Origin of the sequence: Lysobacter sp. Root604 (genome assembly GCF_001427505.1) — a bacterium.
Lineage (GTDB): Bacteria > Pseudomonadota > Gammaproteobacteria > Xanthomonadales > Xanthomonadaceae > Lysobacter.
Genome location: NZ_LMGS01000012.1, coordinates 1 through 57,325 on the forward strand (window position 1 = coordinate 1; position 57,325 = coordinate 57,325).

49 protein-coding genes and 1 pseudogene (1 of these 50 cut by a window edge) are annotated in these 57,325 nt (G+C 67.8%); 23 read left to right on the plus strand and 27 right to left on the minus strand.

From position 1 onward, the window contains the following. The 5 genes and pseudogenes from ASD69_RS18585 to sufT form a co-directional block, all read right to left on the minus strand. A partial coding sequence (locus ASD69_RS18585) for a S8 family serine peptidase (protein WP_157499327.1) occupies positions 1-1,759 on the minus strand: 1,759 nt, incomplete at its 3' end. 634 nt (positions 1,760-2,393) lie between these two features. After that, complete coding sequence (locus ASD69_RS18590; RefSeq protein ID WP_056181986.1) at positions 2,394-4,490, minus strand: S8 family serine peptidase; 2,097 nt, start codon at positions 4,488-4,490, stop codon at positions 2,394-2,396. 1,281 nt (positions 4,491-5,771) lie between these two features. Next, a pseudogene (locus ASD69_RS21425) lies at positions 5,772-7,884 on the minus strand (S8 family serine peptidase); the annotation flags it as partial. A 470-nt stretch (positions 7,885-8,354) separates the two neighbouring features. Beyond that, entirely contained in the window at positions 8,355-10,181 is a 1,827-nt protein-coding gene (locus ASD69_RS18615) for a S8 family serine peptidase (protein WP_082576634.1), read from the minus strand. Between the two features lie 480 nt (positions 10,182-10,661). Continuing rightward, positions 10,662-11,213 (minus strand): putative Fe-S cluster assembly protein SufT, encoded by a 552-nt coding sequence (sufT, locus tag ASD69_RS18620; protein ID WP_056182003.1) that lies wholly within the window; start codon positions 11,211-11,213, stop codon positions 10,662-10,664. 218 nt (positions 11,214-11,431) lie between these two features. On the opposite strand from sufT, the gene ASD69_RS18625 reads away from it, so the two are divergent. Continuing rightward, positions 11,432-11,872 (plus strand): hypothetical protein, encoded by a 441-nt coding sequence (locus ASD69_RS18625; protein WP_157489578.1) that lies wholly within the window; start codon positions 11,432-11,434, stop codon positions 11,870-11,872. Positions 11,873-11,933: 61 nt separating this feature from the next. Next, entirely contained in the window at positions 11,934-12,767 is an 834-nt protein-coding gene (locus ASD69_RS22115; RefSeq protein ID WP_157499329.1) for a tetratricopeptide repeat-containing protein, read from the plus strand. Between the two features lie 31 nt (positions 12,768-12,798). On the opposite strand, the gene ASD69_RS18635 is transcribed toward ASD69_RS22115, so the two are convergent. Then, positions 12,799-14,238: a PLP-dependent aminotransferase family protein gene (locus ASD69_RS18635; protein ID WP_056182009.1), complete on the minus strand. Its 1,440-nt coding sequence runs from the start codon at positions 14,236-14,238 to the stop codon at positions 12,799-12,801. A 243-nt stretch (positions 14,239-14,481) separates the two neighbouring features. Between ASD69_RS18635 and ASD69_RS18640 the strand changes: the two genes are divergently transcribed. The 5 genes from ASD69_RS18640 (at position 14,482) to ASD69_RS18660 (ending at position 20,547) form a co-directional block, all read left to right on the plus strand. Beyond that, positions 14,482-17,505 (plus strand): TonB-dependent receptor, encoded by a 3,024-nt coding sequence (locus tag ASD69_RS18640; RefSeq protein ID WP_056182013.1) that lies wholly within the window; start codon positions 14,482-14,484, stop codon positions 17,503-17,505. 395 nt (positions 17,506-17,900) lie between these two features. Continuing rightward, positions 17,901-18,785 (plus strand): AraC family transcriptional regulator, encoded by an 885-nt coding sequence (locus ASD69_RS18645; RefSeq protein ID WP_056182016.1) that lies wholly within the window; start codon positions 17,901-17,903, stop codon positions 18,783-18,785. A gap of 72 nt (positions 18,786-18,857) precedes the next feature. Then, positions 18,858-19,382, plus strand: a complete 525-nt coding sequence (locus ASD69_RS18650; RefSeq protein ID WP_056182019.1) for a hypothetical protein — start codon at positions 18,858-18,860, stop codon at positions 19,380-19,382. Beyond that, positions 19,372-19,911 (plus strand): cytochrome P460 family protein, encoded by a 540-nt coding sequence (locus tag ASD69_RS18655; protein ID WP_056182022.1) that lies wholly within the window; start codon positions 19,372-19,374, stop codon positions 19,909-19,911. The genes ASD69_RS18650 and ASD69_RS18655 overlap by 11 nt, the downstream gene beginning before the upstream one ends. 162 nt (positions 19,912-20,073) lie before the next feature. Then, the gene (locus tag ASD69_RS18660) at positions 20,074-20,547 is read left to right on the plus strand and encodes a DUF1456 family protein (RefSeq protein WP_056182027.1); all 474 of its coding nucleotides are present in this window, start codon (positions 20,074-20,076) and stop codon (positions 20,545-20,547) included. Positions 20,548-20,562: 15 nt separating this feature from the next. On the opposite strand, the gene ASD69_RS18665 is transcribed toward ASD69_RS18660, so the two are convergent. From ASD69_RS18665 to ASD69_RS18675, 3 genes are read right to left on the minus strand one after another with little or no spacing between them, the layout of a single operon-like run. Next, a complete protein-coding gene (locus ASD69_RS18665; RefSeq protein ID WP_162250677.1) occupies positions 20,563-20,919 on the minus strand; it encodes a DUF2185 domain-containing protein in 357 nt (118 codons plus the stop codon). A 37-nt stretch (positions 20,920-20,956) separates the two neighbouring features. After that, the gene (locus ASD69_RS18670; RefSeq protein WP_056182034.1) at positions 20,957-22,390 is read right to left on the minus strand and encodes an NAD(P)(+) transhydrogenase (Re/Si-specific) subunit beta; all 1,434 of its coding nucleotides are present in this window, start codon (positions 22,388-22,390) and stop codon (positions 20,957-20,959) included. Beyond that, positions 22,387-22,698 (minus strand): NAD(P) transhydrogenase subunit alpha, encoded by a 312-nt coding sequence (locus ASD69_RS18675; protein ID WP_056182038.1) that lies wholly within the window; start codon positions 22,696-22,698, stop codon positions 22,387-22,389. The genes ASD69_RS18670 and ASD69_RS18675 overlap by 4 nt, the downstream gene beginning before the upstream one ends. A 134-nt stretch (positions 22,699-22,832) precedes the next feature. Between ASD69_RS18675 and ASD69_RS18680 the strand changes: the two genes are divergently transcribed. From ASD69_RS18680 to ASD69_RS18695, 4 genes are read left to right on the plus strand one after another with little or no spacing between them, the layout of a single operon-like run. Beyond that, entirely contained in the window at positions 22,833-23,174 is a 342-nt protein-coding gene (locus tag ASD69_RS18680) for a hypothetical protein (protein ID WP_056182041.1), read from the plus strand. Between the two features lie 12 nt (positions 23,175-23,186). Continuing rightward, the gene (locus ASD69_RS18685) at positions 23,187-23,768 is read left to right on the plus strand and encodes an RNA polymerase sigma factor (protein ID WP_082576636.1); all 582 of its coding nucleotides are present in this window, start codon (positions 23,187-23,189) and stop codon (positions 23,766-23,768) included. Next, on the plus strand, positions 23,765-24,178 hold the full coding sequence (locus tag ASD69_RS18690) for a hypothetical protein (RefSeq protein ID WP_056182044.1): 414 nt from the start codon (positions 23,765-23,767) through the stop codon (positions 24,176-24,178). The genes ASD69_RS18685 and ASD69_RS18690 overlap by 4 nt, the downstream gene beginning before the upstream one ends. A gap of 6 nt (positions 24,179-24,184) precedes the next feature. Then, on the plus strand, positions 24,185-24,688 hold the full coding sequence (locus ASD69_RS18695) for a DUF3106 domain-containing protein (protein ID WP_056182052.1): 504 nt from the start codon (positions 24,185-24,187) through the stop codon (positions 24,686-24,688). A 587-nt stretch (positions 24,689-25,275) separates the two neighbouring features. Here the strand turns inward: ASD69_RS18695 and ASD69_RS18700 are convergent. The 3 genes from ASD69_RS18700 to ASD69_RS18710 form a co-directional block, all read right to left on the minus strand. After that, on the minus strand, positions 25,276-25,797 hold the full coding sequence (locus ASD69_RS18700; protein ID WP_157489576.1) for a YcxB family protein: 522 nt from the start codon (positions 25,795-25,797) through the stop codon (positions 25,276-25,278). Next, on the minus strand, positions 25,794-26,897 hold the full coding sequence (locus ASD69_RS18705; RefSeq protein ID WP_056182058.1) for an NAD(P) transhydrogenase subunit alpha: 1,104 nt from the start codon (positions 26,895-26,897) through the stop codon (positions 25,794-25,796). Before ASD69_RS18705 ends, ASD69_RS18700 begins: the two co-directional genes overlap by 4 nt. 364 nt (positions 26,898-27,261) lie before the next feature. Next, positions 27,262-29,550, minus strand: coding sequence for a DUF1631 family protein (locus ASD69_RS18710; RefSeq protein ID WP_157499331.1), 2,289 nt, complete (start codon positions 29,548-29,550; stop codon positions 27,262-27,264). A 129-nt stretch (positions 29,551-29,679) separates the two neighbouring features. Between ASD69_RS18710 and ASD69_RS18715 the strand changes: the two genes are divergently transcribed. The 4 genes from ASD69_RS18715 (at position 29,680) to ASD69_RS18730 (ending at position 32,845) form a co-directional block, all read left to right on the plus strand. After that, entirely contained in the window at positions 29,680-30,285 is a 606-nt protein-coding gene (locus ASD69_RS18715; RefSeq protein ID WP_056182065.1) for a nitroreductase, read from the plus strand. Then, a complete protein-coding gene (locus ASD69_RS18720; protein ID WP_056182067.1) occupies positions 30,282-31,205 on the plus strand; it encodes a 5'-3' exonuclease H3TH domain-containing protein in 924 nt (307 codons plus the stop codon). Before ASD69_RS18715 ends, ASD69_RS18720 begins: the two co-directional genes overlap by 4 nt. A gap of 30 nt (positions 31,206-31,235) precedes the next feature. Beyond that, the gene (locus tag ASD69_RS18725; RefSeq protein ID WP_056182069.1) at positions 31,236-31,778 is read left to right on the plus strand and encodes an NUDIX hydrolase; all 543 of its coding nucleotides are present in this window, start codon (positions 31,236-31,238) and stop codon (positions 31,776-31,778) included. A gap of 266 nt (positions 31,779-32,044) precedes the next feature. Further along, positions 32,045-32,845, plus strand: a complete 801-nt coding sequence (locus ASD69_RS18730) for a CatB-related O-acetyltransferase (RefSeq protein WP_056182072.1) — start codon at positions 32,045-32,047, stop codon at positions 32,843-32,845. A 27-nt stretch (positions 32,846-32,872) separates the two neighbouring features. On the opposite strand, the gene ASD69_RS21430 is transcribed toward ASD69_RS18730, so the two are convergent. The 12 genes from ASD69_RS21430 to ASD69_RS18790 form a co-directional block, all read right to left on the minus strand. Then, positions 32,873-35,329 carry an adenylyltransferase/cytidyltransferase family protein gene (locus ASD69_RS21430; RefSeq protein WP_082576638.1) on the minus strand — a complete coding sequence of 819 codons (2,457 nt, stop codon included), beginning with the start codon at positions 35,327-35,329 and terminating at the stop codon, positions 32,873-32,875. 51 nt (positions 35,330-35,380) lie between these two features. After that, entirely contained in the window at positions 35,381-35,584 is a 204-nt protein-coding gene (locus ASD69_RS18740) for a hypothetical protein (protein ID WP_056182075.1), read from the minus strand. A gap of 18 nt (positions 35,585-35,602) precedes the next feature. Further along, positions 35,603-37,078 carry a hypothetical protein gene (locus tag ASD69_RS18745; protein ID WP_056182080.1) on the minus strand — a complete coding sequence of 492 codons (1,476 nt, stop codon included), beginning with the start codon at positions 37,076-37,078 and terminating at the stop codon, positions 35,603-35,605. 8 nt (positions 37,079-37,086) lie between these two features. Then, the gene (locus ASD69_RS18750) at positions 37,087-37,974 is read right to left on the minus strand and encodes a hypothetical protein (protein ID WP_056182083.1); all 888 of its coding nucleotides are present in this window, start codon (positions 37,972-37,974) and stop codon (positions 37,087-37,089) included. Next, a complete protein-coding gene (locus ASD69_RS18755) occupies positions 37,975-39,006 on the minus strand; it encodes an ATP-binding cassette domain-containing protein (protein WP_162250678.1) in 1,032 nt (343 codons plus the stop codon). It lies immediately after the preceding gene. Positions 39,007-39,112: 106 nt separating this feature from the next. After that, entirely contained in the window at positions 39,113-39,904 is a 792-nt protein-coding gene (locus tag ASD69_RS18760; protein ID WP_056182091.1) for a hypothetical protein, read from the minus strand. After that, positions 39,901-42,192 (minus strand): glycosyltransferase family 2 protein, encoded by a 2,292-nt coding sequence (locus ASD69_RS18765; RefSeq protein WP_162250679.1) that lies wholly within the window; start codon positions 42,190-42,192, stop codon positions 39,901-39,903. Before ASD69_RS18765 ends, ASD69_RS18760 begins: the two co-directional genes overlap by 4 nt. 540 nt (positions 42,193-42,732) lie before the next feature. Next, complete coding sequence (gene pip, locus ASD69_RS18770) at positions 42,733-43,680, minus strand: prolyl aminopeptidase (RefSeq protein WP_056182096.1); 948 nt, start codon at positions 43,678-43,680, stop codon at positions 42,733-42,735. Between the two features lie 81 nt (positions 43,681-43,761). Next, positions 43,762-44,592 (minus strand): peptide chain release factor N(5)-glutamine methyltransferase, encoded by an 831-nt coding sequence (prmC, locus tag ASD69_RS18775; RefSeq protein ID WP_056182099.1) that lies wholly within the window; start codon positions 44,590-44,592, stop codon positions 43,762-43,764. Between the two features lie 13 nt (positions 44,593-44,605). Next, complete coding sequence (locus tag ASD69_RS18780; RefSeq protein WP_056182101.1) at positions 44,606-44,950, minus strand: hypothetical protein; 345 nt, start codon at positions 44,948-44,950, stop codon at positions 44,606-44,608. Between the two features lie 234 nt (positions 44,951-45,184). Further along, positions 45,185-45,718, minus strand: coding sequence for a carboxymuconolactone decarboxylase family protein (locus ASD69_RS18785; RefSeq protein WP_056182105.1), 534 nt, complete (start codon positions 45,716-45,718; stop codon positions 45,185-45,187). A gap of 347 nt (positions 45,719-46,065) precedes the next feature. After that, the gene (locus ASD69_RS18790) at positions 46,066-46,605 is read right to left on the minus strand and encodes a peroxiredoxin (protein ID WP_055900689.1); all 540 of its coding nucleotides are present in this window, start codon (positions 46,603-46,605) and stop codon (positions 46,066-46,068) included. A 178-nt stretch (positions 46,606-46,783) separates the two neighbouring features. Between ASD69_RS18790 and ASD69_RS18795 the strand changes: the two genes are divergently transcribed. Continuing rightward, positions 46,784-47,731 carry a LysR substrate-binding domain-containing protein gene (locus ASD69_RS18795; RefSeq protein WP_056182108.1) on the plus strand — a complete coding sequence of 316 codons (948 nt, stop codon included), beginning with the start codon at positions 46,784-46,786 and terminating at the stop codon, positions 47,729-47,731. Between the two features lie 58 nt (positions 47,732-47,789). Here ASD69_RS18795 and msrA read toward each other — a convergent pair whose 3' ends face one another. Then, positions 47,790-48,449: a peptide-methionine (S)-S-oxide reductase MsrA gene (gene msrA / locus ASD69_RS18800; protein WP_056182111.1), complete on the minus strand. Its 660-nt coding sequence runs from the start codon at positions 48,447-48,449 to the stop codon at positions 47,790-47,792. A 285-nt stretch (positions 48,450-48,734) separates the two neighbouring features. Between msrA and ASD69_RS18805 the strand changes: the two genes are divergently transcribed. Then, complete coding sequence (locus ASD69_RS18805) at positions 48,735-50,384, plus strand: peptide-N4-asparagine amidase (RefSeq protein WP_056182117.1); 1,650 nt, start codon at positions 48,735-48,737, stop codon at positions 50,382-50,384. Between the two features lie 366 nt (positions 50,385-50,750). Here the strand turns inward: ASD69_RS18805 and ASD69_RS18810 are convergent, their stop codons facing one another. Further along, positions 50,751-51,269, minus strand: coding sequence for an adenine phosphoribosyltransferase (locus ASD69_RS18810; RefSeq protein ID WP_056182120.1), 519 nt, complete (start codon positions 51,267-51,269; stop codon positions 50,751-50,753). A gap of 91 nt (positions 51,270-51,360) precedes the next feature. Beyond that, on the minus strand, positions 51,361-51,639 hold the full coding sequence (locus ASD69_RS18815) for a DUF2007 domain-containing protein (RefSeq protein ID WP_056182123.1): 279 nt from the start codon (positions 51,637-51,639) through the stop codon (positions 51,361-51,363). Positions 51,640-51,875: 236 nt separating this feature from the next. On the opposite strand from ASD69_RS18815, the gene ASD69_RS18820 reads away from it, so the two are divergent. The 6 genes from ASD69_RS18820 to ASD69_RS18845 form a co-directional block, all read left to right on the plus strand. After that, on the plus strand, positions 51,876-53,633 hold the full coding sequence (locus ASD69_RS18820; RefSeq protein WP_056182125.1) for a glutamine--tRNA ligase/YqeY domain fusion protein: 1,758 nt from the start codon (positions 51,876-51,878) through the stop codon (positions 53,631-53,633). A gap of 4 nt (positions 53,634-53,637) precedes the next feature. Continuing rightward, a complete protein-coding gene (locus ASD69_RS18825; protein WP_082576640.1) occupies positions 53,638-54,081 on the plus strand; it encodes a hypothetical protein in 444 nt (147 codons plus the stop codon). Between the two features lie 17 nt (positions 54,082-54,098). Continuing rightward, positions 54,099-54,650 (plus strand): nucleoside deaminase, encoded by a 552-nt coding sequence (locus tag ASD69_RS18830; RefSeq protein ID WP_235567275.1) that lies wholly within the window; start codon positions 54,099-54,101, stop codon positions 54,648-54,650. 121 nt (positions 54,651-54,771) lie between these two features. Beyond that, the gene (gene rlmM, locus ASD69_RS18835; protein WP_056182136.1) at positions 54,772-55,842 is read left to right on the plus strand and encodes a 23S rRNA (cytidine(2498)-2'-O)-methyltransferase RlmM; all 1,071 of its coding nucleotides are present in this window, start codon (positions 54,772-54,774) and stop codon (positions 55,840-55,842) included. A 110-nt stretch (positions 55,843-55,952) separates the two neighbouring features. Then, the gene (locus ASD69_RS18840) at positions 55,953-56,654 is read left to right on the plus strand and encodes a hypothetical protein (protein ID WP_157499333.1); all 702 of its coding nucleotides are present in this window, start codon (positions 55,953-55,955) and stop codon (positions 56,652-56,654) included. A 187-nt stretch (positions 56,655-56,841) separates the two neighbouring features. Further along, a protein-coding gene (locus tag ASD69_RS18845) for a nuclear transport factor 2 family protein (protein ID WP_056182141.1) crosses the window boundary here: on the plus strand, positions 56,842-57,325 show its 5' portion. The gene runs 17 nt beyond the window's last position; 484 of the gene's 501 nt are visible here — the first part of the coding sequence; it begins with the start codon at positions 56,842-56,844; the stop codon falls past the right edge of the window.

Genomic DNA, 57,325 nt, shown 5'->3' on the forward strand with positions numbered 1-57,325 from the left:
CGTTGCTGGACGAGGACGACACCGTGACCGAGCTGGTCTTGGTATGGGTGGCGCCGCTGTTGTCCGTGACCGTCAGGCTGACCGTGTAGGTACCGGCCGCCGAGTAGGTCTTGCTGGGATTGGCCGAGGTCGAGTTGGTGCCGTCGCCGAAGCTCCAGCTGCGCGAGGCGATGCTGCCGTCGCTGTCGGTGGAGGTATCGGTGAAGCTCACCGTCAGGCCGCTGGCCGAGGACGTGAAGTTGGCCACCGGCGCTTGATTGCTCGGCGTGCCGCCGCCGACCGCGGCCACGGCCGCCGCCGCATCGATCAGGCCCGCGCCGCAACCGCCCGGGCAGTTCGCCGCCGCGATCGGACGCGCCGTGCTTTCCAGGATCTGCTCGATCTGCGCCGGCGTCTTCGGCGTTGCGGAGGCCGCCTGAATCAGCGCAGCCACACCGGCCACATGCGGTGCCGCCATGGACGTGCCCTGCCAATCGTCGCCGGCATAGCCGTTGCCCTCGATCGTCGACCACACGGCATTGGCGGAGTTGACGACGACCGGCTGTACGCATGCGCCCCTAGGGTTCTGCCCAAGCGGCAAATGTTCCGTCGACGGCGAGCAAACTTCGCCGCCCGGCGCGGTCACGTCGATGCTGGCGCCGTAACTCGAGTAATAGCTGCGGCGACCGCCGGGATCGCTGGCCGCAACGCTGATCACGTTGTTGCAGCTGGCCGGCGCGTTGTTGGCGACGTCGTTGTTGAAGTTGCCCGCGGCGGCGATTACCACCGAGCCTCGGGCCACCGCGGCGTTGATGGCGGCTTGCTCGGCCGGGCCGCAGGCGCGCGTGCCGCCCAGGGACAGATTGATCACTTCAGCGGGGTTGGCATTGGCCGGCACACCCGACACGGTGCCGCCGGAGGCCCAGGTGATGGCATCGATGATGTCCGAACCACCGCCACTGCCATCCTTGCCCAACACCCGAATCGGAACCACCTTGGCGTTGTAAGCCACGCCGACCAAGCCACGGTTATTGTTGGCCACGGCGGCGACAGTGCCGGCCACATGCGTGCCGTGCACGATATTGGAGGCATCGTTAGGGTCTGAATCGCGACCGTTGCCGTCCTCGGATGCGCCGCAGGTGCTGGTGCTTCCGCAGCTGGCGAATCCCAGCCCCGTGGTCGAGCTGATCATGTCGTAGCCCGGCAGGATATTGGCGTCCAGATCTTCATGCGGCAGGATGCCGCTGTCGATCACGGCCACCACCACGCCCGTGCCGGTGCTGGTGTTCCAGGCCACCGGAGCGCGGATACCGACGGCATTGTCGGCGTAGTGCCATTGGCTGGAGTACAGCGGATCGTTCGGCACCGCCAACGCGTGTACGACGAAGTCGGACTGCACCCACTCCACGTTCGGGTCGGCGGCGAGCTGGCGGATCAGCGCAGCGGCTTCATCGCCGTTCAAAGCGGTGTCGCTGGTGATGACATCGGCGCCAAGCGCCATGCGGCGCAGATGCTTCAGGCCCACGCGCTTGCCCTTGGAGCCGGCCGGCATCAGGGTGCGCGACGCCGCAGTGTTCAAAGAGGAGGCGAGCGCGGCGGTGCTGGTGGTCGGCGCGCTGCTGTTCTTGTACTTGATCATGAAACGACCGTACTGGCCGTCGGCCTTGAGGTCGGCGACATAGGCTTGGCCTGCGAAGGCGGGCGCGGCCAATGCGGCCAGCGCCACGGCCGTCGCGGCCGCCAGTACGTGTACGCGCAGTTTGCTGTTGGTATTCGACATCGTTTTCATATCCCCAGATGTGAAACGCAATGGGCCGCTAGGCGGCTATGGCGGTCCGAACCAGGAGCGGGAACCTGCATCGCTCGCGGGCTGGACCATGGCGGAGGCATCGAGATGCCAGGGCCGTGGGCCAAGCTACGAGGCGGATCTGAGGGAAACGCCTGACGACCAGGACGAATTTCGGCCGCAAATGTGGCGCTCGTCACATTTTCGTAAATTGAAATTTTTTGCTGCTCAAAGAAGTCACACTTCGTGCGTAGCGATGGCCCAGGAAACGAAAATCGAGGGTGGCCGGCGCATCGACGGACCGCCGTCACGCAACGATTTCTCCTGCAAATACCCTACCTTCGGCGAGTTTCCGGGACTGGCCGCGGATAGCCGAAAGCGGCTCCGAAACGCGCTTCGGAGCCGCCGTGAGGGTCCATCGACATTTTCTGATACGAAAAAAAAGCCGCTGCGAGATGGCGCGACGAACGCCCAAGCCGACTCCAGGCCCAGACCGGCATCGCCCAGGCCGGGATGCCCGCCGCGACGCCCAGGTCCTGGACAACCGACGCCCGCAGGCTCAAAAAACGAAACCCCGGCCTGAGCCGGGGTTTCGAAACCAAGCGCACTGCTCGGGTCTAGGCACCGATCAGAACGTGACGCTCCAGCTGTTGATGTAGCCCACGTCCTGCGGGGCACGGTCGGCCACGCGCAGCTTCCAGGCACCGTTGAGCGGCTCGCTGCTCAGGTTGACTACGCGGTCGGTGATGATCACGTGGTCGGTGCTGTCGGTGGTATTGGGACGGTTGAACAAGTTGTAGACGCTGCCGTCCGGCGCGATCAGATCGACGATCAGGTCGCCACGGAACGCGTGCTGCACATTGACCGACACCTTGGCGGTGCTGGGGGCGTTGCCGGTACGGCCCGACACCGTGATGGTGCTGCTGGCGCCGGTGGCGTTGTTGTCGGGAATGTTGACGTCGGCGGTGTTGCTGTAGGTCTGGGTGCCGCCGGTGCTGGCCACCGTGACCGTGGAGGTCTTGGTGTTGCTGGCGCCGCCGTTATCCGTGACCGTCAGCGAGACCGTATAGGTGCCCGCCGCCGAATAGGTCTTGCTGGGATTAGCCGAGGTCGAGTTGGTGCCGTCGCCGAAGCTCCAGCTGCGCGAGGCGATGCTGCCGTCGCTGTCGCTGGAAGTGTCGGTGAAGCTTACCGTCAGGCCGCTGGCCGAGGACGTGAAGTTGGCCACCGGCGCCTGATTGCCCGGCGTGCCGCCGCTGACCGCGGCCACGGCCGCCGCCGCGTCGATGATGCCCGCACCGCAACCGCCGCTGCACTTGCTGGGAACGATCGGGCGAGCGGTGCCTTCCAATACCTGCTCGATCTGAACCGGCGTCATGGACGTCGGCGAAGCGGCGACGATCAGCGCCGCGACGCCGGAGGCGTGCGGAGCCGCCATCGACGTGCCCGCGTAGCCTTCGTAGGCATTGGTCGGTACGGTCGAGAGCACACCGCCGCCGCTGACGTTCTCGCCACCGGGCGCGGTGATATCGATGGTGGCGCCCCAGCTGGAGAAGCTGGAACGCGAGCCGCTCTTGTTACTGGCGGCGACCGAGATCACGCCGCCGCAGCTCGCCGGTACGCTGTCGACGATGACGCCCTTGAAATTGCCGTTGACGATGTCGATGTTGTCGTTGCCCGCGGCTGCGATGACCACCGAGCCTTTGGCAATGGCCCTGTCGATCGCCGCCTTGTAGGCCGGGGCCGCGTTGGCGCAGGAACCTTGCACCGACCCACCCAGCGACATGTTGATGATCTTGGCCGGATTCGCATTTGCAGGAACACCGGGGACGGTATCGCCCGAAGCCCAGGTGATCGCGTCGACGATGTCGGAATCGTCGCCGAAGCCCTGATTGCCAAGCACGCGAATCGGGACGACCTTGGCGCCGTACGCCACACCTGCGACGCCGATACCGTTGTTGGTCACCGCGGCGATGGTACCGGCCACGTGGGTGCCGTGGGCGCCCGTACCCGCCACCGAACTGTCGGTGGGATCCGCATCGCGACCGTTGCCATCGTCCGACTTGCCGCAACCTGTCAGCGCGCCGACATCCGCGCACTGCTGCCGGGTACCACCGGTGGTCGAGGTGACCATGTCGTAGCCGGGCAGGATATTGGCATTGAGATCGTTGTGCAGCATGATGCCGCTGTCGATTACCGCCACCACGACGCCACTGCCGGTGCTGGTGTTCCAAGCCGTCGGCGCACGAATACCGACGGCGCTATCGGCGTAATGCCACTGCTGGCCGAAGTTCGGATCGTTGGGGATCGCCAAAGCGCGCTTCTTGCCGTCCACCTGCACGAACTGGACGTTCGGATCGGCTGCGATCTGGCGCATCAGCGCCGCGGCCTCTTCGTGGTTCAGCTCCTGATCGGAGGCGATCACGCTGGCGCCCGGCATCAGCATGCGACGCACTTGCTTCAGGCCGACGCGCTTGCCCTTGGAAGCGGCCGGCAGGATGGTGCGCGCCGCCATGTTGCTGAGCGACGTGCTCAACGCGGCGCTGCTGGCGGCCGGGGACGAGCCGTCCTTGTATTTCACGATGAAGCGGCTGTAGCTGCCGCCGGCCTTGAGTCCGGCGAAGTGGGCCTGGCCGGCAGCGGCCGGCGAGGCTATCGCGGCCAGAGCCAGCGCGGTCGCCGCGGCCAGTACATGTACGCGCAGATTGCTATTGGAATTCGACATCGTTTTCGTATCCCTGGATGTGAAACGCAATGGGCCGCTAAGCGGCTATGGCTATCCGAACCGAGCGAGGAAGCATTGCGTCGCTCGCGGGCCGGACGATGGCGTAGGCATCGAGATGCCTGGACCGTGGGCCAAACTACGAGGCGGATTTGAGGAAAAAGCCCGATGGCCAGAGCGGATTGCGCCGATAAGCGCGTTGCGCGTCACGTTTTCGAAAGTCGAAATATTCGGCTACTCAAAGAAGTCACACTTCATGCGTAGCGATGTGCAGAGAAGCAAAAATCCGGGCTGAGCGACGCATCGATGAGACGCCGTCACGCAACGTTTAGCCCTGCAAATACCCTACCCGATCCGATTTCTCGAACCGACCATCGAATCGCCCAACGCGCCCCCGAACGCGTCTTGAAGCCTTCGCGATGGCCCATGATCGTTTCGAGATTCGCTGTCGCACGGACGACGCTGCGCCCGTCCTTCCTGGCGATAGACCAGCGAATCACACCTACGCCGAGGCCGCGCTAACGCACGGCTCGCAGCATCCTGGACACCGTTTCCGGGAGTATCGAAAACGAAACCCCTGCCGTAGCCGGGGTCTCGAAACGAAGCGCGATGTTCCAATCCAACATCGATCAGAACGTGATGCTCCAGCTGTTGATGTAACCCACGTCGTTCGCGGCGGCATCGCGCACCCGCAGCTTCCAGGTGCCGTTGAGCGCTTCGCTGGTCNTAACGCACGGCTCGCAGCATCCTGGACACCGTTTCCGGGAGTATCGAAAACGAAACCCCTGCCGTAGCCGGGGTCTCGAAACGAAGCGCGATGTTCCAATCCAACATCGATCAGAACGTGATGCTCCAGCTGTTGATGTAACCCACGTCGTTCGCGGCGGCATCGCGCACCCGCAGCTTCCAGGTGCCGTTGAGCGCTTCGCTGGTCAGGTTGCTCACAGTGATGGTCTTGTTGATGCCACCGGAACTGCCGGCGCGATTGGCGAGGTTGTAGGCCGAACCGTCCGGTGCGATCAGATCGATGACCAGATCGCCGCGGTAGGTGTGCACGATGTTCACCGCCAGCGAGGTATCCGACGGTGCGTTGCCGGTGCGGCCGGACACCGTGATCGGGCTTTCCACCGCCKCACCGTTRTCGACGATGGTGTAGTCGCCGCTGTTGGTGTAGGTCTGGCGCACGTTGCTGGACGAGGACGACACCGTGACCGAGCTGGTCTTGGTATGGGTGGCGCCGCTGTTGTCCGTGACCGTCAGGCTGACCGTGTAGGTACCGGCCGNGATCGCCGCGGTAGGTGTGCACGATGTTCACCGCCAGCGAGGTATCCGACGGTGCGTTGCCGGTGCGGCCGGACACCGTGATCGGGCTTTCCACCGCCGCACCGTTGTCGACGATGGTGTAGTCGCCGCTGTTGGTGTAGGTCTGGCGCACGTTGCTGGACGAGGACGACACCGTGACCGAGCTGGTCTTGGTATGGGTGGCGCCGCTGTTGTCCGTGACCGTCAGGCTGACCGTGTAGGTACCGGCCGTCGAGTAGGTCTTGCTGGGATTGGCCGAGGTCGAGTTGGTGCCRTCGCCGAAGCTCCAGCTGCGCGAGGCGATGCTGCCGTCGCTGTCGGTGGAGGTATCGGTGAAGCTCACCGTCAGGCCGCTGGCCGACGAGGTGAAGTTCGCGACCGGCGCAACGTTGCCCGGCGTGCCGCCGCCGACCGCGGCCACGGCCGCCGCCGCATCGATCAGGCCCGGGCCGCAACCGCCGGGGCACTTGGCGGCGGTGATCGGACGCGCGGTGCTGGCCAGGATGCTGAGGACCTGGCTGGTGGTCTTCGGCGTAGCCGAAGCGGCCTGCATTAACGCGATCACGCCAGACACATGCGGCGCCGCCATCGACGTGCCATGGTAGAAATCGTAGCCATTGCCACCGACGGTCGACAAGATTCCGTTGGTTTCGTAGAAGGTGGTGCACTTGTCTACCGGGTTGGTGCCCAGCGGCAGGAACTCGGTCGGCGGCGAACACAATTCGCCGCCCGGCGCCGTGATGTCGATGGTCGCGCCGTAGCTGGAAAAGTAGGAGCGGTTGCCGTTGTGATCGCTCGCGGCCACGCTGATCACGTTGTTGCAGCCGGCCGGCGAGGCACCGCTCACGTCGATATTGCTGTTGCCTGCCGCGGCGACCACGATGGAGCCGTTGGCGACGGCCGTATTGACCGCAGCCTGCCAGGTCGGCGTCTCGGAGCAAGGCAAGTCGCCACCCAGCGAGAGATTGATCACGTCGGCCGGATTGGCGTTGGCCGGCGCGCCGGCGACGCTGCCGCCGGAAGCCCAGACGATGCCGTCGGCGATGTCCGCCAGCGAGCCGTTGCCGTCCTTGCCAAGCACACGCACCGGTACGACCTTAGCGCCGTAAGCGATGCCCGCCACACCGGTGGCGTTGTTGGTGAGCGCGGCGATCGTACCGGCCACATGGGTGCCATGCACGCCCGTGGTCGCTGCCGAGCTATCGGTGGGATCCGTATCGCGGCCGTTGCCGTCCTGGGACGCGCCGCAGGTACTGTTGGATCCGCAGCTGCCGAAACCCAAGCCCGACGTCGTGCTGATCATGTCGTAGCCGGGAAGAATGTTCGCGCTGAGATCGGTGTGCGTCACGATCCCCGAGTCGACCACCGCCACCACGATGCCAGTGCCGTTGCTGGTGTTCCAAGCGGTCGGCATGTTGATGCCCACGGCGCTGTTGGCGAGGTCGTACTGCTCCCCGAAGCGGGCGTCGTTGGGCACGACCAAGGCCTTCACGACCATATCCGGTTCGACGTACTCGACATTCGGGTCCGCGGCGATCTGGCGCATCAGCGCCTCGGCTTCCACGCGGGTGAGTGCGGCTTCGCTGCTGACCACTTCCGCGCCCAGCGACATGCGACGCAGATGCTTCAGGCCCAGCTTCTTGCCCTTGGCGCTGGCAGGCAGGACGGTGCGCGCGGCGGCCGCGCTGAGCGAGCTCGTCATCGAAGCGCTGCTGGTGGTCGGCGCGCTGCCGTTCTTGTATTTGACGATGAAGCGATGGTACTGGCCGTCGCTCTTGAGGCTGCCCATGTAGGCCTTGCCGGCGAAGGCCGGCGCGGCGACCGCGGTCAATGCCAAGGCGGTCGCCGCGGCCAGTACGTGTACGCGCAGATTACGGTTGGAGTTCGACATCGTGTTCATATCCCCGGATGTGAAACGCAATGGGCCGCGAGGCGGCGATGGCTGTCCGGACCGAGGGTTGAAGGCTTGCATCGCTCGCGGGCCGGACGAGGGCGGAGGCATCGAGATGCCTGGACCGTGGGCCAAACTACGAGTCCGATCTGAGGGAAAAGCCCGATGACCAGGGCGAATCGCAGCCGTAAAGGCGACCTTCATCACATTTTCGTAAATTGAAAATTTCCATCACTCAAAGAAGTCACACTTTGTATGCAGGGATGCGTCACAAGGCGAAAACCGGGGGCGATCGATGGATCGACGGATCGCTGCCGCACAACGATTTGCCCTGAAAACACCCTACTAGAAGCGATTTTTCGGTACTGGCGGCCGCACCGTCGAACGCGGCCATGGATGCCATTGGACGCGCCCCAGATGGCCCAACGCTATTTTCTATTACGCAAAATCTTCCGCTGCAGCGCGGGCGCTGCGCCCTCCCTTACTTGCGAGCGGCCAGACGCGGCCAGCCCCTAACCGGGGCCGCGCGCCGGCTGACCCGCAAGATGGGCGCATCGCCTCAGCAAGACTCGCGGCATCGCCGGCACACGGGTGCCGAAAACCCCAAAAAAAACGAGACCCCGGCCTGAGCCGGGGTCTCGAAACGAAGCGGACCGCTCGGATCTAGGCGCCGATCAGAACGTGACGCTCCAGCTGTTGATGTAACCCACGTCGAACTGAGCGCGGTCGGCCACGCGCAGCTTCCAGGCGCCGTTGAGCGGCTCGCTGCTCAGGTTGACCACGCGGTCGGTGATGATCACGTGGTCGGTGCCGTCGTTGGTGTTGGGACGGTTGAACAGGTTGTAGACGCTGCCATCCGGCGCGATCAGATCGACGATCAGGTCGCCACGGAACGTGTGCTGCACATTGACCGACACCTTGGCGGTGCTGGGGGCGTTGCCGCTGCGGCCCGACACCGTGATGGTGCTGCTGGCGCCGGTGGCGTTGTTGTCGGGAATGTTGACGTCGGCGGTGTTGCTGTAGGTCTGGGTGCCACCGGTGCCGCCGACCGTGACCGTGGAGGTCTTGGTGTTGGTGGCGCCGCTGTTATCCGTGACCGTCAGCGTGACCGTGTAGGTACCGGCCGCGGCGTAGGTGCGGCTGGGGTTGGTCGCGGTGGAGGTGCCGCCGTCGCCGAAGTTCCAGCTGCGCGAAGCGATGCTGCCGTCGCTGTCGGTGGAGGTGTCGGTGAAGCTCACCGTCAGGCCGCTGGCCGAGGAGGTGAAGTTGGCCACCGGCGCCTGGTTGCCGGGGCCGGCGGAGAACAGGCTGTGCAGCAGGAAGTTCGGCGATCCACGCAGGTTGCCCGTGACCTTGCCGGGCGTGGCGTTGTTCATGATCGCCGCGTGCACTTCGTCCGGCGTGGCCGCGGGGTGCGTGGACAGGTACAGCGCGACGACGCCGGCCACGTGCGGGGTGGCCATCGATGTGCCGCTCATGGTGGCGGTGGAGGTCGAGCTGCTGATGCCGGCCGAGACGATATCGCTGCCGGGTGCGAACAGATCCACGCAACTGCCCCAGCCGGGCGCCTGGCCGCTAGGCCAAAGCGAGCGCGCGTCGTTGAGGTCGGTGGCGGCGACGGTCAGCGCCCGCGGCACCCGTCGCGGCGATCCGGTACAGGCATCGTCGTTGCTGTTGCCCGACGCAGCCACGACCACCACACCGGCGTCGATCAGGTTGGTGATCGAGTTATCGATAGCGGTGGAACCGGGGTAGCCGAAGCTCATGTTGGCCACCGCGGGTTTCACGTGATTGGCCGCCACCCAGTCGATGGCCGCAATAGTCTCCGAGACTAGCGCATTGCCGGTGCAGTCGAAGACGCGAACCGGATGCACGGTGGCCTTCTTGGCCACGCCCCGGGTGGTGCCGGCGACGGTACCGGCCACATGCGTGCCATGACCATGGCAGTCGTTGGTGCTGGGATCGCCCGGTCTGACCGAGAAGCCGTTGCCCATGCGCCCGCTGAATTCGGTGTGGTCCGCGCGCACGCCGGTGTCGAGGATGTAGGCGTGAACGCCGGTGGCGTCGGTGTCGTAGGTGTAGGTGGTGCTGAGCGGCAGGTTGCGCTGATCGACGCGATCGATGCCCCAGGTCGCGTTGTTCTGGGTGGCATAGATCGAGCCCACGCCATCCTCTTCGACATAGGCCACGCGCGGATCCTTCAACAGCTGCGCCAGCGCTGCGTCGTCGGCATCGACCACGAAGCCGCGCAGCACGTGCTGGTAGCTGCGCAGCAGCTTGGCGCGATGCTGGGTGGCCATGCTGCGCGCGACCGAAGGCACCTGCGCCATGGTCACGCCGGTGGCGCTGCGCGCCGACGAGCCGGCGACCGGCTCCTTCAGCACGACGATGTAACGGCCTTCGACCGGCCTGTCGACCGTCAACAATTCCGCGGCCAACCCCGGAAGCGCGGCGCATACGAGCGAGGCACCGATGGTTACCGACAAGATACGACGATTCATTCACATGTCCTTGTAGTGAGCGGGCCCGATCCGCAGCGGCGAATTGCGCCGACGGTGCATCTGCGACGAGCGGCGTCCCGCTCCACGCGCGCCGATGCGCCGCATCGCAGCGGGCCTCGGCCTTGCACCGGACAGCAGTACGCTACGGATCCGCCTCCAAGGCGGATGCCGGCAGCGCCTTCACGGCAGCTACGTTCTTTACACCCGGTTGTTTCGAAGGCCGCGTTTCGCGGCAGGTAACCGTCATGCCTGCGCGTCGCACAGCGTGCTGGACGCGTAGGCACAACGGGATTCACGACCGCTGCGTTTGCGTGGCCGCGATCAACAACCTAGGTAGGCGGACCAGCCGAGTCCATGCGCTAAAAACGGTTCCAACCGGCGCAAACCGTGAACCCCGCTGCATTTTCTTAATCGGATATTTTGGCGTACACAGAAAGTGTGGCCATAAGGGGCATACCCGCTGCGGGGCATGCCGCCTGCTCAGAACATGCCGGTTTCCAGCCGCGCGGCCTCGGACATCATGTGACGCCCCCACGGCGGGTCGAATACCAGTTCGACGTCGGCCTCGGCCACGGTCGGGATCATTTCCAGCTTGCTGCGCACGTCGTCGATCAGGATGTCGCCCATGCCGCAGCCCGGCGCGGTCAGGGTCATGCGCACCTCGACGGTGCGCTGGCCGTCGTCGCGCGGCTTGACCAGGGCTTCGTAGACCAGACCCAGGTCGACCACGTTGATCGGGATTTCGGGGTCGAAACAGGTGCGCAGCTGCTTCCACACCAATTGTTCGACCGCCTCGTCGTCGGCGCCTTCCGGCAGTTCCAGCGGTTCGGGCGCTTCCTTGCCGATCGCGTCGGCGTCCTTGCCCGAGATCCGGAACAGGTTGCCTTCGACGAAGACGGTGTAGCTGCCGCCCAGGGCCTGGGTGATGTAGCCGACGCTGCCGGCGGGCAGGGTCACCTGCTCGCCCTGCGGCACAAGGACGACGGCGCAATCGCGCTCGAAACGGACGGGTTCGCTGCTACGGGAGTACATGCCGGAAAGATTGGGGTGCCGCGCTCCGGCACAAGGCGCGCAGTCTAACAGGGCCTCGTGCGGCACCTGGCCCCCGGGATGGATCGCAGCGTCGCCGGGACGTGGCCAAACCGGCGCCGGCGCGCCCGTCCCGGGCGGCAGGCGGACTTCAGGCACTGCCCGCGGGCACGCGGCCGGCTATGCTGTGCGGCTGGATTCCCCCGCCCGCCGAGCCCTCGATGACCCCTGCGCCGCCCGCCGCCGCGTCCCCACCGCCCCGAACGGCGCTGTCGTGGACCTTGTCGTGGTCGTTGCTGCTGTTGGGCACCCTGGGCTTCGCCACCGTGTGGCTGCTGCTGAGCCTGTACAGCGGGCGCCAGAACAGCTGGATGGCGGTGATCGGTGCGATCGACCTGGCCTGGATGCTGCGCCTGGGCGGCTGGCCGCGCGGATGGGGGCGGGCCGCGATGGGCATGCTGGGCACGGCCGCGATCGTGCTGATCTACAGCTGGAGCATCGCCTCCACCCAGATCGGCCTGTCGCTGGGCGTCGGCCTGCTGGACTCGCTGCCCAAGCTGGGCGTGCACCACGCCTGGCTGCTGACCCAGCTGGCCAACGGCCCGGCCGACTGGGCCTGGCTGGCACTGGGGCTGGTGGTGGCGTTCTTCGCCTCGCGCTGAGCAGACTGGACTCATCCGCGACGCCGGCGCAGCGCATCCGCCGCCGGAACCTGGGCCATCGATGAGAACACCGACCGCGTTCGAACACGTCGCCGCCGACCGGGATATCGCGCCCGGCCCCTATCCCGCGCAGGGCTTCATGGCGGTCTGGGACGCGGCGCTGGGCAACGGCGACTACTTCGGTTGCTACTGGCCGCTGGGGCGCGAACAGGCCGAGCCCATCGTCTGCGAGATGTACCACGACGAAGGGACCTTGCAGCCGTCCTACTCCTCCACCGCCCGGTTCGTCGAATGGCTGGCCCTCAATAACGGCGAACGCGGCGACCACGAGGTCGAAGACCCGGGCTTCGGCCCGCATTGCTACGCGCGTGCTCGCGTGGCGATGGCGGCGGGCCGCGTGGACGCCGCGATCCTGGAGCTCGAAGCCGCCTGCGCGTCGGTGCCCGACGTCAGCGTCTATTGGTTCGCCCTGGCCGGGCAGCGGCGCAGACTCGGCCTGACCGATGCCGCGGTCGAGGCGGCCTTGAACGCCGTATTGGCCAACTGGTCGTTCGGTCGGGTGGCCGACGGCGCATTGCGCATGCTGCAAACCCTGGGCGCGGCCAGCGCCTTGCGCGACGACCCGCTGGTGCGCGCCAGCGCCGAACTCGCGCTCGCGTTCGGCGGCAGCAAGCACAACCCGGACTACGCCGTGCTGCGCGCGTGCATCGACGCCTACTTCGAACGCGGCCAAGCCCTGCACGCGCTGCGGCTGTCGCACAACTACGCCTACGCGATGCATGCGGAAACCACCGCTTTCCAGGAACGCCACGCGTTCTCGCCGACGCAGTGGCGCGCGGACTACGCGCGACTGTGCCTGCAGCATCTCGGCGACGCGCGCACCGGCCTGGATTGAACCGCACCCGTCCCGCGCCCTGCCCGCTGGCTCAGGGCGCGGTCTCGCGCAGGCACTCGCCGAACAGTTTGGTGGCCTCGCCGATCTCCGCCACCGACATCGCGCCGAAGCCCATCAGCAAGCCAGCGCGGTCCGGCGCGTTCAAGTAATACGGCGCGATCGAATACAGGCCCAGCGCGCGCGTCGCCGCATGCGCGATCAAGGCCTCGCCCTGGGCCGCATCGCGGCCGCGCAGCCACACCAGCAAGTGCATGCCCGCGTGCGAGTCGTCGATCTCGAGGAATTCGCCGCCATGCGTGCGCAAGCCTTCGAGCAGGGCTTCGCGGCGCTGCTTCAGGGTCTTGCCGGTGCGGCGCAGGTGGCGCTCGAAACTGCCGTCGGCCATGAACTGGGCCAGCGCGGCCTGCTCGATGCCCGGCGATCCGAAATCGTCGACCCATTTGGCCGAGATGAAATCGTCGCGCAGGCACGGCGGCACCACCACGTAGCCCAGACGCAACGAGGGGAACAGCACCTTGGAGAAGCTGCCGACGTAGACCACGCGACCGGACTCGTCCAGCGAACGCAGCGCCGCGTGCGGCTGGGCGTCGTAGCGGAACTCGCCGTCGTAGTCGTCCTCGAAGATCCAACAGTCGTGGCGATTGGCGTAGTCCAGCAAGGCCAGGCGGCGCGGCAGCGACATCAGCGCGCCGGTCGGGAACTGGTGCGAGGGCGTCACGCAGATCAGGCGCGGCGGCGCGGTCGGCAGATCGTCGGTGCGCAGGCCTTCGCGATCGATCGCGACCGGAACCAGGCGCGCGCCATGCGTGTACAGCGCCTCGCGCGAGGCGAAGTACTGCGGCTCCTCGATCACCGCCGCGTCGCCCGGATCCAGCAACACGCGCGCGGTCAGGCTGATCGCCTGCTGGGTGCCGGCGACGATGATGATGTCCTCGGGCGAGCAGATCACGCCGCGGCGATGGGCGATGTATTCGCTGGCGGCGGCGCGCAGCGCCGGCGAGCCGTGCGCGGTGGGATAGGTCGGCGGCGTGTACAGCGCCGCATGCGCGAGCGCGCGCGACCAGGCCGAGGTCAGCAGCGGATTGGTGAACGGCACGCCGTACTGGAAGCTGTAGCGCGCGCCCTCGACGCGGCGCCCGGGCATGCGCGGGTGATCGTGGCACGCGCGCAGGCGGCGCACGTAGTCGGTTTCCGGCAACCCGCGCTGCGCGGGGCGCGGCACCGGCGCGGCCGGCGTGATCGGGGTGGCGACATAACTGCCGGAACCGACCCGCCCCTGCATGAAGCCTTCGGCGCGCAGCTGTTCGTAGGCGGCCAGCACGGTATTGCGCGACACCGCGAGCTGCTGTGCCAGCGCGCGCGTGGGCGGAAAGCGCACACCCTGCGCTACCCGGCCCGACAGCACGGCGTCCTTGAGCGCGCGCACCAGCTGGGTCTGCAGCGGGCCGCGGCCGTCTAGCTCCAGATGCATGGGGGTTTCCGAAAGGCTCCAGTGCGCGGACGTAGGCGATCCGCCCGACGGCCAATCTATCGGGCCGGAGGATGCCGGCACAACATGACCAATGGGCGCGTCAACACAAATCGTCACTTCCGCGCAGTCACCGCACGAGTCCGGCATAGCTTTTCAGTCGCCGCCCGCGCAACTCCGATCGTTAAGGATTCGTAATTTCACTGAGCCGGCCAACGCATGGCCCTAACCCAGCGGAGTTACGCAATGCCCTCGCACACCCTCAGTCATGCCATCCGACGAGCGCTGTTCGCCACCGCCGCGGCGTCCACCGCGGCGCTGCCGATCGTGGCGCACGCCCAGGCGGCGGAAGAATCCCAGCCCACCACGCTGGATCGCATCGAAGTGACCGGTTCGCGCATCAAGCGCACCGACATCGAAACCTCGCAGCCGATCTTCACCCTCAGCCGCGACGACATCAGCTCGCAGGGCCTGACCTCGGTCGGCGACGTGATCCAGAACATCACCGCCAACGGTTCCGCCCCCAACAGCACCGTCAACAACGGCGGCGACGGCCAGACCCAGGTCGACCTGCGCAACCTGGGCCCCAACCGCACCCTGGTGCTGGTTAACGGGCGGCGCTGGGTCGGCGGCGCCGGCCTGGGCGGCGTGGTCGATCTGAACACCATCCCGACCGCCGCGGTCGAACGCATCGAAGTGCTGAAGGACGGCGCCTCGACCATCTACGGTTCGGACGCGATCGCCGGCGTGGTCAACGTGATCCTGCGCCAGAACTACGAAGGCGCCGAAGCCAACGCCTATGTCGGCACCTACTCCGATGGCGACGGATTCCGCGAAGCGGTCGATTTCACCATCGGCGCCGCGTCCGACCGCTGGACCGCGATGTTCGGCTTGGCCTACGTCAAGGAAGAGCCGGTGCTGGCCGGCGACCGCAAGATCTCCAAGGAGCCGGTCGCCGGCACCGGCAATTTCTTCGGCAGCTCGACCGTGCCCAACGGCCGCTTCGCCCTGTGCAACGGCACCTTCGACCCGATCTTCGGCACCTGCTCGGTGGCCGAGACCCGTCCCGACGGTTCGGTGGGCCAGTTCACCTACAACGACGGCCAATCCGGCGCGAACTGGCGCAACCGCACCGGCAACGACGTCTACAACTTCGCCCCCGACAACTACCTGCTCACGCCGCAGGAGCGGCGTTCGGTGTTCGCCTCCGGCTCGCTCGACATCAGCGAGAACCTGCGTTTCCGCACCACCATGACCTACAACAACCGCCGCTCGGAGCAGTTGCTGGCGGCCATGCCGATCGTGCTGGGCAGCGGCCCGGGCGCGGGTCTGCAGCCCAAGACCGTCACCATCAGCCCGGACAGCATGTACAACCCGTTCGGCACCACCGTCTCGCGCATCCAGCGCCGCGCGGTCGAGACCGGCGGTCGCTCGTTCCGTCAGGACATCGACACCTTCGCGGCCAATCTCGGCTTCGAGGGCACGCTGAACTTCGCCGACAAGCCCTACGACTGGGAAGCCGGCTACTACTACGGCGAGAACAAGCAGAACACCGTCACCGACGGCCTGTTCAACCTGCTCGCGCTGCGCAACGCGCTGGGCCCGTCGATGATCGACACCGTCGCCGGACGCTCCACCACCGGCCGGCCGATCTGCGTGAGCAACCCCGGCGATCCGACCTCGATCATCCTGGGCTGCGTGCCCTTGAACCTGCTCGGCGCGGCCGGCTCGATCACGCCCGAGATGCTGGCCTACTCCAGCTTCGTCGCCCACGACTCGGTCGGATTCAAGCAGAAGACCTACTACGCCAACATCGGCGGCGACCTGTTCGATCTGCCGGCCGGCCCGCTGGCGTTCTCGTTCGGCCTGGAACACCGCGCCGAAAGCGGCTACTTCCAGCCCGATGCGCTGATCGCCTCCGGCAACACCACCGGCAACGCGGCCGCGCCGATCTCCGGCGGCTATTCGCTGGACGAGGCCTACCTGGAACTGGCGGTGCCGGTGCTGGCCGACATGCCGTTCGCCAAGCTGCTGGATTTCTCGATCGCCACGCGCTATTCGGACTACAGCAACGTCGGCGACACCCTCAACAGCAAGTTCGGTTTCCGCTGGAAGCCGTTCGACGACCTGATGATCCGCGGCAACTGGTCCGAAGGCTTCCGCGCCCCGGCCATCGTCGAACTGTTCGCCGGCACCGCCGACGCCTTCCCGACCATCAGCGACCCCTGCGACCTGTCGCGCTTCCCCAACCTTTCGGCCGCCGCGCAGGCGCGCTGCATCGGCCAGGGCGTGCCCAACGGCGGCTACGACCAGGGCAATCCGCAGATCCGCATCAACGTCAGCGGCAACCCGTTGCTGGAGCCGGAGAGCAGCGAATCCACCACCCTGGGCTTCGTCTACAGCCCGTCCTGGCTGGAAGGCTTCGACGTGACCCTGGACTGGTGGAAGATCGACATCGACAACGCCCTGGTCGCGCCGACCGGCCAGTTCATCCTCGACGAATGCATCGTCGGCAACGTGCAGCGCTTCTGCAATTACACCCGCGCGCCCGGCGGCGCGATCTCCAACCTGCTCTCGCAACCGACCAACATCGGCGGCCTGCGCACCCAGGGCTACGACCTGACCGTGAACTACAAGTTGCCCGAGACCCGCTGGGGCCGCTTCAGCTTCAACTGGGACAGCAGCTACGTGGCCAAGGCAGAGGTGGATTTCGACGACGACGGCGTGTTCGGCGAACGCCTGGAAGGCGTGCCGCGGATCGGCCAGCGCATCGAGGACTGGCCGATCGACGAGGCCGCCAACGAACCCGGCGAATACATCACCGGCAGCAACAGCTGGCGCATCCGTTCCAATCTGATGGTGCGCTGGGAGAAGGGCGATTTCGGCGCGACCTGGAACCTGCGCTACTTCTCGCATCAGGACGAACGCTGCCAGGTGCTGGTCGACAACGGCTTCAACGACCTGTGCAGCGACCCGGACCGCATGATCTCGGTGCCGGTGGACCTCAACAACAACGGCGTCTGGGACGGCCCGGCCGGCGGCGACACGCTGCAGGCGGTAGCCGAGGCCGAGAACAAGATCGGCGCCACCACCTACCACGACGCCAGCGTGTACTGGAACACGCCCTGGAATTCCAAGGTCACCATCGGCGTGAACAACGTCTTCGACAAGAATCCGCCGTTCTCGGCGCAGGCCTTCGCCAACAGCTTCGACTCGGCCTACGAGGTGCCGGGGCGCTTCATCTACTTCCGCTACACCCAGAAGTTCTGATCCGCGTAATCGATGCGTAACCCAGGCGGCCCCGCGAGGGGCCGCTTTTTTTCGCGTCTTGTGCATAGCCGAACGCCTACGCGCGTCGATTCTGGCCTGCGCGCGCGGAACAGCGTCGACGCGGTGACCGGACCAATATTTGCGGCGTCAGCGGTGCCTCATCTCTCTCTCCGAAGCAAGGTCGACGCTCGTCCGGCACGCAGGAAACCACGGCACAGCGCACCCACCGTCCGCAGGCATGCCCGGGATCTTCCCGGGCTCTTTTTTCGGACCCACGCACGCGGGCCCGATTGGCTCCATCGCATTCGAAACAATTGGTCCTCCAGTCCGCGCGCGACGCTGGGTAGGGTGGACACAACGGCGCCGGACGCGCCATCGAATCGCGAGAGCCCCCCGTGAACCTGCGCTATCACCCCCTACGATTCGCCGAGAATCTCGATCTCAGCGCCCGCGGCGGCGACGAACTGCACCTGATCCGCGCCTCCGCGCGCGGCGCGCAGGTGGAGCTGCCCGGGCAATGGATTTCGTTCTGCCTGCCGTTGTCGGGCCGCCTGCGCTGCGAGGCCCAGGACAGCGCGTGGGAGATCGACGCCGGCCACGCCCAGGTCTGGCGCGAAGGCCCGCTGCGCTGCAGCGCGCGCCAGCCCTGCGGTTGGCTGGCTCTGGCCGGCTCGCACGCGGCCTGGGCGCGCTACCTGCGCAACCAGCACGGCGACGAGGTCAGCGGCGACGCTGGCGGCGCGGACTTGTTTCCCTGGGAAGGCCCGGCCGGCCGCGACCTGCGCCGCCTGACCGTGCGCCTAGCGCGCCGCACGCGCGACGTCGAGGTCGATATCGAGCCGCTGCTGGAGGCGCTGTGCGCGGCGCTGGTCGACCAGCAGCGCGACCTGCACCAGCGCCTGCAGCGCTGCAGCGGACGCACCCTGCGCCGGCGCCAGCAGACCCTGCTGCGGCTGCTGCGCGTGCAGCACCTGATCCGCCGCCACCCCGACGCGCGCCTGGATCTGGCGCGGCTCGCGCGCAGCGCCAGCTACTCGCCCTGCCACCTGATCCGGATCTATCGCGACGTGTTCGACGAGACCCCGACCGAGTACGCCGCGCGCCTGCGCTCGGACCGCGCCTGGCGCATGGTCCGCGAAACCCGCATGCCGGTATGCGAGATCACCGAGGCCCTGGGCTTCGAAAGCCAGAGCGCGTTCTGCCGCGCCTTCAAGCACTCCTTCGGCCTGACCGCGACCGAAGCGCGCCGGCTCGAATGCGCGCAATCGCAGGCGGCCTGACCCGGCGTAGCCCCCCCCCTTTTCGCATCGCCAGCCCCGTACCGCCCCTACCGCACCGACGAGGACCACCGCATGCCCCGCTCCGCCTTCCCCACCGCCCGCACCCTGCTGCTCTACGTCCTCGCCGCGGGCCTGGTCGCCGGCACCCTGGACATCGTCTACGCGACCAGCTTCTGGGGCCTGAAGGGCGTGCCGCCGCAGCGCATCGGCCAGAGCATCGCCGCCGGCGTGCTCGGCAAGGACGCCTTCGCGGGCGGCAACGGCGCGGCCGCGCTGGGGCTGTTCCTGCACTACGTGATCGCCACCGGCATGGCCGCCGCCTACGCCCTGGTCGCGCGGCGCTGGCCGGCGCTGACCGCGCACCCCGTGCGCTACGGCCTGCTCTACGGCCTGCTGCTGTACGCCCTGATGACCTACGTGGTGGTGCCGCTGTCGGCGGTGCCCGGCGGCGGCGGTGGCGGCGGCGCTTTGTGGATCGGGTGCAGCATCGTCGCCCACGCCGTGCTGGTCGGCTTGCCGATCGCGCTGATCCTGCGCCGCGGCTTCGTCGCCGGCGATCGCGCGCACCCCTCGGGCTACGCCGCCGATGCGCGCTGAGACCCCGACCCTGCGCCCGCGCCTGGCGATCGCCGCCGTCCTGGCCTGCGTCGGCGCATTCGCCTCGATGCTGGCGATGCCGGCCGGCCACGCCGCGCCCGAACCCGAGGCGCAGGCGCCGATCGGCCTTCCGCAGGGCTATACGCGCTGGACCCATGTCAAAAGCGGCCTGATCCCCGCCGGCCACCCCGCCTTCGCCAGCTACGGCGGCCTGCACCACATCTACGCCAACGAGACCGCGCTGGCCGGCTACCGCAAGGGCGAGTTCGCCGACGGCTCGGTGCTGGCCTACGACCTGTTCGAAACCCGCACCACGCCCGACGGCAGCATCGACCAGGGCCCGCGCCGCCACGTCGATGTGATGGTCAAGGACGCGCGCCGCTACGCCGCCACCGGCGGCTGGGGCTATGCCGAGTTCGCGGCCGGCGCATCCCAGGATCGCCTCAGCCAGCCCCAGCGCGCCGGCTGCGCGGCCTGCCACGAGCACCGCAAGGCCCAGGGTTACGTTTTCAGCGAGCTCCAGGACTGAGGCCTGCCCCTCGCCTTCCCCGACGGCGGCCAGGGACGGCTGCCGCTTCCTGAGGCCCGCGCGCGCGTTGCCGACCGATAGCGACGCGCCCGTACGCGCGCGCGTGCGAAAATCGCCGCTTCGCGGAACCGGTACGACCGGCCCGCCCAGGCAGGACAGGCGATGATCACCAACGACGTATTGCGCAGCATCCGCTACATGCTCGACCTCAGCGACAACAAGGTCGTGGAACTGGTCCAGCAGGCGGACCCGGATTTCGCGCTAGACAAGGCGCAGGTCCAGGCCTTCCTCAAGAAGGATGAGGACGAGGGCTACGCCGAATGCAGCGACGCGGTGCTCGCGCGCTTCCTGGACGGACTGGTCTATCACTACCGCGGCCGCGACGAGAGCCTGCCACCGCGCCCGTTCGAGAAGCGCGTCAGCAACAACCTGGTGCTGAAGAAGCTGCGCGTGGCCTTCGAGCTCAAGGACGTCGACATGCACCAGGCCTTCGCCGACGCCGGCTTCCCGGTCTCCAAGCCGGAACTGAGCGCGCTGTTCCGCCAGCCCGATCACAAGAACTACCGCGCCTGCGGCGATCAGCTGCTGCGCAACTTCCTCAAGGGGCTGACGCTGCGCGTGCGCCGCCCGTCCTGATCCGCGCGCCGCGCATCAGTCCCGGCGCCGGAAGCCTTCGATGCGCCGCCACGGCGATTGCGCCGAATCGCGCTCCCAGGCGCTGCCCACTTCGGCACGGACGATGTCCAGCAAGCTTTCGTCCATGCGGATGAAGCTTTCCATCGGGCAGATCTTCGGCGGATTCGCGTCCAGCCACGCTTGAGTTTCGCTACCGCTTTGGAATATCCAACCCGAGTCGTGCGGATTGTTGGGTTTCGAGCGATAGGCGTAGCACACCGGCAGCCGCTGCGGCCCCATCACCTGGTCCGAGGCCAGCACCAGCGGCGCGAACGCCGCCAACTTGGCGTCGCCATCCGCGGGCGGCGGCGACTTCTTCTTGAACGGCCACATGGCGCGCTCCATTCCTAGCGTGCGACGGAAACGGCGGCTAGTGCCCGCCGTCCAGCGCCTTCAACTCCGACACCAGCGCGCTGGCCATCTCGGCGCCGTCGCCGAACAGCATGCGGGTGTTGTCGGCGTAGAACAGGGCGTTTTCGATGCCGGCGAAACCGGTGCCCTTGCCGCGCTTGATGACCACGGTGTTCTTGGAATTGACCACATCCAGGATCGGCATGCCGTAGATCGGCGAAGCCGGATCGGTCTTGGCCACCGGATTGACCACGTCGTTGGCGCCGATCACCAGCGACACGTCGGTGTTCGGGAATTCCGGGTTGATGTCGTCCATGTCGACGATCATGTCGTAGGGCACGCCGGCCTCGGCCAGCAGCACGTTCATGTGGCCCGGCATGCGTCCGGCGACCGGATGGATCGCGAACTTCACCTTGACCCCGCGCTCGGTGAGCTTCTGGGTCAGCTCCCAGATCTTGTGCTGGGCCTGCGCCACCGCCAGGCCGTAGCCGGGCACGATCACCACGCGCTCGGCGAAGGCCATCATCGCGGCCACGTCGCCGGCCTCGATCGGCTTCTGGCTGCCGCTGATTTCCTGGGCCTGGCCGCCGCCGCCGAAGTTGGAGAACAGCACGCCGGTGATCGGCCGGTTCATGGCCTTGGCCATCAGGCGCGTGAGCAGCATGCCGGCCGCGCCGACCATGGTGCCGGCGATGATCAGGGCCTCGTTGCCGAGCACATAGCCTTCGAAGGCCACCGCCAGACCGGTCAGGGCGTTGTACAGCGAGATCACCACCGGCATGTCGGCGCCGCCGATCGGCAGCGTCATCAACACGCCCAGGGCCAGGGCGACCACGAAGAAAGCGATGATCGCCGGCACGTTCAAGGTCAGCACCACGATCGCGCCCAGCGCCACCAGCGCCAGCGCCACCGCGGCGTTGAAGATCTGCTGGCCCGGGAACACCACGCGCCGGTCGAGGCGGCCGTCGAGCTTGGCCCAGGCGATGATCGAACCCGACAGCGAAACCGCGCCGATCGCCGCGCCGATCACCGCCAGCACCACGGTGACGGTGGGCTGCTGCATGTCGACGTGGCCGGACTGCAACTGCGCCAGCAGCGGATCGCTGGTCTGCAGGCTGGCGAAGCGCAGCAGCTCGACCGCGCCGATCGCCGCCGCCGAACCGCCGCCCATGCCGTTGTACAGCGCGACCATCTGCGGCATGTCGGTGATCGCGACCTTCTTGCCCGAGATCCAGGCCAGACCGGTGCCGATCGCCAGCGCCAGCACGATCAACACCAGGTTATGCAGGTCGGGCAGCAGGAAGGTGGCCGCGGTCGCGATCACCATGCCCATGCCGGCCCAGCGGATGCCGCTGCGCGCGGTCACCGGCGAGGCCATGCGTTGCAGGCCCAGCAGGAACAGGGTGGCGGCGACGAAATAGCTGGCCGACGCCAGCAGCACCTGCGCGCTCATGCCTGGCCCCCGGACTTGGCGTCGGGCTTCTTGCTGGCCTTGAACATCTCCAGCATGCGCTCGGTGACCACGTAGCCGCCGGCCGCGTTGCCCGCGCCCAGCAGCACGGCGACGAAGCCGATCGCCTTCTCCAGGGTGGTGTCGGCGTGGCCCAGGACCACCATCGCGCCGATCAGGACGATGCCGTGGATGAAGTTGGAGCCGGACATCAGCGGTGTGTGCAGGATCACCGGCACCCGCGAGATGATCACGTGGCCGGCGATCGCCGCCAGCATGAAGATGTACAGCGCCACGAACCCGTCGCCCATCTTTGCCTTCCCCTTGCGATGTCTCCCGCATCATAACGTTCCATGAACCCGGCGCCAGCGCTGTCAACCGTGACGGCGATCGGGCGTTTGTCTCCTCGCAAGGGTTCAAACGCATCCACGACGAGGAGAGCCGCATGAAAACCACACCTTATCTGGCCGTCCTGGCCTGTCTGGCCGCCTTGGGACTGGCCGGCACCGCCGTCGCCGGCGACCGCGGCGACCGGGTCGAGCACCGCATGGAGCGCCACGGCGAGCGCATCGACCACCGCCTGGACCGGCGCGGGGACCGCATCGAGGCCCGCAGCGACCGTCGCGCGGATGCCCTGGCCGCGCACGGCCATGCCCGCGCCGCCGCCCGCGTCGACCGCCATGGCGAGCGCGTCGAAGCGCGCCTGGACCGTCGCGGCGACCTCGCCCAGGCGCACTGGGAACGTCGCGGCGAGCGTTACGACCGCCGCTGGGACCGCCGGCATTAAGCCTTGAGCCGTATGCTGCAACTCGTGTCCGCCGAAGCCGACGACCTGGCCCTGGTCGCGCCCGCCCTGGGCGCGGCCGAGCGCAGCCCCGAGACGCTGGAGGAATTCCTCGCCGGCATCGGCACGCGCGCGTTCCGTTTCGCCGAACTCGGCCTGCGCCAGCGCGACGACGCGCTGGACGCAGTGCAGGACGCGATGATGAAGATGCTCGGCTATCGCGAGCGCCCGGCCGCGGAATGGACCCCGCTGTTCTGGAGCATCCTGCGCAGCCGCATCGTCGATGTGCAGCGCCGGCGCGCATTCCGCCTGCGCTGGCTGATGCCGGGCGTGCGCGAGGACGAAGCGCCGATCGACTGGGCCGACGACGGCCCCGATCCGGCCCGCACCCACGACGGACGCGAGGCTTATGCGCGTCTGGCCGACGCCCTGGGCAAGCTGCCGCGCCGACAGCGCGAGGCCTTCAGCTTGCGAATACTGGAAGAACTCGACGTCGCCACGACCGCGCAGGCGATGGGCTGTAGCGAAGGCGCGGTGAAGACGCATCTGTCGCGCGCGCGCGAAGCGCTGCAGCGGCAATTGGAGGACTGGCGATGAACCACAACGACCCGCGCTACGGCGCCGACCCCACGGCCGACGGCGACCGCGCCTTCGACGAGGCCGCACGCGCCCTGCACCGGCGCGCGCTGGGCGAAATATCGGCGCCCACCCGCGCCCGATTGCGCCTGGCCCGACACGCCGCGAACGCCGACGTGCGCGCGCCGCGCCGCGGTATGGGCTGGGCCCTGGCCAGCGGCTGCGCGGCGGTGTTCGCGCTCGCGATCGGCCTGCAGTTGCAGCGCACCCCGCAGTCAGCGGCGCCGCCCGCCACCGTACCCGCGGTCGCAGGCCTGCCCGCCCCCGAAGCGGCCGCCTACGACAGCAGCACCGCGCTGGCCTCGCTGGACGAGAATCCCGATTTCTACCTGTGGCTGGCGTCCGCCGACGACCTGCCCGCAACGGAGTAAGCCCGCATGATCCGCCTTCCGCATCGCACCGCATGGGCCGCCCTGCTCGGGTTGTGCCTGCTCGCGCCCGCGGCGTTCGCCGCCGGGCCGCAAGCGGCCGCGTCCAAGGCCCCCCCGCCTCCGGCCTGGGAACAGCTCAGCCCGCAACAGCGCGAACAACTGATCGCGCCGGTGCGCGACCGCTGGAACGCCGAGCCCGACGAGCGTCAACGCATGCTCGACCACGCCCGCCGCTGGCAGCAGATGACGCCCGACGAGCGCAAGCGCGCCCGTCACGGCATGCGCCGCTGGGAAGGCATGAATCCGGAGCAGCGCGAAGAGGCGCGCGCTTTGTTCGGGCGCATGCGCAATCTCAGCGAGGCCGATCGCGAAGCCCTGCGCGAACGCTGGCGTGCGATGACGCCGGAGCAGCGGCGCGAGTGGATGCAGAACAACGCGCCCAAGCCGCGCGATCGCGACGACGACCGCGAGCGCCGCGGCCCGAAGGACGCGCCGCGCCCGCAGCGTTGACCTATTCGGTTCCCCCCTTTGAAAAAGGGGGGCCAGGGGGGATTTGCTGTTGCTCCTGAGCTTCTAACAGCCCAAAAGCAAATCCCCCTCAATCCCCCTTTTTCAAAGGGGGAGGACAAGTTTCGAAGGGGGAGGACAGGCGGACATTCCGACGATTGCCGCCGGTTTTCAAAGGGGGAGGACAAGTTTCGAAGGGGGAGGACAGGCGGACATTCCGACGATTGCCGCCGGTCCGAGCGTAGGCGTCGAGTTGAGCAGGAGCGCTCCTGCGCTTGTTTCTGATGCCCTATGCGGTTCCCCCCTTTGAAAAAGGGGGGCCAGGGGGGATTTGCTGTTGCCCCTGAGCTTCCAAAAGCCCAAAAGCAAATCCCCCTCAATCCCCCTTTTTCAAAGGGGGAGGACAAGTTTCGAAGGGGAGGATAGCGGACATTCCGACGATTGCCGCCGGTCCGAGCGCAGTACTTCGATCGTCATTGCATTGAGATCGTCGTCCATGCCAGGGCTCCGCTCAGGGCCCCGTGCAGCTTGCGCGCACTCAGGTTGAGCGCATGCAACCGAACGCCAAATAGCAATGAGCTGAGCCTTGATCAGCTTTCGCTAACGCGAACACCGTGCGCGCGGGCTAGGGACAGAATCGGCCCCAAGGCCTCCTGCACTTGGCGGGAGGGTAAGCAGTGCGCGCAATTTCGCGAGAAAAACAGCAACAGGAAACCGCCTTGTTGCTTCACCTGCAAGATCGCTTTCCAAGACTGCGTCCATTCCTCGGTCTCGCTGAAGGCGCGCAGGCCGAAGTCGCCGAAGCGGTATCGGTAGATCCGTCCTTTGTGGGTCCGGGAGAAGTGCACCGTGGCGGTCAAGACAGCCTGCATCAACAACGGGAATGCCAACGCCAGCACCAGCGCCGCCAGTGCGGGGCCTTCCGCATCGATCGAAAAGCCCCGATACAGTTGCACCAGCAGCAGCACCGATACGATCAACGGCGCCGCCAGTATCCCCAGGATGCCTACCGGGGTCTGCCACGACATCACCAGGGCCGAGCGGAGCCGATCCCAATAGCTGTAGCGGAACCGAACCTCGATCTCGGACTGATCCGGCGCCGACGAACTCATGCCGCCGCCGCGCGCTCCGGCCACACCGTCTTGGCCAGCAGTTCATCGTTCCAATCGAACTTGAGCTCGCCGTTGTCGACGAACAGGCTGACGAAATTGAACACGTTGCGCGCATACATCTCGCTGGCGTGCACGGCGCCGCTGCTGGCCAGGTTGAGCGGGCCGGCGATGGTCACGCCTTCCACGTCCACGGTTTCGCCGGGACGGGTGAGCTCGCAGTTGCCGCCGGTTTCCGCGGCCAGGTCGACCAGCACGCTGCCCGGCTTCATGCCGGCGATCATCGCCGCGCTCACGATCTTCGGCGCCGGGCGGCCCGGCACCGCGGCGGTGCAGACGATTACGTCGATGTTCTTCAGGTGCTCGCCCAGGCGGCGCTGCTGTTCGGCGCGCTCCTCCTCGGTGAGCTGGCGCGCGTAGCCGCCCTCGCCCGCGGCGCTCACGCCCAGGTCGAGGAACTTGCCGCCCAGCGATTCGATCTGCTCGCGCGTCTCCGGGCGCACGTCGAAGCCTTCGACCTGCGCGCCCAGGCGCTTGGCGGTGGCGACGGCCTGCAGGCCGGCGACGCCGGCGCCGACGATCAGCACCTTGGACGGACGGATGGTGCCGGCCGCGGTGGTCAGCATCGGGAAGAAGCGCGGCGCCAGTTGCGCGGCGATCAGCACCGCCTTGTAGCCGGCCATACCGGCCTGCGAACTCAGCACGTCCATGGCCTGGGCACGGGTAGTGCGCGGCAGGCGCTCCAGCGGGAACGCGACCAGTCCGCGCGCGACGATCGCTTCGCCGCGCGCCGGGTCGGCCTGCGGCGCCAGCGAGCCGACCAGCACCGCGCCTTCGCGCAGGCGGCCCAGACCGGCCGCATCCGGCGGCTGTACGCACAGCACCAGATCGGCGTCGGCGAGCGCGGCGGCGGCATCGTCGGCGAGTTCGGCGCCGGCCTGCGCATAGGCCTCGTCGCCGAAGCTGGCGGCACGGCCGGCGCCGCGCTGCACGCGTACGCGCGCGCCGCGCGCGACGAGCTTCTTGCAGGTTTCCGGGGTCAGCGCGACGCGTCGCTCGCCCGCAGCGGTTTCGCTCGCAACGCCTATGGTGATGCCCGCCATGCTTCGCTCCATACCCGGTGATGGTGTCTCGCCGCATCCTAGCCGAATAAGGCGAGGAACGAGCGCAGATGAGCGAGGAGAGCGCTGGGCGCCGTCGGCGCCGCTAAGGATGGGGTGAGCCGCTAATCAGCCAGTGCAGGCGCGGCTGCACTGTGGCGCGCCAGCGACCACGGAGCAGGAGCCGCTTTCGCTCACTCCTCACTCCTCCCACTCTTTCCCGGCTTTCAGCCGTGGCCGACCGCGCGACGGATGGGGTGAGCCGCTCATCAGCCAGTACAGGCGCGGTCACACTGTGGCGCGCCAGCGATCAAGGAGCAGGAGCCGCTCTCGCTCACTCCTCACTCCTCCCACTCTTTCCTGGCTTTCAGCGGTGGCCGACCGCGCGATCGAGATGGCGGCGGACCTGGCGCATGGCCTCATCGAAGGCGTTGCGTTCGGCGCCGATGCTGAGGCGGCCTTCGCTGGCCAGGATCGCGAGTTCCTCGGCCGAGGCCGCGAACACGCGCAGGCCGCGGCGATTGACCAGCAGGTAGCGCGAGGTCAGCGGGCTGACCCAGGCCACCTTGGCCGCGATCTGCTCGCCCTGCAGGTCGGTCACGCGCAGCCAGTCGCCTGGATCCAGGCCGCGCATGCGCTCGGCCAGGACCGGATCGTGCTGCGACACGTCCTTGCCCGGCGGCAGGAAGCGGCGGGTTTCCTCGATCGCCTCGTCCTCGGCCGCGGGCAGCGGCGAGGCCGGACGCGTGCGGCGCGCCGAATCCGGCGTCGCCAGCGCCCGCACCAGACCGGCCATGCCGTGCTGGGCGGCGCTGTCGTCCAGGCCGGAACTGGCCAGGCACTGCACGATCAGCGGTTGCAGGGAGATCAGGCGGTCGGCGAGTTCGCGGCCGCGTTGTTCGGCGGCCAGGCGGTCGGCTTCGATCAGGGCGTCGCCCAGCGACAGGGCTTCGTCGCGGCGCGCTTCGCCGCCTTCGCGCAGCAGCACCTGGACCAGGTGATGGCGCCAGGGCATGGCCAGGAAATCGGCCACGGCCTGGGTCAGCGGCGGCTCGGCCAGGCGCTCGCGCAGGGCGTGATCGGCCTGGTTGCGCGCCGCGCCGAGGCGCTCGCGGCCGTAGGTGGCCTTGGCCGCGCGCTGTTCCTGCAGCTCGACCCGGCGGCGCTGCTGCGCCAGCAGGGCGTCGAGCTCGGCGTGCGCCATCTCGAACACGGCCACGTCTTCGTTGTACTCGGCGACCACGCGCTGCGAGATCTCGGTGGCGCGGTCCAGCAGTTCGCGGTCCTGCGGGGTCTCGCCGTCGTTGCCTTCGCAGGCCTCGGTGATCGCGTCGAGCAGGCGGCGCGCCGGGTGCTCGCGCTTGACGAACACTTCGTTGTCGGTCAGCGCGACCTTGACGTAGGGCAGCACCAGGCGCGCGTAGAGACGGCGCGCGCGGTCCTGCAGGGCGTGATTGCGGAATAGCGAATCGAACAGCAAAGCGACCAGATCGATCGCGTCGTCTTCTTCGGCGCTGAAGCAGGTCTGGTCGGGGTTCAGGCCGAGCCGGCGCGCGCCGTCGTGCAGATGGTCGCGGATGCTCTCGCCCAGGCGCCCGGACACGGCCAGGGCGCGCGCGAACGCGTCCGGCGGTTCGGGTTGCAGCAGCGAAGCCACGCTGACCACTTCATCGATACGCAGCTCGCGGCGCGGCGCCATCGTGCGCTGCGGGGCGTGGGCGTTGGGAACCGCGTCGGACCGCATCAGTCCTTCGCGCCAGGCATGCAATTGACTGCGCAAATCGGCGAGCTCGCTGGCCATGGCCGCGATATCGCTGGGCGACATCGGCGGACGTTGGGGGTCGTGTTGGGCGGTCGAGCCGCCGTGGGGCGGCGCGACGCCGCCATACGCGCCGTAACCGCCGGCGCCCGGCGCAGGCCCCCCAAAGCCCGCGCCATAGTTCGGATCGAAACTGTCGCCGTAACCGCGCTCGCGCGCCGGCTCGCGCGCCGGCTTGGCGCCCAGGCCCGGGCCTAGCCCGACCCCATAGCCGCCGCTGGACAGCAAGGTGTTGACCCGGCCGTACAGATCGCCGAGCACGCGTGCCAGCTCGTGTTCGTACTGGCGGAACAGACGCGCGCGCAGCGCCTCGGGCAGCTGCGCGTCGACGAAGGTTTCGACGAAGGCCGCGACCAGGCGCTGCGGGCCGATCGGGTTGGGGCCGGGCGCCAGGCCCATGACCTCCGAGACCGCGGCCAGACGGCCCTGGACCATATCCAGGGGGCGCGCATAGCGGCCGCACAGGGATTCGGTCAGGCGTTCGCCGGCCAGGTCGAATTCGAGCTGGTTCTCGTCCACCAGCCGCATCGGCACCTCGCCGCCGCTGCGGATGCGCAGGGCGCGGAACTCGTCGAAACCCTTGGCCACCTGCTGGCGGAACGCCATCACATGGGTAGCCTGATGCTGCCGCAGCACCCACAATGCGGCCTGGTCTTCGTATTGATGCTGTTTGCCGTCGCCCTTGAGCGAGTCCACCTTCATGGCGTCCTCGATCGGGCCGTACAGGGTTCCAGGCAGGCCGCCCAGCTGCTCCAATGCCAGGCGCTTGATCTCCTCGAGCATGCGCAAGGGATCGGTACGCGTGGCTTGAGCTACGCCGTGCGGATGAGCAGACACTGCGTGTTCCCCTGTTCCCGTGAAGGGCTTGAATCGTGTGGACCGAACGTGCCGTTTTTAGGCAGTTGGCAGCAGCATAGTGGCAAGATACGACAGCGCATGCACACACAAAATAGGCTTTTGTGACTGATGTCTCGAATCGATACCGACTTCCCTCCTGAATCCGAAAAAGCGTTAGCGGCTCTGGACACTCGGCGCTCGGTGCCAGCAAAACAGCTGACCGAACCCGGGCCGGACCCGCGCGAACTCGAGCGCATGCTGCGCTCGGCGGTGCGGGTGCCGGACCATGGCAAGCGGGTGCCGTTCCGCTTTCTCAGCATCCGCGGCGACGCCCGCCACGCCCTGGGCGAGCGCCTGGCTGCGCGCGGCCGCGAGCGCGACCCCGGCGCCGGCGAGGCCGCGGTGGAGAAGGACCGCGGGCGGTTCTCGCACGCTCCTTTAATAGTGGTGGTGATCGCGCGGCTGGGCCCGGACGAGAAGATCCCCGAGCAGGAGCGCCTGCTGACCGCCGGCAGCGTCTGCTTCGCCCTGCTCCAGGCCGCGCAGGCCCTGGGCTACGGCGCGGTCTGGCTGACCGGCTGGCCGGCCTACGACCCTCAGGTCCTGTCCTGGCTGGGCCTGGGCGCCGACGAGCGCGTGGCCGGCTTCATCCACATCGGCACGCCCAAGCTCGAGGCGCCCGAGCGCGAACGCCCCGACCCGCTCGCCCTGCTGACCGCCTGGACGCCCGAATGAGCGCCGCGCGCCCGCCGCTGTACCTGGTCGACGCCAGCCTCTACGTGTTCCGCGCCTGGCACTCGATGCCCAACGAGTTCGAGGACGCCGAGGGCTGGCCGACCAACGCCGTGCACGGTTTCGCGCGCTTCCTGGTCGAACTGATCGAACGCGAACGCCCGCGCCACATCGCGATCGCCTTCGACGAAGCCCTGGACTCGTGCTTCCGCAACGCCTTCTACCCGGCCTACAAGGCCAACCGCGAGCCGGCGCCGCAGGAACTCAAGCGCCAGTTCGCGCATTGCAAATCGCTGTGCCGCGCGCTGGGCCTGCCGGTGCTCGCCCACAGCGAGTACGAGGCCGACGACCTGATCGGCAGCGCCCTGGCCGCGATGCGCGTGCAGGGCTACCGCGGCGTGATCGTCTCGGCCGACAAGGACCTGTCGCAGCTGCTGGACGGCGCCGACGAACAATGGGACTACGCGCGCGGCCAGCGCTGGCGCGCGGACGGCGTGCCGGCGCGGCACGGCGTCGAAGCCCATCAGATCGCCGACTACCTGGCCCTGTGCGGCGACGCGGTCGACAACATCCCCGGCGTGCCCGGCATCGGCGCCAAGACCGCGGCGGCCCTGCTCGGCCACTTCGGCACCCTGGACGCCCTGCTGGCGCGGGTCGAGGAAGTCCCCTTCCTGCGCGTGCGCGGCGCCGCCAGCGCGGCCGCGCGCCTGCGCGAACACCGCGAGCAGGCCCTGCTGTGCCGGCGCCTGACCACGATCGCCCTGGACGCGCCGCTCGGCGACGACGCGCCGTTCCTGCGCGGCTCCGGCCTGGCCCCGGAGCTGATAGGCCTGTGCGAATCCCTGCGTTTCGGCCCCATGACCCGGCGCCGCCTGCACGAGGCCGCCGGCCTGGACTTCGCCACGTCATCGCTTCCGTCGTAGCATCGCAGCGAACGAACGCCCGGACACGCGATGAACGAACCAGTCGAAACCCTGTACGACGGCCAATGGCTGCGGATGATGCGTCGCGGCCGCTGGGAGTACGCCGAGCGCACTCACGGCAAGGGCATGGCGGTGATCATCGTCGCGGTCACGCCCGAGGATAAGCTGCTGTTCGTCGAGCAATACCGCGTGCCCTTGAACGCGCGCACCATCGAAATGCCGGCCGGCCTGGTCGGCGACGACCACGACGCCGACACCCTGGAAAGCGCCGCGCGCCGCGAGCTGATCGAGGAAACCGGCTGGGAGGCCGGACGCGTCGAAGTGCTGCTGACCGGCCCGACCTCCTCGGGCATGAGCAGCGAACGCATCGCCTTCGTGCGCGCGCGCCAGCTGCGCCGCGTCGGCGAAGGCGGCGGCGTCGACGGCGAGGACATCGTGGTCCACGAAGTGCCGCGCGCCGATGCGCCGGCCTGGCTGATGCGCAAGCACGCCGAAGGCTACGAGCTCGATCTCAAGCTGTGGGCCGGCTTGTGGATGATCGAACACAATCCGGATGGGTCGCGGGCGGATTGAGCGAGACCGACTGCAGACGCCGGCGGCATGGGCGTCGCCAGGGGCACTTTGAGACCACGTCTTTTCCGTCTATTTCCGCACGGAACCCGACGCTAAGCTGACGCGTACCCCCATCGGCGCATCCCCGCATATGCACCTATCGATTCGCGGCGATGGCTGCCGCCCAGTGCCGCATGCAAACCGCTTCGACGCGGAACGCCAAGCGAACGCCTCCGCGCTCCGACGCCGACGCAGCCGTCCCACGCAGCGCTTGGGCTGAGCCCGCGATGCCATTCGATCTGCAAGTATCGGATGACCTGCTGTTCGCATTCCACGCGCGCAAGGTCCTGCTCGGCTACAACAGCCCGGCGCCGAAGGACGGCGTCTACGGCTGGCTCAAGCGCGGACAAACGCTGCGCCTGCACAACCCCATCGTGATCGAACGCAATTGCGGCCTCTACGGCGGCGCCTACGTACCCTTGGTGGGCGGCCTGCCCTCCTGCGGTCTGTGTTCGATGGGGGCTTTCAGTTACTCGTATTCCGGACTTCCGGACGGATTGACGGTGGGACGCTACGCCTCGATATCCACCGGGCTGCGCTTCATCGATTCGTTCCATCCGCTGGATACGCTGACGACCTCGGCGATCACGTTCCGTCCGCACAACCATCTGTACGCCGAGTTCGCGAGCGATCGCGTCCGCGATTTCGCCGCCGGCTTCAGGATCGGCGGCACCCGCCCATATCCCACTGTAGGCCACGACGTCTGGATCGGCGCCAACGTGACCCTGGCGATGGGCATACGGCTGGGCACGGGCTGCGTGGTCGCGGCCAACAGCGTCGTCACCCGCGACGTAGCGCCGTACACGATCGTCGCCGGAAATCCGGCCAAGCCAGTCCGGTTACGCATGCCCGAAGAAACGGCGGCGCGATTGCTGGACAGCGCCTGGTGGGAGCTCGATCCGAGCGCGCTCTTCGCGCTGGACTTCGCAGCCCCGGAGCGCATCCTGGACGCGCTGGCGTCGGGCTCGTGGCCGAAGTTCGACTTCCTGCCGACCCGCATCGAAGCGCCGGCCGTGTCGGAGCCGTAGCCCCGCGCGCGCAGGCGCGCAGCGGCCTCACCGCTTATAGCGTCGCTGCTCCTTGGCCCCGAACTTGGTCCAGTGCGCCTTGGCGGTATCGGCGCCGGAGACGCCTGTCGTACGCAGCACCGGATTCATGTCCACATACACCGCGTGCGAGAAATCGTTGGGCGCGCTGTACCGGTGCAGCCGTCCCTCCTGCTGGCCGTACTGCAGATAATGCGTGGTCGCCCCGATCTGGTTCGCGTGCCCGGCCAGCGCCACGTCCGGATTGAGGAACAGATAGCTACGCCAATGGAATCCGTCGGGGCAACGGTCGAAGTCCAAGGTTTGCGAGTAGCCGTCGGCGAACAGGCCGAAGTTGGCGTTCAATACCCGTCCATACGCGCTCATCGGAGCGCCGTGCACGTAGACGCGCTTCCAGAACGAATACAGGCCGACGGCGCGCGGGTCGTCGACGCAGGCGACCGGCATGTGCTTGTTCTGATAGGGCACGGCGATGCCGACCACCGCGTGGCCGGCCGTGCGCATGCAATCCTCGACGAAGGCCAGCGCGTCCGGGCCGAGCGGATCGCGGTAGTGATGCTTCCACACCGCCAGCATCGCGCGGCGGAAACCCAGGCGCAGCGCGGTATGGAAATCGCCGCGGTCGTAGCACTGCAGCACGACCCGGTCCACCAGCCCCTGCCTCTCGGCCTCGGTGTAAACCTGTTGGGCGATGTATTCGTAGTCGGCGTCGGATCCGATGCTGCAAACCAAGGCCTTGTCGCGCCGCGCGCAAGTCCGGATGGCGTCGCCCAGCGCGATCGGGCGCAGGCGCTCATCGTAGCGGGCGGCCAAAAACTCCTGCACGGACACCTCGGCGAACGGTCGATCGAAGCCGTAATGGGCCTCGTTGCCCTCTCGCGCGACGATCACGCCGTCGCCGCATCGCAGCAGATCCAGTTCCACCACATCCAGCACCCGGATCGCGCGCTCGACGGCCTCGGCCGCATTGCTGGCGTGATAGCCCAGACAGTCGCCTCCCTTATGGGCGATCGTGGCGTTGCGCGAGAAGAACAAATTGGCCATCGCCAGAGAGTCGGCGTGAACCGCGGGCGAGACGCCGCGCAAGGCTCGCTTTGCGGCCACGTCGTCCAGTTCGCAGGCCCTGACGATCTCGCTGACGATCGAGTCGGCGCTGTCCTCGCCGATCGCGGTCCCGGCCAGGATGCGCCGCCGCATGCGCAGCAATGCGTCGGCCACGTGGGGATCGTCCGACATCACCGCCTCCACCGCGGCACGGATGCCGCCGGGCCGGGTCGGGTAGCCGCCGCAGAACAGATCGGCGCTGCCGGCCGCGTATGGAAAATCGTAGAGCGTGGCGTTGTTGTCCGAGTATTCCCTGAGCAGGACCTGCACCACCGGCTTGCCCAGCGCGGCGGCCTCGAAGATGGTCGAGGACAGGTCGGAAATCAGGCAATCGGCGTGCTTCAACAACTCGCTCATCGTGCCGCTGACATTGGCGGCGACGTTCATCCGGGACACGTCCAGATGCGCCGTCTCCGGATGCAACAGCGTCACATGGTTATCCAGACCGGCGATCTCGTCTATCGCCTTGGCCATATCCAGGTTGTTGGAGATATGCCAGGTGGGCGCGAACAATATGATCGGCTTGGCGGGATCCAGCCGATACCGGCTCGCGATTTCCTCTCGCGTAGCGGTCGGCGCGGACAACAACTGCTTGGCCTTGATGAAGCCCGCCGAGCGGACCTTGTCGGCGTGGCCGTCTCCATCCGGGAAGAAGGTCAGCAGGGATCGGGAATGATCCGGCCCCGCGGTCACGATGACATCGAAAAAGTTGAATCGATCCTGGTTGGCCAGAAACCATTTGAGATTGCTGGCGCCATGGTCGACCAACACCCTGGGTTTATCCGCATAGGCACCGCGTGGCGGACTCACCGGCAGATTGAAGTAGACCAGGCAATCGCAATCCAGCCCTTCGGGAAGTTCCGAGGCGGTGGTAAAGATGGGCGCCACGTTCGCCGCGGTCAGTTCGTTGACCAGACTGAGCGCGCAGTCGTAATGCTTGCCGATGTAGGTATCGCCGAACAGCACCCGCTTGCACTTGAGCCGGTCCTCGATGCCCACCTTGACCTCGGTCGACGACACCCCGGGCGTGCGCGGCAGATAGACGACCTCGCAACTGACCCAGTCGAACTTGCCCTCCCAATCGTCGCCCATGACCAGCACATCCGCCTGATGTTCGCGGATGTAGTGGTCCTTCTCGGCCAGGGAATCCTCGTAGAACACCTCGTCGACCGCCTTGAGCGCCGCCACGCACTCCAGCCTGTGGCGCTGATCGAAGAAAGAGCGCTTGCCCTTCTCGGCGTTCAACCTGTCCGTGGACACACCCACGACCAGGTAGTCGCCCAACGCCTTGGCGCGCTCCAGGATTCTGAGGTGACCGTCGTGGAGCAAATCGAAGGTACCGAAGGTGATGACTTTCTTCATTCTTGAATCGGAACTCGTGCGGAACCGCGACTACCCGAAGCCGACCTCGCCTCAGAACCAGAAACGCGACGGGGCGAACCTGCTCAACGAAAAATCCGCGACCCTGCGCGCGATCCCCGGCTCGATGGCGACGGCCGGTTCCTGCAGCAGGTGCAGTTGGTCACGCCCCACAGCGCCCTCGAACTCGTCGCGCAGGCGACGCGCATGCTCGTCGCTGCTCCACTTACGGGCGAGGTAATAGCCGCCGGTGAGCATCGCCTGGCGGCGAGCGCGCTACTTGGCCTCGTCCTTCGCCGCGGAGAATCGCGGAGTCACGTCGTGGACGAAGCGAGCGGTCGGGCACACCTTCAAGAGGCCGCCGATCAGCTTCACCCGCCAGGACAGATCGACGTCCTCGCAGTACATGTGGATCTTCTCGTCGAAGCCACCGATCTGCTGCCAGATCTTGCGCGACATCGCGAAGCAGGCGCCGGAGACCCAGGACGTATCCAACCGCACCGGGTCGTGCCACTTCGGGTGATCGATAGGCGCGGTCGCGGCCTCGATCAGCGCCTGCCCTTGGTAATGGTCCGAGAAATCCACCAGCGCCTTGACGCAGCCGGGAGTGAAGTAGCCGTCGGGATTGGCGCCGATGTACAGCCGGTCGAGGTCGAAGCAACGCCGCATGAGCGCGTTGTGGGCACGGCCAAAACCGATGTTCTCGCGGTTGCGGTCCAGGATCAGCCTGTCGCCCAGGATCTTCCGGTAGCGAGATTCGTTGGCTGCGTCGTTGACGTAGCACGCCCAGTCGATGTCGTATCCGTTACTGATCGCCAGCTCGTTCTGGATCGAGGCCTTCAGGCGTTCGACCTCCTCGTTGGAGTTCTCGTACAGCACCACGCCAATGAAGGCCGCACGCGCCTCCTTGCGCGCCTCATGCCGCAACGAAGGAATCGAGGCCTGCGCATACGGCGTGGGCCAGGCCGGCCCGGCGATGCTGCCGGTGCCGCGGGTGCCGGCAAGGAAACCCCTGAGGTCCTTGTAGCCCTCGTTTCCGAACAGGTGCGCGGAGTTGCGCAGGAAGGCCTGGCTAACGCGCTCGTCCGGCGAGAAGCGCCTGCTTTCGGACAGGCCGTACTGGACGAAGTGAATCAACGGAATCACGTTCGCCGCTTCCAGATCCGCGTTGACGCGCATGTAGTACGGCATGCTCGCGAAGCTCGAGCACTCCAGATACTCGTTGCCCCAGCGGCCGCCTGCGTTGAGGTATTGCTCGATCGGCACCCCGACAGCCTCGCAGGCGCGCCCCTTCATGTCCGCGCGGAACACCGCGTTCTCGAAAAACGGCGAGGGGTTCGCATCGGTCGTCAGCAGCAGTTCGCGCAGACCCGAATAGCGCTCGAAGATCGGATAGCGGCCGCGCGCGTCGGCTTCGCGCGCCTGGCGGTCCGGATCTATCTGATCCAGAACGAAATCGATATCGAGCAGCATCGTCGGCGACCGGCCCTCGAAGAACCCATGCCGGATGTAGTGCAGCAGCGGATTCATGTCCGCACCGCGGATGTCGACGTTCTCCTCGAGGTAGTGGCGACCATCGAACAGCGCGGATGTCGCGGCCGTCCAGTACTTCTTGTTTTCCAGGTAGAGGAACTCCAACGGCACGCCTGCCGCACCGTTCCGGTCCAAGCCCAGCGTGCGCGCCAGGTAGTCCAGGTCCAGCAAGCCGGAGTCGCGCATGACGGATATTTCGGACAGTCGATCGTTCAGCATGGCGGTTCCTAGAAGTCGGACGCGAACAGCTTGATGGGGTAGGTGCTGCGAAGCTGATCCAGCTTTTCGCGGTTCTTCTTCCACACTCGCTCCTTCTCGGCGTCCTCCTTGCTGCCGTTACGGCTGGGCGTGCTGTTGCTGTTGTCGCTACGGATGATGTAGAGACCGATCCGACGGTCCAACGCGGAGAAATCGCAGGGACTGGGCCCGGCCACGCGCAACAGGAAGTCGTAGTCCTCCACCCGCGACAACTCGGAGTGGAAGTAGAGCAGCTCCCTATCGACCTTCGCGCAATCGATCATGTAGGAGTGCAGAGGGCAGAAATTGTCCCGGATCAAGTCCAGCTTGTTCTTGCCGCTGTAGGGACTGGTCACCTCGTAGATGAAATCGTAGTCGCGCAGCCCGACGGCGCGCGCCTGCTCCATGCCGGCGAAGGACACCGCCGCCTGGCTGCTCGCCAGCGGCTTGCGCAACACTTCGTAGGCATGGGTGTACAGAACGTCGTCGTAGTCCAGGAACGCCAGATAGCGGTTATTGCGCTTCAGGTGCTCCTGTATTCCCGCATTCATCAGGGCCGAGCGGGCGTCGCCGGATTTTCCGTCCGCGTAGTTGATGACCAGCGGCTTGGGCAGCCATTTGAAGAACCACTGGCGCTGCACGGCCTGCACGGTCTTCTGCAGGTCGGCCTCGGCAAAGCGCTGGGTCACCACGATGGGCTGGACGGCGACGCCGGTCTGCGCATGCAAGCTCTGTATCGCTCGCTCCAGCTTTCCGAGCGACCCGCAGTCGTGGAAGCGAACGACGACGCTGACCACGTCCAGCATCGCGCCGGCGCCCCCCTGATCCTCCGGAGCGCCGCGCGATACTGTCTTGTTCACGATATCCATGATCTTCATTCAGCAGACCTCCACCACGGCCGCTTTCGCCATCGGCAAGGGCGCGCCCAACCGCTCCATCGAGGACCCCGCGCTCACCCTCAGGCCACGCAACAGATCTTCGGCATCCTGATCCTCCGGCGCGGGCAGGCTGACCCGGAAGCCGAACCTCCCCGAGCCCTTGGCCAGGTACAGACGCACGTCCTCGCGGTCCACGCGCTCCGGCGCGGCCGGCCCTTTGGCCCCGCCCGCCTCCACGCACACCACCGCGACCTCCCTGCCGCGCTCGTCGATCGCCCAGCCTTCCAGCTCGATCCTGCGGTCGACGATCCTGACCCTCTCGATCATTCCGGACGAGCTGCCGAACAGCAGAGGATCGTTGGCCGCCACTTGCGCGCGCAGCTCGGCGCTGGCCGCCGATACGATGCTGCGATAGACGGACACGCCTTCGTCGATATCGCCGTAATAGCGCATCCGTCCCTGGTCCAGCACCAGCGCCTTGTTGCATAGCCGCTTTTGCAGCTCGGCGCTGTGACTGGCCAGCACCACGATGCGGCTGCCGTTGATGCGCCCGGTCAGGCGATTGCGCGCACGTTCGACGAACACCGCGTCGCCGGTCGCGATCCATTCGTCCATCAGCAGGATGTCCGGCTGGATCGCGGTGGAGATGGCGAACCCCAGCCGCATGCGCTGACCGGCCGACAGGGTGTGCAAGCGATGGCTGGCGCGGTCGGTCAGGCCCGCGAAATCCAGTATGTCCCCGAGCACGCCCTGGATCTGGCGCAGGCGCAAGCCCATCGCGGTGCCGCGCAGCATCACGTTCTCGATCACGGTCGCGTACTCGGCGAAGCCCAGGGTCGCGTTGAGCAGCGATTGGGTGAGGCCGCGGCTCTCGATCGTACCCGTGCTGGGCACAAAGGCGCCGTTGAGTACCCGCAACAGGGTGGTCTTGCCGGCGCCGTTAAGCCCCATCAGCGCGACCCGGTCGCCCTCCTCCGCGGCGAAGCTCAGCCTGGACAGCACCTTCACGTAGCGGCGCGTGCTGCCCGTCATCGTCGAGCGGAAAAAGGATGCGTCCGCCCGGGACGCGTGCTGCGCCTCCATCGGAAATTCCAGCGACACTTCGCGTGCGCGCAAATAGACCATGGTTGCCAAATCCTCAAAGCCAAATGGGAATGCGTCGGGCCGCGCTTCGATAGACCAGCGCCGCGCCGATCAGCCCCAGCAAAGTCATCGCGCCCAGATAGACGTAGGTCGCCGGCTCGATCGCTTCGCCCAGCAAGGGCCCCCGGATCGCGAGCATCAGATGATGGAAAGGGTTGGCGCGCATCAGGGTGCCGTGGGGCGTTCCGGCCGGCGCGGACTCCGGATACCAGACGATGGGCGTGATCAGGAACAGCACCATCATCGCGCTCGACATGAACTCGTGCATGTCGGGGAACCGCGCGCCGGCCGCGCCGAGCAGCACCGCATACAGGAACAGGTTGATCATGACCACGACCAGACCCAGCAGGGATCCGGCGATCCCCATCGGCTGCACCGTCGGCGATGCGATCACGACGATGGCGACGATCGGTTGCGATAGCACGAAGTAATAGAAGGCTCGCGCCTGGGTGCGCAGCACGTAGTCGGTCAGGCGCAGATGCCCGTCGTAGATGTACGACTTGTACGTCGAGAACATGGCCGTGGCGTCGCTGAGCACGGTGGACATCAGCCGGAAGACCACGAAGCCGACGCCGATGTGGGCCAGGAAACGCGCCTGGTCCAGGCCGGGCTGCAGCGCGGCCAGGAAGCCGCCCAGTCCCCACACGTAGACCGCGGTCGGCACCAGGGTCCACAGGGCGCCCAGCCGGGTCTTGCGATACTTGGTGACGGTGTCCAGCCAGCTGCCGTACACCCAATGATCGGGGCGGCGCAGGCTTTGCAGGAAGTGGGAGAACAACAAGGTCATGACGCTACCTTAGGAAGCACAGTCATACGTCCGCCGCGGCTCGTTCGGCTGATGGTCGTGCGGGGTGGGAAGGCGAGCTCGAAGTTCGGGCTGTCCAGGGACAGATTGGGGTTGTAGGCCGGGTCGTTGCGCAGCAGGTCGCCCCAGCGGCGCAGCATGGTGTCGGACTCGGCGAGGAAGCGGGCGCGCTTCTCCGGCGTGTTGTCCTGGCCGCGACTGGCCGATTCGTGGTGGTACAGCTCGGCGAACGGCGTCCAGACGTTGCGATAGCCGTTCGCATCGATGCGCAGGCACAGATCGATGTCGTTGAAAGCCACCGCCAGGTTTTCGTCCATGCCGCCGACTTCGTCGTAGACGCTGCGCCGAACCGCCAGACAGGCACCGGTGACGGCGGTGAGGTTGTGCACGACTCGGGCTCGACCGACGTAGCCGCCGCTGCCGCGACGCAGGTTGAGATGGGCGTGCCCGGCGACACCACCCTCGCCGATGCCGAGAATCACGCCGGCATGCTGGATGGTGTCGCCCGGGAAATACAGCATGCAGCCGACCGCACCGACCTCCTCGCGCATCGCATGCGACACCAGCTCGTCCAACCAGTCCGGGCCGATCACCTCGGTGTCGTTGTTGAGCAGGCACAGAACCTGCGCGGAGCTCTGCGCGACGGCGTGATTGACGATGGCCGAGAAATTGAATTCGTACGGGTAGTCGACCACACGCACGCATTCGCGCCCGCGCAAGCCGGCCAGATAGTCCACTGCCTGCGGCTCCACCGAGCCGTTGTCGACGACCATCAACTCGAAGTTCGTGTAAGCGGTCCGATCCAGCACGCTTTCGACGCAGGTCCGCAGCAGTTCGGCGCGGTCGCGGGTCGGCACGATCACCGTCACCTTGGGCGCCTGCGGCTCGCACGCCGGCAGCGCCCTGAAATAACCGTGCTCGGTGACCTCGACGCGCGACGGCCGCCCTATCCTGGCCAGGTGCGCTTCGACCGCGCGTCGCCCCGCCTCGCAAGCCGCCACGGCAGGCTCCGCTGCCGTCGCCTGCGACGGCCGCCTGGCGTGATACAGGATCTTGGGGATGTGCACGATCTGCTCGTCGCGCAGGCGTTCGACGCAGCGCAATACGAGATCGTGATCTTGCGCGCCCTGGTAGCCTGCGTGCAGGCCACCGACCTCCCGCAGCAGGTCGGCGCGGATCGCCACGAGATGGCAAAGGTAGTTCTGCGCCCGCAGCAGGTCGGGATTCCAGGCCGGCTTGAAGTTGGGATCGCTGCGCAGCCCTGCGGCGTCGATCTTGTCTTCATCCGAGTACAACAGACGCGCGTCGGCACGCTCGACCACAGCGCGCGCGAGCTCACGCAGCGCATCGGCGCATAGCTCGTCTTCCTGCCCGAGGAAGGCGAGGTAGTCGCCCTTGGCCAGACCGATCGCCTCGTTGGCGGCCTGCTCGTCCTGCGCGCAGCGCTCGCTGAATTGCAGGCAGATGCGCCGATCGCATAGCGCGTACTCGCGCAGCAGGCGCTTGGTGGCGATCGAGGCGGCGACGTCGGCGACCACGCACAGCTGCCAGCGGCTGTAGTTTTGCGCCAGCACGCTGTCGATGCTGCGTTTGAGCAGCTCCAGACGAGGCTCGCGCACGACGAGGACCACGGAGAGGTCGGGCGCGCCGGTGCGCAGCTCGACGCGATCGCGCGTCTGCTCGACGGCGGGCCGGCTATCGAAGCGTGCCACCCATTGCTGGTAAGACAGGGCCTGATCGCGCAAGGCGCCGCGATAGCGTTGCTTCAAGGACTCGGCCGCCGCCGCCGCGCCCTCGCGCAGCGCATGGCGCAGAAAGCCGAGCAGGTCGGCGCCGAGGCGATCGCGCGGCGACTCGCCGGCGCAACGGCGGATGCCTGTCAGCATCTCCAGCACGGCGCGCAGGCGCGAGATGCGCCGCATCCGGAATCCGCGCATGCCGAACCTGGCCGCGCACTGGGTCGGGTCGAAACGCAACGCTCTGACCGGAGCATTGATGAGCACCACCGTGTACACGTACTCGCCCGAGCGCGCAGGCTCGGCGACATCGATCCGGCTGTGCTCGCTTTGGCCTTCGCCATAGTCCGGGTACAGGCAGGGCGCGACGATGCCACCCTCGCCCAGCTCGAACGCCACCCGCAGCTGGTACCAGCCCGGTGCCGGCAGGGCATAGCCCGGGCGAGCGCGCAGGTCGATCCGCGGGTCGTTGCCTTCGGCGATGCATTCCCACGCATCGCCGCGCCTATCGACATGCAGCTGATGGACCGGCACCAACTCCAGCGCCAGCGCGCGACCTGGAATCCGCCGCGCGATAGCCCGCAACACCCGCCTCAAGATCAAAAGCCCTTCCCTCATGCATTCCCGCCGCTGCATCTCGCTAAGCCGGCACCTGTCGATCCGGGCGCCGCAACGCAACTAAGCCGAGATCTCCCCATCGCGCCGACGATCCTTCCATCCTATTTGGAGAATATAAACCTAATTAGGACCTGATATTCCAAAACGAATATCGACTCGACCCGCCATCAATGTGACTTACGACCACCTAAGTTGCGCCTATCCGTCCGGAACCGGCGCATTCAGGCAACGCAATTCATTGAAACTTGAAGGAGAAATCGCGCATCACCCGCGCAGGCGGACACCCGCAACAAGCCAATGCAAGCAGCGCGCGCCATACGCACTAAATGTGTGGACGTTTTCCACGTAGAGAATTGAGCCCGAGGCCGGCTCGCGGAACCTGCGTCCGCACAAACGAAACCGGCCGGTAGCTGCGCGCTACCGGCCGGTTCGGGGCACTGCCTGAGACGGGAGCGCTTAGCCGGCGGCGTAGCGATCGGTGGCGCGGACCAGGGCGTCGACGTTCTCGGCCTCGAAGGCGGAGTGGCCGGAGGCGGGGGTGATGCTGAGCTCGGCGCCGGGCCAGGCCTGCTTGAGGTCCCAGGCGTTCTGGACCGGGCAGACCACGTCGTAGCGGCCGTGCACGATGGTGCCGGGGATGCCGGCCAGGCGATGGGCATCGCGCAACAGCTGATCCTCGACCTCGAAGAAGCCGCCGTTGACGAAGTAGTGGTTCTCGATGCGCGCGAACGCGAGCGCGAACGCGGCGTCTTCGTGGCCGCTGACGAAGTCCTCGTCCACGTGCAGGAAGCTGGTGGCGCCTTCCCAGACGCTCCAGGCGCGCGCGGCGGCCAGGCGCTGGCGTTCGTCGTCGCTGGTGAGGCGGCGGTGGTAGGCGCTGATCAGGTCGTGGCGCTCGACCGGCGGGATCGCGGCCAGATAGTGCTGCCAGGCGTCCGGGAACAGGCGCGAGGCGCCTTCCTGGTAGAACCACTCCAGCTCCCAGCGGCGCAGCATGAAGATGCCGCGCAGGACCAGTTCGGTCACCTGCTGCGGATGGGTCTCCGCGTAAGCCAGGGCCAGGGTCGAGCCCCAGGATCCGCCGAACACCTGCCAGCGCTCGATGCCCAGGCGCGTGCGCAGGCGCTCGATGTCGGCGACCAGTTCCCAGGTGCCGTTGTCGACCAGGTCGGCGTGCGGCGTGGAGCGCCCGCTGCCGCGCTGATCGAACAGCACGATGCGGTATTTGGCCGGGTCGTGGAAGCGCCGCATCTTCGGGCTGCAGCCCGCGCCGGGGCCGCCGTGCAGCAGCACCACCGGCTTGCCGTCGGGGTTGCCGCATTGCTCGTAATACAGGGTATGGCGGTCGTCGACCTGGAGCGTGCCCACGTCGTAGGGTTCGATCTCGGGATAGAGCATGCGCATCGCGGAATCTCGCTGACGGAATGCGCCGAGTCTACCCAGGCGCGGCGCGCGGGCGATACCGTATGCAGGCCTAGCACGCGCTCAGTCGGCGGGCGCGCGTCCCAGGGTCACGCGGTCGCGGCCTTCGAGGTCGCGTTCGGTCGCCACTTCGACCAGGCCGGCCTCGCGCAGCAGGCCGCGCACGGCCATGCCCTGCTCCCAGCCGTGTTCGATCAGCAGCCAGCCGCCGCGCTGCAGATGCGCGAGCGCGCCGGCGGCGAGCGCGCGGATCGCGTCCAGACCGTCCTCGCCCGAGGCCAGTGCGCTGCGCGGTTCGTGGCGCAGATCGCCCTGTTCGAGATGGGCGTCGTCTTCGGAGATGTAGGGCGGGTTGCTGACGATCAGCTCGTAGCGCTCGCCCTGCAGCGGCGCGTACCAGTCGCCGTTGCGGAACTCGACATTGTTCAGGCCCAGCGCGCGCGCGTTGTCGGCGGCCACGCCCAGCGCCGCGTCGCTGGCGTCGGTGGCGGTCACCCGCGCGGCCGGGCGCTCGCGCGCCAGCGCCAACGCGATCGCGCCGCTGCCTGTGCCCAGGTCGGCGATGCGCGCAATCCGGCCGGCGGGCAGACGCGCCAGCGCCAACTCGACCAGCAGTTCGGTTTCCGGACGCGGGATCAGGGTGGCCGGAGTCACGCGCAGGTCGAAGCTCCAGAAGCCGCGCTGCCCGAGCAGATACGCGACCGGCTCGCCGTCGGCGCGGCGCGCGACCAGGGTGCGGTAGCGGCGCGCGAGTTCGTCGGCGATCACGTCGTCGCCGTGCGCGAACAACCAACTGCGCGGCTTGCCCAGGGCATGCGCGAGCAGCAGTTCGGCCTCGGCGCCGTCGTCCAGACGCGTCCTGGCTTCGCGCAGCAGCAGATCGATGCGGTTCATCGGCGGCGTCCTTTCAGAACTCCACGCCGTATTCGGACTTCGCGTCCTCAATCGCTTTGTCGAGCTTGGCCAGCTTGCCGGGCTGGGCGGCGTACTTCTTGCGAGCGGCGGCGATCTGCGCATGAATCAGGTCCGAGTCGCAATCCAGCTCGTCGTTGGTTTGACTCAGCTCTTGCTCGCGCTCCGGATCGCCGGACCCGACCTCGCCCGCCAGATGCGCGCAATCGAACACGCGCTCGGCCAATGCGTCGGGCTCGGCCGACTTGGCGGCCGCCGGCCCTTTGGCGCCGACGGCGAACGGGGCCGCGAACAAGCAAGCGCTTGCCACGAGCAGCAGACGGGGCATCGTGTTCTTCATGGGGCAATCTTCCCTGATTGGAGTTCGCTCGGCGGCCCGACGCCACCAGGATGTGTTGGGAATCGGCCGCGGGCGATTCCGCGCCCGCCGAATCCAGCGGCACATCCTACGCGAGCGCGGGCCGCCGCCCGCGCCCTGCGGCACAAAAACGACCGCCGGCACAGGGCCGGCGGTCGCGAGGCAAGGCGGACGCGCGGACCGTTCGGGCCCGTACGCGCTGGAACCGGATGGCGATCAGGCCGCGCTCTGCTCCAGGGTCACCGCCACAGCGTGCACCACAGCACCAATCTTCAGTGCGCTCTGCACACCGAGAGCACTAATTTCGTGCTTACGCAGCACGCGCTCGTGCGAATCCATGCAGGCACCGCAGCCGTTGATCGCCGACACCGCCAGCGAGGCCAACTCGAAGGACATCTTGTCGATGCCGGGGTTGGCCATGATGTTCATGCGCAGGCCGGCGCGCAGCTGGCCGTATTCCTGGTTCTGGATCAAGTGGGTCGCGCGGTAGTAGATGTTGTTCATCGCCATCACCGCGGCGGCGGCGCGGGTGCCGTCCAGCTCTTCGGGCGAGAGCTGCTCGGCGGCGAAGGCTTCGATCGCGGCGACCAGCGGCTGGTAGCGCGAGGCGATCGCCGAGGCCAGCGCGATCGCGCGGATCTGCCTACCGTCCAGGCCCTGCGCGCCGGCGTCGCTGAGCACGCTGTCGAGGTTGAGCTTGAGGTCCTTGGCGTAGTCGGGCAGCGAGTTGCGAAGATCGGAAAGGCTCATCGAAGGGCTCCTGGATACGGCTGAATCGGGGGAGGTGCGCGGCGCGGCACCGACGCTGGCTGGCATGCGGCGCGCGGCCTGCGGCTGGCGGGCGATGGTGGCGCTGGGCGCGGGCGCCGCGGAAGGCGGCGCCGCGATAAAAAGCAGCCGGGGCGAACCCCGGCTGCGGGCATCCCGCACGGGAGGGAGGGGGAGCCGGGGGTGAAGCCGGCCCGCGTGCGGGTGTTGCCTGAAAAGATCTGCGCCGACCGCATACGCAGGCGGCGCAGGTGAAACCGGGCGACGCTAAGGGAGCCGGCCGCGACCCACGGAGATCCGCGGCCTGGCTCGCCGATCCGACTGACGGATCAGGCGACCTTCAGCGTGTTGTCGCCCGAGTTCCAGTTGCAGGGGCACAGCTCGTCGGTCTGCAGCGCGTCGAGCACGCGCAGGACTTCCTGCGGGTTGCGGCCGACCGAACCGTCGGTGACGTAGACGAAGCGGATGATGCCTTCCGGATCGACCAGGAAGGTCGCGCGCTGGGCCACGCCGTCTTCGCTGAGGATGCCCAGCGCCGAGGTGAGGTCCTTCTTGATGTCGGCCAGCATGGGGAACGGCAGGTCGCGCAGATCCTTGTGGTCCTTGCGCCAGGCCAGGTGCACGAACTCGCTGTCGGTCGACGCGGCCAGGACCTGGCAATCGCGGTCGAGGAACTGCTGGTTCAGGTCGCCGAAGCCCTTGATCTCGGTCGGGCAGACGAAGGTGAAGTCCTTCGGATAGAAGAACACCAGCAGCCACTTGCCCTTGTAGGTGTCGTTGTCGATGTCGGCGAAGGCGCTGTCCAGGCTCTCGATGCCGACGGTGGCCTTGACCTTGAATTTCGGGAACTTTTCGCCGATGGAAAGCATGCGTACGACTCCTTGATTAACGGATGGGAAGGGGGTGGAAAGGGGGTTGGATGCCGCGGACCGCATCCGATGAGGCTATGTTGCAGGACAGCATTTGATTAAAGAAATGAATTGTTCCTATGATGGCGATAGCCTATCTCAATGAACATTCGTTCTGAAGCCCTGAGCCGACCGCCGCATGAATCTTCGTGACCTCAAATATCTGGTCGCGCTCGCCGATCACAAGCACTTCGGTCGCGCCGCCGCCGCCAGCTTCGTCAGCCAGCCCACGCTCTCGACCCAGATCAAGAAGCTCGAGGACGAGCTAGGCGTGTCCCTGGTCGAACGCGCGCCGCGGCGGGTGATGCTGACCCCGGTCGGGCGCGATATCGCCGAACGCGCGCGCAAGGTGATCGCCGACGTCGAACAGATGAGCGAGATCGCGCGTCGCAGTCAGGACCCGGAAGCCGGCACCGTGCGCCTGGGCCTGTTCCCTACCCTCGGCCCCTACCTGTTGCCGCACGTGGTGCCGGGCCTGCGCAAGCGTTTCCCGCGCCTGGAACTGCTGCTGGTCGAGGAAAAGACCGATCAGATCCTGGCGCGCCTGCGCGACGGCCGCCTCGACGCCGGCCTGCTCGCGCTGCCGGTGCACGACGACCAACTGCACATCGAGCCCTTGTTCGACGAGCCCTTCCTGCTGGCGGTGCCGCAGCAGCATCCGATGGCGGGGCAGGATTCGCTGGAGCTGCACGATCTGGACGATCAGCACCTGCTGTTGCTGGAGGAAGGCCACTGCCTGCGCGATCAGGCCCTGGACGTGTGCCGCCTGGCCGGCGCCGACGAACGCGACGGCTTCCGCGCCACCAGCCTGGAAACCCTGCGCCAGATGGTCGCGGCCGGAGTCGGCATCACCCTGCTGCCGATGCTGGCGGTGCAGCCGCCGGTGCCGGCCTCGCCGGACATCCAGTTGCTGCGTTTCCGCGGCGATGCCCCGCACCGCCAGATCGCGATGCTGTGGCGGCGCAGCTCGGCGATGTCGGACTTCCTCAGCGAACTCGCCGCCGAACTGCGCAAGCTGCCGCAGGCGCTGCTGCAACCGCCCAAGCCGCCGGCCAAGGCGCGCCGACGCGCGGAACGCGCCAACTGAGGCGAGCATCGCGTGGCTTGCGCATGCTAGCGAGGCCCGCGCAGCGAACCTCGCCGGCTCAGGCGTCCACGCCGATCGGGCAGCTCACGCCGGTGCCGCCCAAGCCGCAGTAGCCCGTCGGGTTCTTGGCCAGGTACTGCTGGTGTTCGTCTTCGGCGTAGTAGAAGGTCGGCGCCGGAAACGCGATCTCGGTGCTGATCTCGCCGTAGCCGGCCTCGCGCAGGCGCGCCTGGAACGCATCGCGGCTGGCGAGCGCGGCACGGTACTGGCCCTCGTCGCCGCAATAGATCGCCGAACGGTACTGTGTGCCGACGTCGTTGCCCTGGCGCATGCCCTGGGTCGGGTCGTGGTTCTCCCAGAAGGTCTGCAACAGCGCGTCGAACGAGACCTGGGCGGGATCGTAGACCACCAGCACCGCCTCGGTGTGCCCGGTCTGGCCGCTGCAGACTTCGCGGTAGCTGGGGTTGGGCGTGTAACCGCCGGAATAGCCGACCGCGGTGGTGACCACGCCCGGCAAGGTCCAGAACTTGCGCTCGGCGCCCCAGAAGCAGCCCATGCCGAACTGCACCTGGGCCAAGCCGGCGAACGCATCGGGGCCGCCGCGCAGCGGGCGGCCGTGCACGTAGTGGGCGTCGTGCAAGGGCAAAGGCTGGTTGCGGCCGGGCAGCGCGTCCTGCGGTTGCGGAAGACGTTGTTTGTTGGCGCCGATACCCAGCATGTCCGACTCCGGTGCGATCACGGGGAAATCCGTGGCTCAGAAATGCGGCGCCGGGCCCGTTATTTCAAGGGTTTGCGGGCGCTGCCGGCGCGCGCCTTGCCCACCCGGAATGGCGACTCGCGCTGGCGATCGCGCGCCCATCGCCCGAACCGAGACCGCGTTCGCGGTCCGTCGCGCGCCATCGCAGGATGCTCGGCGGACGCCGCCCGGTCCGCAGGGGGATGCCGCCCCGGCGGCATCGCGACCGAGGCGAGGAATCTCCCGCCATCGAAGGAACCGACCCGAATGCATGCGAACGCGAGCTTGCGCGCCTGGTGCGCCACCACCCTGCTGTCCGCAGGACTGCTGCTGAGCGCCGCGCCGGCTTTGGCCGCCGACGAGTTCGGCGGCGATTGGGACGACCCGCGCACCGCCGACCCCGCGGTCGCGCGCCCGCCGACCGCGCATTGCACGGTCGAGATCCTCGACACCCATTTCGCCGACTTCGATTGGCACTACGGCCAGATCGCGCCGCCGGCCGCGTGTCCCGGCCCCTGGAACAAGGTCGTGCTGGAGGTCGACGGCGCGGTCAAGGGCGTGCAGTACGACCGCCTGGGCTATCTGCAGATCGGCGGCATGACGGTGTTCTCCACCAGCACCCCGGAGCCTTCGCGCGAAGGCATCCAGTGGCACGTGGAGAAGGACATCAGCGCCTACGCCAGCCTGCTGCGCTCGCCGCAGCAGGTGCGCATGTATCTGGGCAACGTGGTCAACGAAACCTACACCGGCGTGATCCACATCAAGGCGCGGGTGACGTTCTACAACGCCGACCGTCGCCATCCGGCCGTGGCCGCCGCCGACAGCATCGTCGCGCTGAGCGCAGAACGTCGCGACGGCGCCGATCTGGTCGGCGACATCGCCCTGCCCGCGAACGCGCAGCGCTGGCTGGCCGAGGTGTACGCCACCGGCTCCGGCGGCGGTTGCGAGGAGTTCTGGTACTTCACCGCGCCGCCGCAGGCCGACTATTCCTGTCCTGCGCAGAACGGGCCGTATCGCGAAGTGCAGGTGCTGATCGACGGCCGCGTCGCCGGCATCGCCATGCCCTACCCGCACATCTACACCGGCGGCTGGTCCAATCCCTTCCTGTGGTACGTGATGCCGGCGCCGCGCGCGTTCAACATCGAACCGATCCGCTACGACCTCACGCCCTACATCGGCCTGGTCAACGACGGCCGCCCGCACGAGCTGCGCTTCCGCGTGGCCAATCTGCCCGACGGTGCGTCCGGCTGGACCCTGCAACCCAATCTGCAGGTCTGGCGCGATCCGCGCCGCGCGGTCACCCGCGGCGGCCTGCTCAGCTACGAACTCACCGCGCTAGCCAACGATCCGGCCTATTCGACCCTGCCCGACGGTCGCCACCAGGTCGACACCCGCGGTGGTCATCGCCTGCGCGCGAGCGGCTGGCTGGAGACCTCCCAGGGCCGCGTGATCACCCACGTCGACCGCATCGTCGGCAATCGCAATCTGCACCTGTGGGACGAGGGCGAGTACCACGACGGCGTCAAGGGCGATTGGGACGACACCGAAACCGTGACCCGCATCGGCGGCGGCCTGCCCTCGCTGGCGGTGAACTCGCAGAGCTTCGGCTTCGACGGCCTGCTCAGCTTCGAGCCGGTCGAGGACCACTATCGGGTGACTACGCGGCTCAAGATCTACGACGACGCCAACGCCCTGCAGACGCCGGCGCCGGGCACGACGCCGCTGGCGCAGGTCAAGCGCAACCGCTTCGACGGCGAGGCCGGTTGGAACTACGGCGTGCCGCGCGATCAGCGCCATGCGGTGGGCCATTCGACGCAACGGCATCAGCGTTTCGGCAGCCAGGGGTGCTACGACCACGAGATCGGTCAGAGCAATGGCTTCGTCGACGTGGACAAGTACCGCTGCGGGCAGCCTTGAGGGTTCGAGACGTTCGCGCTGTGGGCGCGGCCCTCACCCCAACCCTCTCCCGCAAGCGGGAGAGGGAGCCGGTCGGTCACGAAGAGATCGGGCGGAGCAACGGTTTCGTGAATCTGGATAAGTACCGCTGCGGCCAGCCTTGAGGTACTCGCGCCGGTGGCGCGGCCCTCCCCCATCCCGCGCAAGCGGGAGAGGGAGCCGGTCGGTCGCGAATCGGCATCGTCGCGGTTCTGCGCTGATCGCGACGATGCGGCTCGCTTTCGGCTCGTCGCGACCTATCGGGGCGGTCGAGTCGTCAGGTGCCCCAGGCCCACCGTCGCGACAGCGGGCTGCGTCGCCACAGTGCCGGCGCAGGCGCAGGCGAAATCAATAACTCAACAAAGCATGCAGGCGCGCCGGCCCCTGCCAGCGCGCGCGCCCACCCAGGCCCGCCAGTTCGATCAGAACGCTCGCGCCCACCAGTTCGCCGCCCAGGCGCTCGACCAGGCTGCGCGCCGCGTCGAGCGTGCCGCCTGTGGCGAGCACATCGTCGACGATCAAGGCGCGCTCGCCCGGGCGCAGCGCATCGCTGCGCGCCTGCAGGCGGTCGCTGCCGTATTCGAGCTGGTAGTCCACCGACACCAGCGGCGGCGGCAGCTTGCCGGGCTTGCGCAGCGGCACGAAGCCGGCGTGCAGCTTCTGCGCCAGCGCCGCGCCGAAGATGAAGCCGCGCGATTCGATCCCACACACCGCCTGCACGCCGCTGCCCTGCCAGGGCTCGGCCAGCGCGTCGATGCAGCGCGCGAAACCGCCGGCGTCGGCCAGCAGGGGCGTGATGTCGCGGAACACGATGCCCGGCTTGGGGAAATCGGCGACGTCGCGGATCAGGGAGCGAATCGATTGCATGCGGGTCCTGCTGAAGAAAAAACGTGGGAATGCCGGCACCGGCCTGCGCGGGCGCCGAGTAAGTCGGGAACGGGCGTCGAACGCGGCCGGCTCAGGCCGGCAGCCAGCCGATCGCGCCGGGGTCGGGTTCGTCGTCCTGAGCGGCGTCGGCCTGCGCCGCCTGGCCCAGCGACAACTGCTCGACGACGTCGCGCGCCTGCGGCCAGGCCGCCTCCGGCACGCAGACCTGGACCATGCCGAACACCGGCAATTCGCCGACGCCGCCCAGCAGAGCCTCGCCTTTGAGGAAGACCGGGATCTCGACCGCTTCCAGGGCGTGCCGCACCAGGTGCGCGTCGATCAGATTGGCGGCTTCGTAGACGACCTTCATCGTCGCGATCCTTCGGCCCACCGGGCCATTCGGGTCCGTAACCAGCATACGCCGGCCCTGCCCGCTCCGGGGCAGGCGCGGCGCCAGCGGCGACCGCATGGCGGCCGCAGACGCGGTCGCCGTGCGCGCCGCGCCTACCCAAAACCACGGCACGGTTCCAGCCGCGCCAGTCCCGTCAGGGCAGGAAAACCCGCCAGAGGCTAAACTGGGCGTTCTCCCCTGCCTTCAAGTGCCGCATGTCCGTCGAGTCCGCCCCCGCCACCGATTCCGCCCCCGACGCCGCGCCGGTCAAGAACGACTTCATCCGGCAAATCGTTCGCGAGGACGTGGCCTCGGGCAAGCACGCGGCCATCCGCACGCGCTTCCCGCCCGAGCCCAACGGCTACCTGCACATCGGCCACGCCAAGGCGATCTGCCTGGACTTCGGCATCGCCCAGGAGTTCGGCGGGCGCTGCAACCTGCGCTTCGACGACACCAACCCGGCCAAGGAAGACCCCGAGTACGTCGCCGCGATCCAGGAGGACGTGCGCTGGCTGGGCTTCGACTGGGCCGAGCTGCGCCACGCCTCGGATTACTTCGAGGTGTTCTACCTGGCCGGCGAGAAGCTGATCCGCCAGGGCGACGCCTTCGTCTGCGACCTCAGCGCCGAGGAAGTGCGCGCCTACCGCGGCAACCTCACCGAGCCGGGCCGCAACTCGCCCTATCGCGAGCGCAGCGTCGAAGAGAACCTGGACCTGTACCGGCGCATGCGCGCGGGCGAGTTCGCCGACGGCGCGCGCACCCTGCGCGCCAAGATCGACATGGCCTCGGGCAACATCAACCTGCGCGATCCGGCCCTGTATCGGATCAAGAAAGTCGCCCACCAGAACACCGGCGACGCCTGGCCGATCTATCCGATGTACGACTTCGCCCATTCCCTCAGCGACTCCTGCGAAGGCATCACCCATTCGCTGTGCACGCTGGAGTTCGAGGACCACCGCCCACTGTACGACTGGTGCGTGGCCAAGGTCGATCTGCCCAACTCGCCCGAACTGCTGGCGCCGCTGCTGGCCCGGGGCCTGCCGAACGAGGCCGCGATCCCGCGCCAGATCGAGTTCTCGCGCGCCAACCTCAACTACACCGTGATGAGCAAGCGCAAGCTCATGGTGCTGGTGCAGGAGAAACTGGTCGACGGCTGGGACGATCCGCGCATGCCGACCCTGCAGGGCATCCGCCGCCGCGGTTACACCCCGGCTTCGCTGCGCCTGTGGGCCGAGCGCCTGGGCGTGAGCAAGCAGAACTCGGTGATCGACTATTCGGTGCTGGAAGGCTGCCTGCGCGAGGACCTCGACGCGGCCGCGGCGCGGCGCATGGCGGTGATCGACCCGCTCAAGCTGGTCATCAGCAACCTCGACGACGCGCACGAGGAATTCCTGCACTTCGCCAACCACCCGAAGGACGAAAGCTTCGGCGCGCGCCAGATTCCGTTCTCCAACCAGCTGTGGATCGAGCGCGAGGACTTCGAGGAAGTCCCGCCCAAGGGCTACAAGCGCCTGATCCCGGGCGGCGAAGTGCGCCTGCGCGGCGCCGGTATCCTGCGCTGCGACGAGGTGATCAAGAACGCCGCCGGCGAGATCGTCGAGCTACGCGGCAGCCTCGATCCCGAGTCGCGCCCCGGCATGGCCGGCGCCGACCGCAAGATCAAGGGCACCATCCACTGGGTCAGCGCGCGCCACGCGATCGCCGCCGAAGTGCGCCTGTACGACCGTCTGTTCGACGTCGCCGCGCCGGACGACGACAGCGACGGCAAGACCTACCAGGACCACCTCAACCCGAACTCGCGCCGCACCACCATCGGCTACGTCGAGCCGTCGGCCGCGCAGGCCGCGCCCGAGACCGCGTTCCAGTTCGAGCGCGTGGGCTACTTCGTCGCCGACCGCCACGACCACAGCCCCGCGCATCCGGTGTTCAACCGCAGCGTGACCCTGCGCGACATCTGGGCCAGCAAGGCTTGACGCCATGACGCGCCGACTCTTCGCACTGTTGCTGGGCACGCTGCTGCTGTCGCTACTGGCCGCGTGCTCCTCGCCCGCGCCTGCGCCCGCGGCCGCAACCGACGCCGCCGCGCCCACCGCCGCACCCGCGGCAGCGACGGCCGCGCCCGCGCCCGCGCCGCAGTTTCCGGCGCCGGGCCAGCATTCCGAGGCGCTGGAACCGGTGGCGATCGCGATGGACCTGAGCTGTGCCAGCGACAACGACTGCGTGGTCAAGAACGTCGGCAACTGCTGCGGCCAATTCAACGCCTGCGTCAATCGCGGCAGCCCGGCCGACCCCTCGGCGGTGATGGCCCAGTGCGCGAAGGAAGGCAAGATGTCGATGTGCGGCTCGCCGGTGATCGCCGGCTGCGCCTGCGTCCAGGGCCAATGCCGCGGCGTCGCCGCCCAGCAGGGAGTGCCGATGTGAGCGCCGCCCACGCCCCTTTGCAGGCCCGCGTCGAGCTGCTGCTGCCCGACTGGATCGACGGCGCGGTCGATCGCGAACGCCGCTATGTCGGCGACGAGGACAAGGTCGCCCTGGCGGTGGAACTGTCGCGGCGCAATATCGAGGTCGGCAGCGGCGGGCCGTTCGGCGCCGCGGTGTTCGACCACGACGGCCGCGTGATCGGCGTGGGCGTGAACCGGGTGGTGCCGCAGACCTGTTCGGTCGCGCACGCCGAGATGATGGCCTTCATGACCGCGCAGACCGCGCTGGGCCGCTACCGCCTCAATGAGACCGGCGCCATGACCCTGGCGACCTCGGCCCAGCCCTGCTGCATGTGCTACGGCGCCAGCTTCTGGGCCGGCATCGATACCCTGCTGATCGGCGCGCGCTCCGAAGACGTGATGGCGCTGACCGAGTTCGACGAAGGCCCGCTGCCGGCGGACTGGATCGGCGAACTCGAGCGCCGCGGTATCGCGGTGCGCCGCGACCTGCACCGCGACGCCGCCCGCGACGTGCTGCGGCGTTATGGCGAGAGCGGTGTGGCTTATTGAAGCCAGAAGTGAGCGTAGAGAAGTGAGGAGTGAGTAAAGGCCGTATGCTGGCGCGGGCTTCGTCTCCATCGCCCGTTCGCCGTTGCTCACTCCTCACTTCTCCAAGCCCACTCCTGCCCTTATGACTGAGCAAGCGCTGTTCTGCTGGTGCCGCGCCGGCTTCGAGCCCGAACTGGCGGCCGAACTCAACGAGCGCGCGGCGATCGCCGGCCACCCCGGCTACGCGCGCACCGAGCGCGGCAGCGGCTACGTCGAATTCCTGTGCGAGGACGCGGCCGCCTTGGCGCGCGCGCTGCCGCTGTCGCAACTGATCTTCGCGCGCCAGAAGCTGCTGCGCATCGCCGACCTGCGCGGCCTGGATCCGCGCGATCGGATCACCCCGATCCTGGCCGCGCTCGACGCCCAGATCGCGGCCGGCGCGGTGCCCGCGCTGTACGGCGAGTTGTGGGTGGAGCATCCCGATTCCGACGCCGGCAAGCCGCTGGCCGGCCTGGCGCGCAGCTTCGGCAACGCCCTGCGCCCCGCGCTGCGCAAGGCCGGCCGCCTCACCGCCAGCGACGACACGCAGCGTCCGCGCCTGCACATCGTGTTCCTCGACGGCGACCACGCCATGGTCGCGGTCGCCGATACCCGCGACGCCGCGCCCTGGCCCTTGGGCATCCCGCGTCTGCGCATGCATCCCGACGCGCCCAGCCGTTCGGCGTTGAAGCTGGAAGAAGCGCTGCTGACCCTGCTGGACGACGAAGAGCGCGAGCGCCTGGTGCGCGACAACATGCAGGCCGCCGACCTCGGCGCGGCGCCCGGCGGCTGGACCTGGGTGCTGATGCGCAACGGCATGAAGGTGACCTCGGTCGACAACGGCCCCCTGCGCCAGGCCTTGCTGGACAGCGGCCGCGTCGATCACCTGCGCGCCGACGGTTTCCAATGGCAGCCGCGCCGCACCGTGGACTGGATGGTCTGCGACATGGTCGAGCAGCCCAGCCGCGTCGCCGAACGCATGGCGACCTGGCTGCGCGAAGGCTGGTGCCGGCAAACCATCTTCAATCTCAAACTGCCGATGAAGAAGCGCTGGGAAGAAACCCGCGTGTGCCTGGAGCTGTTCGAGCATCAGACCCATCGGCCGTTGATCGTGCGCGCGCGCCAGCTGTATCACGATCGCGAAGAGATCACCGTGTACGCGCGCCCGCGCTGAGGCCCACGTTCATCGCGCATCGACGCGTTCAGCGGGCGTTTCGTTCGTATACATCGGATTGACCGCGTGGGGTCTAGGGTCGCCATTCCCCCACCCGCACGAAGGTCACGATGAATAGGCATGCCTACAAACGCGTCACGTCCCTGAGTCGGATCACCTTGCTGGCTCTGGCGATCGCCGCCACCGGCATCAGCACCCAGGCCGCGGCCCAGCAGGCCAAGTCCAAGGTCGGCGCTCAGATCAATGCGAGCACCGACGCCAAGGTCGCCGTGGACGATGCGCGCAATGCGCGCGACGATGCCGCTGCCGCGCAAACCGCCGCGCAAGCCGCGATCGCAGCGCGCAAAGCCGGCGCGGTCACCGAACACGGCGCGGCCACCGCGGCGGCCACCTCTTATCAAGCCAAGCAATCCTCGATCGACGCCCAGACCGCGGCGCAGCGCGCGGTGAGCGCGGCGCAGGAAGCGCAAGCCGCGCAGACCGCGGCGCAGACCGGCGCCAACCCGGTCGCGGCCGCCGCCGAAGCGGGCCAGGCCGCGCTCGCTGCGCGCGACGCCAGCAGCGCGGCCGCCGATGCCAGCCTGCGCGCGCAGGCCGCCGCCGACGCCACCGCTCAGGCCACCACCGCGCCGCCGGCATCGCGCGCCAGCGTGGGCTACCGCATCGACTTCCCGGTCCTGGACGGCGATCGCGACGGCCGCATCAACCGGGCCGAAGCCGGCGGCCACGCGGCGCTGACCGCCGACTTCCTGCTGCTGGATGTCGACGGCGACGGTTACCTGAGCCCGCGCGAACTGGAAGGACGGATGTAAGCGGCAGGCGCGCGACCGGAACGATCCGGTCCGTCGCGCTCCCACGCGGCATCGCGACGCCCCGAGCGCTCGGGGCGTCGCGCATTGCCTTGCGGACCTCGGTCCGTGTGCCTTTTGTCAGATGCGGCCATGCGCGGGCTGCGTATAGTCGGGCGGTCGCCAGCTATCCGCCCCTTACGAGACCCGCATGAACCAGCTCATCCCGCTGATCGCCGCCGCGCTCATGGTCGTGGCGCCGGGGGCATACGCCGCATCCGCGACCACCGCGCCGGCGACCCATCCGGCCGCCGATCCGCTGTTCGACACGGTCTCGGCCTTGGACGCCGCGGTGTTCGATGCCTTCAACACCTGCGACAAACCAGGGCAATTGCAGAAGCACGCCGACTACTTCGACGAAGGCGTCGAGTTCTATCACGACAACGGCGGCGTCACCTGGTCGCGCAAGGACATGCTCGCCAACACCGAGAAACACGTGTGCGGCCACTTCCGCCGCGAGCTGATACCCGGCAGCCTCAAGGTATTCCCGATCAAGGACTTCGGCGCGATCGCCCAGGGCTCGCACCGCTTCTGTCAGTTCGACAGCGGCCGCTGCGACGGCATCGCCGATTTCGTGATCGTGTGGCGGCTGAAGGACGGGGTCTGGCAGATCACCCGCGTGCTCAGCTACGGGC

Excerpts from the sequence above, each read along its gene's own strand:
- ASD69_RS18635 (WP_056182009.1), bottom strand. The coding sequence starts at position 14,238 with ATGCATCTGGAGCTAGACGGCCGCGGCCCGCTGCAGACCCAGCTGGTG.
- ASD69_RS18675 (WP_056182038.1), bottom strand. The coding sequence starts at position 22,698 with ATGGGCGACGGGTTCGTGGCGCTGTACATCTTCATGCTGGCGGCGATC.
- ASD69_RS18745 (WP_056182080.1), bottom strand. The coding sequence starts at position 37,078 with ATGCTGAACGATCGACTGTCCGAAATATCCGTCATGCGCGACTCCGGC.
- ASD69_RS18660 (WP_056182027.1), top strand. The coding sequence starts at position 20,074 with ATGATCACCAACGACGTATTGCGCAGCATCCGCTACATGCTCGACCTC.
- ASD69_RS18655 (WP_056182022.1), top strand. The coding sequence starts at position 19,372 with ATGCGCGCTGAGACCCCGACCCTGCGCCCGCGCCTGGCGATCGCCGCC.
- ASD69_RS18790 (WP_055900689.1), bottom strand. The coding sequence starts at position 46,605 with ATGCTTTCCATCGGCGAAAAGTTCCCGAAATTCAAGGTCAAGGCCACC.
- rlmM (WP_056182136.1), top strand. The coding sequence starts at position 54,772 with ATGACTGAGCAAGCGCTGTTCTGCTGGTGCCGCGCCGGCTTCGAGCCC.
- ASD69_RS18640 (WP_056182013.1), top strand. The coding sequence starts at position 14,482 with ATGCCCTCGCACACCCTCAGTCATGCCATCCGACGAGCGCTGTTCGCC.
- ASD69_RS18805 (WP_056182117.1), top strand. The coding sequence starts at position 48,735 with ATGCATGCGAACGCGAGCTTGCGCGCCTGGTGCGCCACCACCCTGCTG.
- ASD69_RS18665 (WP_162250677.1), bottom strand. The coding sequence starts at position 20,919 with ATGTGGCCGTTCAAGAAGAAGTCGCCGCCGCCCGCGGATGGCGACGCC.
- ASD69_RS18695 (WP_056182052.1), top strand. The coding sequence starts at position 24,185 with ATGATCCGCCTTCCGCATCGCACCGCATGGGCCGCCCTGCTCGGGTTG.
- ASD69_RS18705 (WP_056182058.1), bottom strand. The coding sequence starts at position 26,897 with ATGGCGGGCATCACCATAGGCGTTGCGAGCGAAACCGCTGCGGGCGAG.
- ASD69_RS18615 (WP_082576634.1), bottom strand. The coding sequence starts at position 10,181 with ATGAATCGTCGTATCTTGTCGGTAACCATCGGTGCCTCGCTCGTATGC.
- ASD69_RS18810 (WP_056182120.1), bottom strand. The coding sequence starts at position 51,269 with ATGCAATCGATTCGCTCCCTGATCCGCGACGTCGCCGATTTCCCCAAG.
- ASD69_RS18740 (WP_056182075.1), bottom strand. The coding sequence starts at position 35,584 with ATGCTCACCGGCGGCTATTACCTCGCCCGTAAGTGGAGCAGCGACGAG.
- ASD69_RS18680 (WP_056182041.1), top strand. The coding sequence starts at position 22,833 with ATGAAAACCACACCTTATCTGGCCGTCCTGGCCTGTCTGGCCGCCTTG.
- ASD69_RS18840 (WP_157499333.1), top strand. The coding sequence starts at position 55,953 with ATGAATAGGCATGCCTACAAACGCGTCACGTCCCTGAGTCGGATCACC.
- ASD69_RS18825 (WP_082576640.1), top strand. The coding sequence starts at position 53,638 with ATGACGCGCCGACTCTTCGCACTGTTGCTGGGCACGCTGCTGCTGTCG.
- sufT (WP_056182003.1), bottom strand. The coding sequence starts at position 11,213 with ATGTACTCCCGTAGCAGCGAACCCGTCCGTTTCGAGCGCGATTGCGCC.
- ASD69_RS18700 (WP_157489576.1), bottom strand. The coding sequence starts at position 25,797 with ATGAGTTCGTCGGCGCCGGATCAGTCCGAGATCGAGGTTCGGTTCCGC.
- prmC (WP_056182099.1), bottom strand. The coding sequence starts at position 44,592 with ATGAACCGCATCGATCTGCTGCTGCGCGAAGCCAGGACGCGTCTGGAC.
- ASD69_RS18785 (WP_056182105.1), bottom strand. The coding sequence starts at position 45,718 with ATGAGCCTTTCCGATCTTCGCAACTCGCTGCCCGACTACGCCAAGGAC.
- ASD69_RS18715 (WP_056182065.1), top strand. The coding sequence starts at position 29,680 with ATGTCTCGAATCGATACCGACTTCCCTCCTGAATCCGAAAAAGCGTTA.
- ASD69_RS18685 (WP_082576636.1), top strand. The coding sequence starts at position 23,187 with ATGCTGCAACTCGTGTCCGCCGAAGCCGACGACCTGGCCCTGGTCGCG.
- ASD69_RS18650 (WP_056182019.1), top strand. The coding sequence starts at position 18,858 with ATGCCCCGCTCCGCCTTCCCCACCGCCCGCACCCTGCTGCTCTACGTC.
- ASD69_RS18780 (WP_056182101.1), bottom strand. The coding sequence starts at position 44,950 with ATGAAGAACACGATGCCCCGTCTGCTGCTCGTGGCAAGCGCTTGCTTG.
- ASD69_RS18670 (WP_056182034.1), bottom strand. The coding sequence starts at position 22,390 with ATGAGCGCGCAGGTGCTGCTGGCGTCGGCCAGCTATTTCGTCGCCGCC.
- ASD69_RS21430 (WP_082576638.1), bottom strand. The coding sequence starts at position 35,329 with ATGAAGAAAGTCATCACCTTCGGTACCTTCGATTTGCTCCACGACGGT.
- ASD69_RS18690 (WP_056182044.1), top strand. The coding sequence starts at position 23,765 with ATGAACCACAACGACCCGCGCTACGGCGCCGACCCCACGGCCGACGGC.
- ASD69_RS18725 (WP_056182069.1), top strand. The coding sequence starts at position 31,236 with ATGAACGAACCAGTCGAAACCCTGTACGACGGCCAATGGCTGCGGATG.
- ASD69_RS18815 (WP_056182123.1), bottom strand. The coding sequence starts at position 51,639 with ATGAAGGTCGTCTACGAAGCCGCCAATCTGATCGACGCGCACCTGGTG.
- ASD69_RS18760 (WP_056182091.1), bottom strand. The coding sequence starts at position 39,904 with ATGACCTTGTTGTTCTCCCACTTCCTGCAAAGCCTGCGCCGCCCCGAT.
- ASD69_RS18820 (WP_056182125.1), top strand. The coding sequence starts at position 51,876 with ATGTCCGTCGAGTCCGCCCCCGCCACCGATTCCGCCCCCGACGCCGCG.
- ASD69_RS18590 (WP_056181986.1), bottom strand. The coding sequence starts at position 4,490 with ATGTCGAATTCCAATAGCAATCTGCGCGTACATGTACTGGCCGCGGCG.
- ASD69_RS18750 (WP_056182083.1), bottom strand. The coding sequence starts at position 37,974 with ATGAAGATCATGGATATCGTGAACAAGACAGTATCGCGCGGCGCTCCG.
- ASD69_RS18730 (WP_056182072.1), top strand. The coding sequence starts at position 32,045 with ATGCCATTCGATCTGCAAGTATCGGATGACCTGCTGTTCGCATTCCAC.
- ASD69_RS18755 (WP_162250678.1), bottom strand. The coding sequence starts at position 39,006 with ATGACGGGCAGCACGCGCCGCTACGTGAAGGTGCTGTCCAGGCTGAGC.
- pip (WP_056182096.1), bottom strand. The coding sequence starts at position 43,680 with ATGCGCATGCTCTATCCCGAGATCGAACCCTACGACGTGGGCACGCTC.
- msrA (WP_056182111.1), bottom strand. The coding sequence starts at position 48,449 with ATGCTGGGTATCGGCGCCAACAAACAACGTCTTCCGCAACCGCAGGAC.
- ASD69_RS18625 (WP_157489578.1), top strand. The coding sequence starts at position 11,432 with ATGACCCCTGCGCCGCCCGCCGCCGCGTCCCCACCGCCCCGAACGGCG.
- ASD69_RS18720 (WP_056182067.1), top strand. The coding sequence starts at position 30,282 with ATGAGCGCCGCGCGCCCGCCGCTGTACCTGGTCGACGCCAGCCTCTAC.
- ASD69_RS22115 (WP_157499329.1), top strand. The coding sequence starts at position 11,934 with ATGAGAACACCGACCGCGTTCGAACACGTCGCCGCCGACCGGGATATC.
- ASD69_RS18795 (WP_056182108.1), top strand. The coding sequence starts at position 46,784 with ATGAATCTTCGTGACCTCAAATATCTGGTCGCGCTCGCCGATCACAAG.